Source organism: Streptomyces sp. NPDC002795 (assembly GCF_042888725.1).
Classification (GTDB): Bacteria; Actinomycetota; Actinomycetes; order Streptomycetales; family Streptomycetaceae; genus Streptomyces.
In genome coordinates this window covers 285681-342718 of sequence record NZ_JBIAQB010000007.1, presented here as the reverse complement: position 1 = coordinate 342718, position 57038 = coordinate 285681, and the positions used below count along the sequence as shown (strand labels likewise).

52 protein-coding genes (2 of these 52 cut by a window edge) are annotated in these 57038 nt (G+C 70.3%); 25 read left to right on the top strand and 27 right to left on the bottom strand.

The window, feature by feature from the left end; translation table 11 throughout:
- The 3 genes from ACFYWS_RS22980 to ACFYWS_RS22970 form a co-directional block, all read left to right on the top strand.
- Positions 1-822: the 3' portion of a M20/M25/M40 family metallo-hydrolase gene (locus ACFYWS_RS22980; RefSeq protein WP_389279515.1), read on the top strand. Its footprint begins 504 nt before the window's first position; 822 of the gene's 1326 nt are visible here — the last part of the coding sequence; its start codon lies beyond the left edge, outside the window; it ends in the stop codon at positions 820-822.
- 151 nt (positions 823-973) lie between these two features.
- Positions 974-1207 carry a chaplin ChpH gene (gene chpH, locus ACFYWS_RS22975; RefSeq protein ID WP_389279513.1) on the top strand — a complete coding sequence of 78 codons (234 nt, stop codon included), beginning with the start codon at positions 974-976 and terminating at the stop codon, positions 1205-1207.
- 124 nt (positions 1208-1331) lie between these two features.
- Positions 1332-2063: a chaplin gene (locus tag ACFYWS_RS22970; protein WP_389279511.1), complete on the top strand. Its 732-nt coding sequence runs from the start codon at positions 1332-1334 to the stop codon at positions 2061-2063.
- Positions 2064-2135: 72 nt separating this feature from the next.
- On the opposite strand, the gene ACFYWS_RS22965 is transcribed toward ACFYWS_RS22970, so the two are convergent.
- Positions 2136-2324: a DUF5703 family protein gene (locus tag ACFYWS_RS22965; protein WP_189827295.1), complete on the bottom strand. Its 189-nt coding sequence runs from the start codon at positions 2322-2324 to the stop codon at positions 2136-2138.
- Positions 2325-2371: 47 nt separating this feature from the next.
- On the opposite strand from ACFYWS_RS22965, the gene ACFYWS_RS22960 reads away from it, so the two are divergent.
- Complete coding sequence (locus ACFYWS_RS22960) at positions 2372-3043, top strand: hypothetical protein (RefSeq protein WP_389279509.1); 672 nt, start codon at positions 2372-2374, stop codon at positions 3041-3043.
- A gap of 117 nt (positions 3044-3160) precedes the next feature.
- Here ACFYWS_RS22960 and ACFYWS_RS22955 read toward each other — a convergent pair whose 3' ends face one another.
- Together ACFYWS_RS22955 and ACFYWS_RS22950 are read right to left on the bottom strand one after the other, a co-directional pair.
- The gene (locus tag ACFYWS_RS22955) at positions 3161-5545 is read right to left on the bottom strand and encodes a helix-hairpin-helix domain-containing protein (RefSeq protein WP_389279507.1); all 2385 of its coding nucleotides are present in this window, start codon (positions 5543-5545) and stop codon (positions 3161-3163) included.
- Positions 5542-6525, bottom strand: coding sequence for an aldo/keto reductase (locus ACFYWS_RS22950; RefSeq protein ID WP_389279505.1), 984 nt, complete (start codon positions 6523-6525; stop codon positions 5542-5544). Before ACFYWS_RS22950 ends, ACFYWS_RS22955 begins: the two co-directional genes overlap by 4 nt.
- 144 nt (positions 6526-6669) lie before the next feature.
- Between ACFYWS_RS22950 and ACFYWS_RS22945 the strand changes: the two genes are divergently transcribed.
- Complete coding sequence (locus ACFYWS_RS22945; RefSeq protein ID WP_389279502.1) at positions 6670-7725, top strand: LLM class F420-dependent oxidoreductase; 1056 nt, start codon at positions 6670-6672, stop codon at positions 7723-7725.
- 231 nt (positions 7726-7956) lie between these two features.
- On the top strand, positions 7957-8742 hold the full coding sequence (locus tag ACFYWS_RS22940; RefSeq protein ID WP_389279500.1) for a ferritin-like domain-containing protein: 786 nt from the start codon (positions 7957-7959) through the stop codon (positions 8740-8742).
- A 74-nt stretch (positions 8743-8816) separates the two neighbouring features.
- Here the strand turns inward: ACFYWS_RS22940 and corA are convergent, their stop codons facing one another.
- Positions 8817-9818 (bottom strand): magnesium/cobalt transporter CorA, encoded by a 1002-nt coding sequence (corA, locus tag ACFYWS_RS22935; protein WP_389279498.1) that lies wholly within the window; start codon positions 9816-9818, stop codon positions 8817-8819.
- 62 nt (positions 9819-9880) lie between these two features.
- On the opposite strand from corA, the gene ACFYWS_RS22930 reads away from it, so the two are divergent.
- The 4 genes from ACFYWS_RS22930 to mshC all read left to right on the top strand — a co-directional run bounded on the left by ACFYWS_RS22930 (position 9881) and on the right by mshC (position 13414).
- The gene (locus ACFYWS_RS22930) at positions 9881-10567 is read left to right on the top strand and encodes a histidine phosphatase family protein (protein ID WP_326019319.1); all 687 of its coding nucleotides are present in this window, start codon (positions 9881-9883) and stop codon (positions 10565-10567) included.
- A gap of 64 nt (positions 10568-10631) precedes the next feature.
- The gene (locus tag ACFYWS_RS22925; RefSeq protein WP_389279496.1) at positions 10632-11222 is read left to right on the top strand and encodes a DUF3090 domain-containing protein; all 591 of its coding nucleotides are present in this window, start codon (positions 10632-10634) and stop codon (positions 11220-11222) included.
- On the top strand, positions 11186-12016 hold the full coding sequence (locus tag ACFYWS_RS22920) for an SCO1664 family protein (RefSeq protein WP_389279494.1): 831 nt from the start codon (positions 11186-11188) through the stop codon (positions 12014-12016). The genes ACFYWS_RS22925 and ACFYWS_RS22920 overlap by 37 nt, the downstream gene beginning before the upstream one ends.
- 168 nt (positions 12017-12184) lie before the next feature.
- The gene (mshC, locus tag ACFYWS_RS22915) at positions 12185-13414 is read left to right on the top strand and encodes a cysteine--1-D-myo-inosityl 2-amino-2-deoxy-alpha-D-glucopyranoside ligase (RefSeq protein WP_389279492.1); all 1230 of its coding nucleotides are present in this window, start codon (positions 12185-12187) and stop codon (positions 13412-13414) included.
- A 76-nt stretch (positions 13415-13490) separates the two neighbouring features.
- On the opposite strand, the gene ACFYWS_RS22910 is transcribed toward mshC, so the two are convergent.
- From ACFYWS_RS22910 to ACFYWS_RS22840, 15 genes are all read right to left on the bottom strand, one after another.
- Complete coding sequence (locus ACFYWS_RS22910) at positions 13491-14111, bottom strand: hypothetical protein (RefSeq protein ID WP_389279490.1); 621 nt, start codon at positions 14109-14111, stop codon at positions 13491-13493.
- Positions 14112-14149: 38 nt separating this feature from the next.
- Complete coding sequence (locus tag ACFYWS_RS22905; RefSeq protein WP_389279488.1) at positions 14150-15892, bottom strand: S8 family peptidase; 1743 nt, start codon at positions 15890-15892, stop codon at positions 14150-14152.
- A gap of 254 nt (positions 15893-16146) precedes the next feature.
- Positions 16147-17112, bottom strand: a complete 966-nt coding sequence (locus ACFYWS_RS22900) for a PAC2 family protein (protein WP_389279486.1) — start codon at positions 17110-17112, stop codon at positions 16147-16149.
- A 141-nt stretch (positions 17113-17253) separates the two neighbouring features.
- Positions 17254-18501 (bottom strand): MFS transporter, encoded by a 1248-nt coding sequence (locus ACFYWS_RS22895; RefSeq protein WP_389279484.1) that lies wholly within the window; start codon positions 18499-18501, stop codon positions 17254-17256.
- Positions 18498-19514 carry a Rieske 2Fe-2S domain-containing protein gene (locus tag ACFYWS_RS22890; RefSeq protein ID WP_389279482.1) on the bottom strand — a complete coding sequence of 339 codons (1017 nt, stop codon included), beginning with the start codon at positions 19512-19514 and terminating at the stop codon, positions 18498-18500. Before ACFYWS_RS22890 ends, ACFYWS_RS22895 begins: the two co-directional genes overlap by 4 nt.
- A 6-nt stretch (positions 19515-19520) precedes the next feature.
- Positions 19521-19751: a recombinase-like helix-turn-helix domain-containing protein gene (locus ACFYWS_RS22885; protein ID WP_389279480.1), complete on the bottom strand. Its 231-nt coding sequence runs from the start codon at positions 19749-19751 to the stop codon at positions 19521-19523.
- A 19-nt stretch (positions 19752-19770) separates the two neighbouring features.
- The gene (locus ACFYWS_RS22880; protein ID WP_389279478.1) at positions 19771-20712 is read right to left on the bottom strand and encodes a PDR/VanB family oxidoreductase; all 942 of its coding nucleotides are present in this window, start codon (positions 20710-20712) and stop codon (positions 19771-19773) included.
- A gap of 14 nt (positions 20713-20726) precedes the next feature.
- The gene (locus ACFYWS_RS22875) at positions 20727-22367 is read right to left on the bottom strand and encodes a thiamine pyrophosphate-binding protein (RefSeq protein ID WP_389279476.1); all 1641 of its coding nucleotides are present in this window, start codon (positions 22365-22367) and stop codon (positions 20727-20729) included.
- A 9-nt stretch (positions 22368-22376) separates the two neighbouring features.
- Complete coding sequence (locus ACFYWS_RS22870; protein WP_389279474.1) at positions 22377-23156, bottom strand: SDR family oxidoreductase; 780 nt, start codon at positions 23154-23156, stop codon at positions 22377-22379.
- Positions 23157-23184: 28 nt separating this feature from the next.
- Positions 23185-23940 carry an SDR family oxidoreductase gene (locus tag ACFYWS_RS22865; protein WP_389279472.1) on the bottom strand — a complete coding sequence of 252 codons (756 nt, stop codon included), beginning with the start codon at positions 23938-23940 and terminating at the stop codon, positions 23185-23187.
- Positions 23933-24454: a cupin domain-containing protein gene (locus ACFYWS_RS22860; RefSeq protein WP_266721449.1), complete on the bottom strand. Its 522-nt coding sequence runs from the start codon at positions 24452-24454 to the stop codon at positions 23933-23935. Before ACFYWS_RS22860 ends, ACFYWS_RS22865 begins: the two co-directional genes overlap by 8 nt.
- 25 nt (positions 24455-24479) lie before the next feature.
- On the bottom strand, positions 24480-25250 hold the full coding sequence (locus ACFYWS_RS22855; protein ID WP_389279469.1) for an alpha/beta fold hydrolase: 771 nt from the start codon (positions 25248-25250) through the stop codon (positions 24480-24482).
- Positions 25247-26041, bottom strand: a complete 795-nt coding sequence (locus ACFYWS_RS22850) for an aspartate dehydrogenase domain-containing protein (protein WP_389279467.1) — start codon at positions 26039-26041, stop codon at positions 25247-25249. The genes ACFYWS_RS22855 and ACFYWS_RS22850 overlap by 4 nt, the downstream gene beginning before the upstream one ends.
- Positions 26038-26961 carry a VOC family protein gene (locus ACFYWS_RS22845; RefSeq protein WP_389279465.1) on the bottom strand — a complete coding sequence of 308 codons (924 nt, stop codon included), beginning with the start codon at positions 26959-26961 and terminating at the stop codon, positions 26038-26040. Before ACFYWS_RS22845 ends, ACFYWS_RS22850 begins: the two co-directional genes overlap by 4 nt.
- Before the next feature lie 22 nt (positions 26962-26983).
- Positions 26984-28468: an aldehyde dehydrogenase gene (locus ACFYWS_RS22840; RefSeq protein WP_389279463.1), complete on the bottom strand. Its 1485-nt coding sequence runs from the start codon at positions 28466-28468 to the stop codon at positions 26984-26986.
- Between the two features lie 221 nt (positions 28469-28689).
- Here ACFYWS_RS22840 and ACFYWS_RS22835 point away from each other — a divergent pair, with 221 nt between their 5' ends.
- The gene (locus tag ACFYWS_RS22835) at positions 28690-30072 is read left to right on the top strand and encodes an MFS transporter (protein ID WP_389279461.1); all 1383 of its coding nucleotides are present in this window, start codon (positions 28690-28692) and stop codon (positions 30070-30072) included.
- 130 nt (positions 30073-30202) lie between these two features.
- Positions 30203-30736: a MarR family winged helix-turn-helix transcriptional regulator gene (locus tag ACFYWS_RS22830; RefSeq protein ID WP_389279459.1), complete on the top strand. Its 534-nt coding sequence runs from the start codon at positions 30203-30205 to the stop codon at positions 30734-30736.
- Positions 30737-30851: 115 nt separating this feature from the next.
- Here ACFYWS_RS22830 and ACFYWS_RS22825 read toward each other — a convergent pair whose 3' ends face one another.
- The 4 genes from ACFYWS_RS22825 to ACFYWS_RS22810 form a co-directional block, all read right to left on the bottom strand.
- On the bottom strand, positions 30852-32468 hold the full coding sequence (locus tag ACFYWS_RS22825) for an FAD-dependent oxidoreductase (RefSeq protein WP_389279457.1): 1617 nt from the start codon (positions 32466-32468) through the stop codon (positions 30852-30854).
- Between the two features lie 9 nt (positions 32469-32477).
- Positions 32478-34025 (bottom strand): glycerol kinase GlpK, encoded by a 1548-nt coding sequence (glpK, locus tag ACFYWS_RS22820; protein WP_389279455.1) that lies wholly within the window; start codon positions 34023-34025, stop codon positions 32478-32480.
- Between the two features lie 47 nt (positions 34026-34072).
- Positions 34073-34867: an MIP/aquaporin family protein gene (locus ACFYWS_RS22815; RefSeq protein ID WP_389279453.1), complete on the bottom strand. Its 795-nt coding sequence runs from the start codon at positions 34865-34867 to the stop codon at positions 34073-34075.
- A 322-nt stretch (positions 34868-35189) separates the two neighbouring features.
- Entirely contained in the window at positions 35190-35963 is a 774-nt protein-coding gene (locus tag ACFYWS_RS22810; protein WP_389279451.1) for an IclR family transcriptional regulator, read from the bottom strand.
- Between the two features lie 281 nt (positions 35964-36244).
- Between ACFYWS_RS22810 and metH the strand changes: the two genes are divergently transcribed.
- The 4 genes from metH (at position 36245) to ACFYWS_RS22790 (ending at position 44164) form a co-directional block, all read left to right on the top strand.
- A complete protein-coding gene (gene metH, locus ACFYWS_RS22805; RefSeq protein WP_389279449.1) occupies positions 36245-39754 on the top strand; it encodes a methionine synthase in 3510 nt (1169 codons plus the stop codon).
- 99 nt (positions 39755-39853) lie between these two features.
- The gene (locus tag ACFYWS_RS22800; protein ID WP_389279447.1) at positions 39854-40549 is read left to right on the top strand and encodes an HAD family hydrolase; all 696 of its coding nucleotides are present in this window, start codon (positions 39854-39856) and stop codon (positions 40547-40549) included.
- Between the two features lie 358 nt (positions 40550-40907).
- On the top strand, positions 40908-42515 hold the full coding sequence (locus ACFYWS_RS22795) for an ABC transporter substrate-binding protein (protein ID WP_389279445.1): 1608 nt from the start codon (positions 40908-40910) through the stop codon (positions 42513-42515).
- 71 nt (positions 42516-42586) lie between these two features.
- A complete protein-coding gene (locus tag ACFYWS_RS22790; RefSeq protein ID WP_389279443.1) occupies positions 42587-44164 on the top strand; it encodes an ABC transporter substrate-binding protein in 1578 nt (525 codons plus the stop codon).
- Between the two features lie 31 nt (positions 44165-44195).
- On the opposite strand, the gene ACFYWS_RS22785 is transcribed toward ACFYWS_RS22790, so the two are convergent.
- Together ACFYWS_RS22785 and ACFYWS_RS22780 are read right to left on the bottom strand one after the other, a co-directional pair.
- Positions 44196-44867 (bottom strand): response regulator transcription factor, encoded by a 672-nt coding sequence (locus ACFYWS_RS22785; RefSeq protein WP_266721484.1) that lies wholly within the window; start codon positions 44865-44867, stop codon positions 44196-44198.
- 49 nt (positions 44868-44916) lie between these two features.
- Positions 44917-45816, bottom strand: a complete 900-nt coding sequence (locus ACFYWS_RS22780; RefSeq protein WP_389279441.1) for a RecB family exonuclease — start codon at positions 45814-45816, stop codon at positions 44917-44919.
- Between the two features lie 673 nt (positions 45817-46489).
- Here ACFYWS_RS22780 and ACFYWS_RS22775 point away from each other — a divergent pair.
- From ACFYWS_RS22775 to ACFYWS_RS22765, 3 genes are all read left to right on the top strand, one after another.
- Positions 46490-48031 (top strand): site-2 protease family protein, encoded by a 1542-nt coding sequence (locus ACFYWS_RS22775; RefSeq protein ID WP_389279817.1) that lies wholly within the window; start codon positions 46490-46492, stop codon positions 48029-48031.
- Between the two features lie 59 nt (positions 48032-48090).
- Positions 48091-48996 (top strand): tRNA (adenine-N1)-methyltransferase, encoded by a 906-nt coding sequence (locus ACFYWS_RS22770; RefSeq protein ID WP_389279439.1) that lies wholly within the window; start codon positions 48091-48093, stop codon positions 48994-48996.
- A gap of 204 nt (positions 48997-49200) precedes the next feature.
- On the top strand, positions 49201-49776 hold the full coding sequence (locus ACFYWS_RS22765) for a hypothetical protein (protein WP_389279437.1): 576 nt from the start codon (positions 49201-49203) through the stop codon (positions 49774-49776).
- A gap of 76 nt (positions 49777-49852) precedes the next feature.
- Here the strand turns inward: ACFYWS_RS22765 and ACFYWS_RS22760 are convergent, their stop codons facing one another.
- Positions 49853-50167, bottom strand: coding sequence for a ferredoxin (locus ACFYWS_RS22760; RefSeq protein WP_389279435.1), 315 nt, complete (start codon positions 50165-50167; stop codon positions 49853-49855).
- Positions 50168-50430: 263 nt separating this feature from the next.
- Here ACFYWS_RS22760 and arc point away from each other — a divergent pair, with 263 nt between their 5' ends.
- The 6 genes from arc (at position 50431) to prcA (ending at position 56370) form a co-directional block, all read left to right on the top strand.
- Positions 50431-52197, top strand: coding sequence for a proteasome ATPase (gene arc, locus ACFYWS_RS22755; protein WP_389279433.1), 1767 nt, complete (start codon positions 50431-50433; stop codon positions 52195-52197).
- A 280-nt stretch (positions 52198-52477) separates the two neighbouring features.
- Positions 52478-53989 carry a depupylase/deamidase Dop gene (dop, locus tag ACFYWS_RS22750; protein WP_389279431.1) on the top strand — a complete coding sequence of 504 codons (1512 nt, stop codon included), beginning with the start codon at positions 52478-52480 and terminating at the stop codon, positions 53987-53989.
- 201 nt (positions 53990-54190) lie between these two features.
- Positions 54191-54409, top strand: a complete 219-nt coding sequence (locus tag ACFYWS_RS22745; protein WP_306319237.1) for a ubiquitin-like protein Pup — start codon at positions 54191-54193, stop codon at positions 54407-54409.
- A complete protein-coding gene (locus ACFYWS_RS22740) occupies positions 54318-54740 on the top strand; it encodes an endonuclease VII domain-containing protein (RefSeq protein WP_389279429.1) in 423 nt (140 codons plus the stop codon). The genes ACFYWS_RS22745 and ACFYWS_RS22740 overlap by 92 nt, the downstream gene beginning before the upstream one ends.
- Positions 54692-55537 (top strand): proteasome subunit beta, encoded by an 846-nt coding sequence (prcB, locus tag ACFYWS_RS22735; RefSeq protein WP_389279427.1) that lies wholly within the window; start codon positions 54692-54694, stop codon positions 55535-55537. Before ACFYWS_RS22740 ends, prcB begins: the two co-directional genes overlap by 49 nt.
- 62 nt (positions 55538-55599) lie before the next feature.
- A complete protein-coding gene (prcA, locus tag ACFYWS_RS22730; RefSeq protein ID WP_389279425.1) occupies positions 55600-56370 on the top strand; it encodes a proteasome subunit alpha in 771 nt (256 codons plus the stop codon).
- A gap of 58 nt (positions 56371-56428) precedes the next feature.
- Here prcA and ACFYWS_RS22725 read toward each other — a convergent pair whose 3' ends face one another.
- Positions 56429-57038, bottom strand: the 3' portion of a protein-coding gene (locus tag ACFYWS_RS22725) for a LacI family DNA-binding transcriptional regulator (RefSeq protein WP_389279423.1). The gene runs 437 nt beyond the window's last position; only the last 610 of its 1047 coding nucleotides appear in the window; its start codon lies beyond the right edge, outside the window; it ends in the stop codon at positions 56429-56431.

Genomic DNA, 57038 nt, shown 5'->3' with positions numbered 1-57038 from the left:
CACCCGGACCTCTTCGAGGGCGTCACCGAGGCGATCAGCGAGGTCGGCGGCTTCTCCTTCACGGTGAACGAGCAGCGCCGGCTCTACCTCGTCCAGACCGCCGAGAAGGGCATGCACTGGATGAAGCTGTCCGTGGCCGGCACCGCCGGGCACGGCTCCATGATCCACCGGGACAACGCGATCACCGAGCTGTCCGAGGCCGTCGCGCGCCTGGGCCGCCACAAGTTCCCGGTCCGCGTCACCAAGACGCTGCGCGCCTTCCTCGACGAGCTCGGTGACGCCCTCGGCACCGAGCTCGACCCGGAGGACATGGAGGAGACCATCGCCAAGCTCGGCGGCATCGCCAAGCTGATCGGCGCCACGCTCTCCAACACCGCGAACCCCACGCAGCTCAACGCGGGTTACAAGGTCAACGTGATCCCCGGCGAGGCCACCGCCAATGTCGACGGCCGCTTCCTGCCGGGACACGAGGACGAGTTCCTCGCCGACCTCGACCGGATCCTCGGCCCGAAGGTCAAGCGCTCGGACGTGCACGCGGACAAGGCCGTCGAGACCACCTTCGACGGGGCGCTCGTCGAGGCCATGAAGACCTCGATCGAGGCCGAGGACCCGATCGGCAAGGCCATCCCGTACATGCTCTCCGGTGGCACCGACGCCAAGTCCTTCGTGGAGCTCGGCATCCGCAACTTCGGCTTCGCGCCGCTGCAGTTGCCGCCCGAGCTGGACTTCGCCGGCATGTTCCACGGCGTCGACGAGCGGGTGCCGGTGGACGGCCTCAAGTTCGGCGTGCGGGTCCTGGACCGCTTCATCGACGCCTCCTGACGTCAACCCGGCACAGGGGCGGAAATCGTTCGCACGTGCGTCATGGACCGGAAAGAGTGAATGGCGTCGTGTGCTCGTAGCCCCATCGGTTCTTCCTCGTTACAGGGAGTGCAGTCCGCGGCTGGGACTGCATTGCCAACTAGGAGGAATAATGCTCAAGAAGGTCGTCGCCGCTGCGGCAGCCACTGGTGGTCTGGTTCTCGCGGGTGCGGGCATGGCCGTCGCCGACTCCGGCGCTCAGGGTGCGGCCACGCACTCCCCGGGCGTCATTTCGGGCAACGTCATCCAGGTCCCCGTTCACGTGCCGGTGAACGTGTGCGGCAACACGGTCTCTGTGATCGGGCTGCTGAACCCTGCCTTCGGTAACACCTGCGCCAACGACTGACGTCGTTGTGCCTCACCCCTTGAGGGTTTGAGCCCACGGCCCCGGAGTGCGAGCCATGCACTCCGGGGCCGACGGGTTGAACAAGGTTTCAGGGCAAGACTTCTAAGGCAAGGCAGGGAAACCTATGCGACAGGTCATGCGCAAGGGCCTGATCACCGTGGCGGCCGCGTCCGGCGTACTCGCCGTCACCGGTGGCTACGCACACGCGGACTCAAGTGCGAACGGAAGCTCGTCGGACTCACCGGGCGTCCTGTCCGGCAACTCCATCGAGGCGCCCGTGGACGTTCCGGTGAACGCCTGCGGCAACACGATCAACGTCGTCGGACTGCTCAACCCGGCGTCGGGCAACGACTGCGGCGGCTCGGGCGGCGACGACAAGGCCGGCGACCAGTCCTCGGACAGCGGCGCGCAGGCCGGAGGGAACTCCAGCGACTCGCCCGGTGTCGGCTCGGGCAACCACGTGTCGCTCCCGGTGAACGTGCCGGTGAACGCGTGCGGCAACTCCGTCGGCGCCGTCTCGGTCGGCAACGGGACGACCGGGAACGGCTGCTCCGACGACGGCGGGGGCGGCGGCACCACCACGCCCCCGGCGGACTCGAACACCCCGCCCTCGCGCGGCGGCGACCCGGGCGGGGGCGCTCCCAACGACCCGGGGACGCAGACCGTCGACATGCCCGAGGGCGAGTCCCAGCTCGGGCAGACCGGCAGCCCGCGAGCGGCGGCCGGCAGCCCGGAGGCGACCGGCAGGCTGGCGGAGACCGGCAGCTCCCTGCCGATCGGCGCGGCCATTCCGATCGCCGGGGGTGCGCTGCTCGCGGGCGCGCTGCTCTACCGGCGGGCGAACGCGGCGGCGTGACATCAGGCGGTACGAAACGGAGCGGGCCCCGCCCAAACGGGGCCCGCTCCGTCGTCTCGTACTGCTCTCAGGTCACCATGTGGCCCGCAGCTGGCGGATGATCCGTCGACGCAGACGCACGCGGCGGCTGCCGTCGCGGCGCAGGCTCAAGCGGTCCAACTCCCAGTGTCCGTACTCAGCATGGTCCGTCAGCAGGCGCGTCGCCTCCTTGCGGGAGACCCCGCGCGGTACGTACACGTCGACAAATTCGTATTCCGGCATCGCATCTATTGTGCGGGCAGCGGCCCGGTACGGATAGCGTCTGCACTATGTCTGATGCTGCGCAGCCCACCGCTGCCGAGGTACGCGCCGCCGCCGAGGCGGTCAAGGCTGCGCTCGATGCCCACTTGGCGGCGGTCGAGCGCCGGTCGGGAGAAGACGATCCGGCCGTCTACGAAGCGTTCAACGAACTCGCCGCCGCGGCCGAGGAGTACGACGAACTCCTCTACGACCGCTACGACGAGGTCACCCCCTTCGAGATCCCCGGCAACGAGGACTCGCTGCCGCCCTACGCGGGGCCGGAGGAGCCGAACGCGCTGAGCGTGCTGATCCGACGCGACTACGCCGTGGTCGAACCGCAGCGTCTGCTGGCCCAGGCCGGGCGGGTCGCCGACCTGGAAGCGGAGTCGGACGCGGAGACCGCGAACGGGGCGGGCAGCAGTGTGCACGCCGCGCTCGGCGTCCTCTTCGGCGAGTTCGAGCCCGACGAGATCGCCTCCCGGCACAAGGAGTTCGGCCTGGAGGAGGGCGACTCCACGCTCTGGGTCACGGCGTCGGACGACCCCACGGACCCCGGCGAGTGGCTGGAAGCCCCCTTCGAGCAGGTCGACCCGCAGCGGGTGGTGTGCCGCTTCGACGTGAGCGCGGTCTTCGACGACGACGAGTTCGACGACGACGGCCCCGCCGGTCTGGACGAGTCGCTGGAGGAGGCGGACCGCTGACAGCAGCTGCCGCGGATCACCCGGGGGCGTTGGCCGGGCGGTCCGCGGCGGCCGCCCGTCCCAACGCCACGGGGCTCCGCCCCGGACCCCGCTGCTCAAACGCCGCAGGGGCTTGAATCAAGCACCTGGGACCTGGGCCCGGACCAGGTCGCGCAAGCGCGTGGTTCGTGGCTTCGCGGGGATTTCCGCCACCGCTCGCGGCAGGGCCGCATCCGCGCCGTGCACCACCGAAAGGTGCCGCTCACCGCGCCCGAAGGCCGTATAGACCCAGGGACGACTGAGCGCCTGCGTCGCATCGCCCGGCAGCACCACCACGGCCGCGGGCCACCGGATCCCCACGGCCTGATGCCCGGTCACGGCCCACCCGTGCCGCACCGCGCCCTGCTCCACCTGCTCCTTCGGTACGAGGACGGGGGCGCCGTCGCACTCGAGGTGCAGGCCCTCCGCGTCGGCCCCGACGATCACGCCGGGCCGGACCCGCCCGCGCCCGGTCACGTACACCACCCGGTCACCGGGATCGAAGCCCCCGAACTGACCGGGCCCCGGGTTGAGCCGCTCCTTCAGTGCCACGTTCAACGCCCGCGTCCCCGCGGCGCCCCCGTGTCCCGGCGTGATCACCTGCGTCTGCTCGGCCGGCACCCCGATCGCCCGCGGCACCGAGTCCGCGACGAGCTGCACAGTGCGGTGGATCGCCTCGGCCGGGTCCCGCACCGGCACGATCACCACCTCCTTGCCGGGCGCCTCCACCTGGTTCAGCTCACCGATGCCGATACCGGAGACCAGCTCGCCGATCGGGCCGGAGTTCGGCGTGCGGGAGGCGATGCGCGGGCAGATCTCCGCCGCGGCGACATCCGCGAAGACCCGGCCCGGACCCGCCGACCACAGCGTCCCCGGGTCTCCGCCGAGCACCAGGCACGTCCCGTCGGCGAGCAGCTCCACGAGCATCGCGGCGTCGCCCACGTCCAACTGCGGAGCGTCCAGGACGACCAGGAGGTCGAGGGCGAACGCCCCGTCCCGGTCGAGGCCAGGGCCCTCCGTCTGTGCGAGCAGGCCCGCGACCGTCGCCGTCGCCGACTCGGGCGCGTCCGGGCCGAGAAGTTCGGCCGCGCGGCGCCGGCCGTCCGCACCGTGCGTGGCGACGCACACCCGCAGCCCCAGCTCGCCCGCGGCGGCCGCCGCGGCGACCGGCTCGGCGCGGGCCGCCTCGCCGCCCGTGTGCAGGACGAGGCGGTGCGCGGCGATCGCCCGGATCAGCTCGGCCGTCGTGCCGCGCGCGGCCGCAGCGGCCTCCTCAAACCCCGCGGTGGCCGAACCCTCGTCCTTGGGCGCGGCGTTGAGCAGCCGGGCGAGCCCGTCGGCGAGGCTCTCCTCGGCGAGCGCGTACCGCTCGAGCCCGACCAGGACCCGTACAGGACGCTCCGGCTCTTCCTCCTCCTCGCCGTCCTCCGCCTCGGCGGCGGGCGCGGGGGCGGGCGCGTCCTCCAGGGGGTCGTGGAAGATCAGCGCGTCCCCCTCCGCGACGGCACTCTGCACGGCTTCCTCCGGATCAGGCACCCCGCGCTTGCCGAGCGCGTCCGCGAGCACCGGCAGGTCGAGGGCCGTGTGCCCGGCGTCCGCGGCCTGCTCAAGCAGCCATACGGTGACGGCGCGGCCCCGCCGCTCGTCGTCGGGCCCGCACTCCGCGCCGAGCAGCGCCCGCGCGAACCCGTCGGCCTGCTCGGGCCGCACTCCGCCCACCCGCAGCAACTGCCAAGGATCGGCGCGCAGTTCGTCGCTCGCGCCCTCGCCCAGGGCCGCGGCGGCCGCGCCGGCCAGCGATTCGGGGGCCCCGCCCTCGACGAGCACGGCCCGCACCGAGGCGACGGCTTCGGGGTCGGGGCCCGACCGCCCGGAGGCCTGCGGCCTGCGTACGGGTTCGGCGGGGGAGGCGGCCGCGGCACCCTGCCGCGGCTCGGGCTCGGGCCGCGCGAGCACGGGGACGGCGACCGGCTTCTCCCCGCTCTCCACCGCGCGCACGGCGGCCAGCAGGTCGGCGGCGGTCCCGCTCAGCTTCGTCCCGGCGTCGATCGGCCCCTCCTTGGCGGCCTTCCGCTCCGCGATCCGCTCCTGGAACTCCCGCTGAGCCTCCAACTCGGCCTCGGCCTCGGACACCTCGGCGGTCTTCGCGGCGCCGTCCTCCGCAGCGGCTTCCGGGACTTCCGCGTCGGTCTCGTCGTCCGCGCCGTCCGCGTCGGTTTCGTCCGGCTCCGCCATCGCGTCGGAGGCCGCCTCCGCCCCCCTGCCGTTCTCCTCCGCGCCGTCGGCGCTGCCCGCCAAGGCCTCGGTGTCACCGGCCCCGGTCGCCGCCTCGGTGTCGCCGGTCCCGGCCGACCCGGCCTCGGCGGACGCACCCTCGGCCCCGGCCTCCGACACCGGCTCCGCCTCCGCGCTCGCGGCGGCAGCCGGATCCGTGTCGGGGCGGTCCTCCGACTCGTTCTCCGCGGCAGCGGACTCCGTACTCACAACGTGCTCCAGTCCTGATCGGGATAGCGGTGCACGGGCGCCGACACATCGTCGAGCGCCTGGCAGATCTCGTCAGGAAGACTAAGGGCCTCCACTGACAATGCCGCCGTGAGCTGCCGCGCGTTGCGCGCGCCGACGATCGGCGCGGCCACTCCCGGCCGGTCCCTGACCCACGCCAGGGCCACCTGCAGCGGCGTCACGGCGAGCCCGTCCGCCGCTGTCGCGACCGCGTCCACGATGTGCCCGGCCGCCTGGTCGAGATACGGCTCGACGAACGGCGCCATGTGATCCGAGCCGCCCCGCGAGTCGACCGGGGTGCCGGAGCGGTACTTGCCGGTCAGCACCCCGCGGCCCAGCGGTGAGGAGGGCAGCAGGCCGATGCCGAGGTCGAGCGCCGCCGGCAGCACCTCGCGCTCCACGCCCCGCTGCAGCAGCGAGTACTCCATCTGCGTACTGGCGAGCCGCGTGCGCGTGCCCGGCGTGGAGAGCTGCCACGTGCCGGCCTTGGCCAGCTGCCAGCCGGAGAAGTTCGAGACGCCCGCGTAGCGTGCGCGCCCGCTGCTGACCGCGATGTCGAGGGCCTGGAGCGTCTCCTCGAGCGGGGTCCCGGGGTCGTACGCGTGCACCTGCCACAGGTCGACGTACTCCGTGCCGAGCCGGGCGAGTGAGGCGTCGAGCGCGGAGAGCAGGTGCCCGCGCGAGCCGTCGAAGCGCCGGTCGGGGTCGGGCACGCTGCCCGCCTTCGTGGAGATGACCAGATCGCGCCGCGGCACCAGGCCCTCGATGAGCCTGCCGAGCAGATACTCCGACTCCCCGTCCCCGTACACGTCGGCCGTGTCGACGAGCGTGCCGCCCGCTTCCCAGAAGGCCTTCAACAGGTCGGCGGCGTCGTGCTCGTCGGTGTCCCGGCCCCACAGGAGGGTGCCGAGCCCGATCCGGGACACGCGCAGGCCGGTGCGGCCGAGATGCCTCTGCTCCATGGGCGCTGAGGTTACTGGCCGAAGGTCAGGAACGGGGCCCCTGTGGATATCTGCCGCCGGGGTCGCCGGGTTAGGGTGCCGGGCGAGGCACCTTACCCATGGGTAATTCACTGGATCCGGCAAGGCGTTAAGGGGATGTGGTCAATGAAGCTCGGCATCAACCTCGGCTACTGGGGCGCAGGCATGGACGCGGACAACCTGGCCGTCGCGAAGGAGGCCGACAGACTGGGCTACGCGGTGTGCTGGGCCGCGGAGGCCTACGGTTCCGACGCCGCCACCGTCCTCGCGTACGTCGCCGCGCAGACGGAGCGGATCGACGTCGGTTCGGCCATCTTCCAGATCCCGGCCCGGCAGCCCACGATGACGGCGATGACGGCCGCGACCCTGGACACGCTGTCCGGGGGCCGCTTCCGCCTCGGCCTCGGCGTCTCCGGGCCGCAGGTCTCCGAGGGCTGGTACGGCGTCAAGTTCGACAAGCCGCTGGCGCGCACCCGCGAGTACGTCGAGATCGTCCGCAAGGCGATGAGCCGGGAGCGGGTCAGCCACGACGGCGCGCACTGGACGCTGCCGCTGCCGGACGGCCCCGGCAAGCCGCTGAAGCTGACCGTGCACCCGGAGCGCGAGCGGATCCCGCTCTACATCGCCGCGATCGGCCCGAAGAACCTGGAGCAGACCGGCGAGATCGCCGACGGTGCCCTGCTGATCTTCCCGGCGGCCGAGCACTTGCAGGAGACCGCGCTCCAGCACATCCGCGCGGGCCGCGAGAAGGCCGGCAAGACGATGGAGGGCTTCGACGTCTGCCCGACGGTTCCGCTCGCACTGGGCGAGGACAAGGACGTGAGCGCGCTCGCCGACATGTTCCGGCCGTACACGGCCCTCTACGTGGGTGGCATGGGAAGCCGCAAGCAGAACTTCTACAACCAGCTCGCGCAGCGCATGGGCTACGAGAAGGAGGCCGCCGAGATCCAGGACAAGTACCTGGCCGGCGACAAGGAGGGCGCGGCCGCGGCGATCCCGCAGCAGCTCATCGACTCCACCACACTGCTCGGTTCCGTGGACCGGATCGCGGACCGGATGCGGGCCTACTCCGAGGCCGGTGTCACCACGCTGACCATCAATCCGGCCGGGCTCACGCTCGACGACCGCCTCGCCTCGCTGCGCGCGGGCACCGAGGCCATGGAGCGCGCCGGGCTGGCGTAGCAGATCCAGGGGAGTTCTTCTGCGGCCGTGGTGGGGGCTCGGGGTGTCTTCCCCGCCACGGCCGACGCCTTGCTCAACGCGTCACGAGGGGCCTGGTTACGGCTCGTCCCGCGCCCCGGGTCCTCCTTTCGGACGAGTTCACCCGCATAGCTGTTGCCCCGCCTCATGTCCCGCATTTGACTCGGACTTTGCAGTACTGCGGAGTTCGGTGCGGCGAGAGGGAGGTTGCAGATGCTGTCGGCCAAGAGTCTGTTCCAGGAGATCATCGACAACGACGAGTCGTTCCGGCTGTTCTGCTCCATCGCCGCCGGCGGCGAATCCCAGGGCGGCTGGGAGAACGGGCGGATCGCGGCGCTGGCGCCCGACAGTGAGCGCGGCCTCGCTCCCAAGATCGCGCGGCACGGCGCGGACGAGGACAAGCACGGGCGGATTTTCCACGCCCTTATGAAGAAGCGCGGTCTGGAGCCGGTGCCCGTCCCCGCCGAGGCCGACTACACGATGCTTCTGGAGAAGCGCGGGATCGGGCTCGCGCACGATCGGCTGCGGCGCGAAGAGCGGCTCTCCGTGCGGGACATCGTCACGTACCTGGCGCACAGCCGCGTCACCGAGCAGCGGGCCTCCGAGCAGATGGTGATGCTCCGCAAGCACTTCGCCGACGATCCCGACCTCGGCCGCGCGGTCAAGATGATCTCCAACGACGAGGACAACCATCTCGCGTACTGCCACGAGGAGTTGCTGCGCTTCGCGTACGCGGGGCACGGCCGGACCATCCAGCGGATCCTGCGCGAGTGCGCCCTCGCCGAGATCGCCGTCTACCGGGACGTCAGCCTCGCCGTCATGGACCACATGGGCCGCGTCCTGGACTGGCCGAAGCCGAAGGCGGCCGTGCTCGCCGCGGGGATCCATGCGGTGTACGCGTACGAGCGGCTCGGTGGCTGGCGGCGGATGGTGTCGTTGCGGATGCCGGAGCGGCGCGATGCCCTGGGCGGGCCGCCTGCCACGGTCGAGTTCGCCTGAGTCGCACGGCGTTGCGGTCGCGGGGCGCTGCCCCGGACCCCGCGGCCTCTCGTCCCAGAGCGGGCTTGATCGGGTCACAGCCAGCCGCGGCGCTTGAACAGGCGGAAGAGCAGGAGTTCCAGGAGGGCCATCAGCACGATCACCGCCGGGTACGCCCACACCCAGTGCAGTTCCGGCATGTGGTCGAAGTTCATGCCGTAGATGCCCGCGATCATGGTGGGCACCGCGGCCATCGCCGCCCACGCCGAGATCTTCCGCATGTCGTCGTTCTGCCGCACGCTCATCTGCGCCAGGTGCGCGGACAGGATGTCCGACACGAGGCGGTCCAGGCCGTCCACGGACTCGTTGACCCGCGTGAGGTGGTCGTTCACGTCGCGGAAGAACGGCCGGGCCTCCTCGTGCACGAACGGCACGGCGGCCAGGCCCCACGGGCCGACCCCCGCGAGGCGGGCCAGCGGCATCGTCAACGGCCCAGTGGCGCGCCGGAATTCGAGGATCTGGCGCTTGAACGTGTAGATCCGCGACGCGGTGTCGCGGGTGCCGCCGCCGTCCGGGGAGAAGACCTCCGTCTCCAGCTCCTCCAGGTCGGTCTGGAGCTCGGCCGCGACCTCCAGGTAGTGGTCCACGGTGGCGTCCGCGACCGAGTACAGGACCGCCGTCGGCCCCTGCTTCAGGAACTCCGGCTCGGCCTCCAGGCGCTGCCGTACGGCCTTCAGGGGCGCGCCCTCGCCGTGCCGCACGGTCACCACGAACGAGTCGCCCAGGAACAGCATCAGCTCGCCCGATGACACCTTGTCGCTCTTCGGCTCGTACACGACCGGCTTGAGCACCACGAACAGCGAGTCGTCGTAGATCTCCAGCTTGGGCCGCTGGTGCGCCTTCAGGGCGTCCTCCACGGCCAGCGGATGCAGCCCGAACTCCTGGGCGACCCGCTCGAACTCGTCCTCGCTCGCCTCGTGCAGCCCGATCCACACGAACGCGTCGCCCGTCGAGCGCGCCTCGTCGAGGGCGTCGGAGAAGTCGGCGGGCCGCTCGATGCGGCGCCCGTCGCGGTAGATGGCGCAGTCGACGATCACGAAGTGAATTCTTCCCAGGACCGGGCATCTCCGCACGTTCTCGTGTGCTTAGGCTGGGGCTCATGCCCACGTTGATCCTTGTCCGGCACGGACGGTCCACCGCCAATACCGCGGGAGTGCTCGCCGGGTGGACGCCCGGGGTGGCGCTCGACGAGCGCGGCGCCGCGCAGGCCGCGCGGCTGCCCGAGCGCCTCGCGGACCTGCCGCTCGCCGAGATCGTCGCCAGCCCGCTGCAGCGCTGCCGGGAGACCGTCGCGCCGCTGCTCGCGGCGCGGCCGGAGCTGACGCTGCGCACCGACGACCGCATCGGCGAGTGCGACTACGGGGACTGGTCCGGCCGCAAGCTCGCCGAGCTGACCGACGAGCCGCTGATGCAGGTCGTGCAGCAGCACCCGACGGCCGCCGCGTTCCCCGGCGGGGAGTCGATGCGGCAGATGCAGCACCGGGCCGCCGAGGCGGTACGTGAGTGGAACGCGCGCGTGGAGCGCGAGCACGGCGATGACGCCGCCTATGTGATGTGTTCGCACGGCGACATCATCAAGTCCCTTGTCGCGGACGCCATCGGGCTGCATCTGGACCTCTTTCAGCGCATCTCTGTAGAGCCGTGTTCCATCACAGCGATCCGTTACACACGGCTGCGCCCCTTTCTCGTACGCCTCGGAGACACCGGTGACTTCGCGTCCCTGGCGCCGCGTGAGGCACCGCAGGAGCCCGATGCACCGGTCGGGGGCGGCGCGGGCGCACCGTGATCGTCGGCCGCAGTAGGGTGAAGCAGCCGTCAGCCAGTTGATCCCGATCCCATGGAGACAGGACGTGTCCCGTCAGGTGTTCCTTTACGACCCTCCGGAGCGGTTTGTGGCCGGTACGGTCGGGCTCCCCGGGCGCCGCACCTTCTTTTTGCAGGCCATGGCCGGAGCCCGGGTCACCAGCGTGGCTCTGGAGAAGAATCAGGTAGCCGCGCTCGCCGAGCGCATGGACGAACTGCTCGACGAGGTCGTGCGGCGCAGCGGTGGCAACGCCCCGGTGCCCGCCGTCGCCCCCAGCGAGGTCTCCGACATGGCGCCGCTTGAGGCGCCCGTGGAGGAGGAGTTCCGCGTCGGCACCATGGCGCTCGCGTGGGACGGCGACGAGCAGCGCATGATCGTCGAGGCGCAGGCTCTCGTCGAGCTGGACGCCGAGTCCGAGGAGGACATGGCGGAGGCCGAGGAGAAGCTTCTCCAGGACGAGGAGAACGGGCCGCCGATGCTCCGCGTCCGCCTCACCGGGAACCAGGCCCGTGCCTTCGCCAAGCGGGCCCTGGACGTCGTGAACGCGGGCCGCCCGCCGTGCCCGCTGTGCAGCTTGCCGCTCGACCCGGAGGGACACGTATGTCCGCGCCAGAACGGATACCGGCGCGACGCGTGAGCGACCGGGACCTGCTCACCTTCGGTGAGCTGAACGTCGAGGGACAGATCCGCGAGGCCTCCAACGCGGTGCTGGTGTGCACCGTCACCCACGAGGGCCGCGAAGCCGCCTGCGTCTACAAGCCGGTACGTGGCGAGCGCCCGCTGTGGGACTTCCCCGACGGGAACCTGGCGCGGCGCGAGGTCGCCGCGTACGAGGTCTCCGAGGCGCTCGGCTGGGGCCTCGTGCCGCCGACCGTGCTGCGCGACGGGCCGTACGGCGAGGGCATGTGCCAGCTGTGGATCGACGGCCCCGAGGAGAACGCGGACGGCGAGGGACTGCTCGCCCTCGTCGACGGTGAGGAGCCGGGGGAGGGCTGGAAGGCCATCGGGTTCGCCGAGGTCGGCGAGGGCCGCACGGCGCTTCTTGTGCACGCCGACGATGCCCGTCTGCGCCGTCTCTCAGTGCTCGACGCCGTGATCAACAACGGTGACCGCAAGGGCGGGCATCTGCTCGTCGACGCCGAGGGGCACTTGTTCGGCATCGACCACGGTGTGACGTTCAACGCCGAGGACAAGCTGCGCACGCTGCTGTGGGGCTGGGCGGGGGAGCCGCTGACCGAGGAGGCGACCGCGGCCCTGGAGGCGCTGCGCGCGTCCCTGGGCGCGGGCGAGCGGCTCGCTGCGCGGCTTGGTGAGCTGATTACGCAGGCCGAGTTGGAGGCCGTGCGGGAGCGGGTCGCGGGCCTCCTCAAGACCGGGCGGCACCGGGAGCCGGGCGGGGATTGGCCCGCGATTCCCTGGCCACCGGTGTAGTGCGCGGCCCGCACCGGTGTCGCGGGGGCTGGCACGCACGCTCCCTGATCCGGCCTGATCCAAACGACAGGCCCTAGCGCCCCACGCAAGATCGCGCAAGAGGGCGGCTTCGGCCATTACGCCTGGTCCGGTTCGTATCCGGAAGCAGCGTCCGGTTACGCTCGATGCATGCATGCCTGGCCCGCTTCTGAGGTCCCCGCCCTGCCTGGCAAGGGCCGCGACCTCCGGATCCACGACACCGCGACCGGTGGGCTCGTCACCCTTGCCCCCGGTCCCGTCGCCCGTATCTACGTATGCGGCATCACGCCGTACGACGCGACCCACATGGGTCACGCGGCGACCTACAACGCGTTCGACCTCGTGCAGCGCGTGTGGCTCGACACCAAGCGGCAGGTTCACTACGTCCAGAACGTGACGGACGTCGACGATCCTCTGCTGGAGCGGGCCGTGCGTGACGGCATCGAGTGGGACGGCCTCGCCGAGCGCGAGACCGCCCTCTTCCGAGAGGACATGACCGCCCTGCGGATGCTGCCGCCGCAGCACTACATAGGCGCCGTCGAGGCGATACCCGGCATCGTGCCGCTCGTCGAACGACTGCGTGACGCCGGTGCCGCCTACGAGCTCGAGGGCGACACCTACTTCTCCGTCGACGCCGACCCGCACTTCGGGTCCGTCTCGAACCTCGACGCCGCCACGATGCGGCTGCTCTCCGCCGAGCGCGGGGGCGACCCGGACCGTCCGGGCAAGAAGAACCCGCTCGACCCGATGCTGTGGATGGCCGCCCGCGACGGCGAGCCCAGCTGGGACGGCGGCTCGCTCGGCCAGGGGCGCCCCGGCTGGCACATCGAGTGTGTCGCCATCGCCCTCGACCACCTCGGCATGGGCTTCGACGTCCAGGGCGGCGGCTCCGACCTGGCCTTCCCGCACCACGAGATGGGCGCGTCCCACGCCCAGGCGCTGACCGGCGAGTTCCCGATGGCCAAGGCGTACGTGCACGCCGGCATGGTCGGGCTCGACGGCGAGAAGATGTCCAAGTCCAAGGGCAATCTGGTGTTCGTCTCCGCGCTGCGCCGCGCCGACGTCGACCCCGCCGCCATCCGGCTCGCGCTCCTCGCCCACCACTACCGCTCCGACTGGGAGTGGACGGACCAGGTGCTCGCCGACGCCGTGGCCCGCCTCGCCCGCTGGCGCGCGGCCGTCTCCCGCCCCGACGGCCCGTCCGCCGAGGCGCTCGTCGAGGAGATCCGCGAGGCGCTCGCCGACGACCTGGACGCGCCGACCGCGCTGACCGCCGTCGACCGCTGGGCCGAGGCCCAGTCGGCCGGGGGCGGCACGGACGAGGGCGCCCCCGGCGTCGTATCGCGTGCCGTGGACGCCCTGTTGGGCGTGGCGCTGTAGTTCTCGGAAAAGCAACCAAGAGGGCGCCTCCCCGTACGGGGAGGCGCCCCTTTTTCATGTGCTCCGCACCTGTGCGTCAGATGCGCTGGACGCGCACGCTGCGCAGGACGAGCGGCGATCCCGTGTCCCAGATGCCGACGACCTGGTGCCCGAACGCGAAGGCCTCCTGGACCTCGTCATGGGCCTGCGGGGTCGGGTTGTTGAGGACCCGGAACTGGTTGTTGATGCGCAGGAAGATCTGTCGCGGCTGGCCCGGGAGCGGCTGCACGATGTCGATGTAGCCGTTCGCCACGCCGGAGGCGAGCGCCTGCTGTTCGATCTGCTGCTGGGCCTGCTGGTGGGCGACCTGCTGGACCTGCTGCAGCTGCTGTTGCACCTGCTGCTCGATCTGCTGCGCCTGCTGGTCCTGCTGGTGGCCGTACTGCTGTTGCCCGTACTGCTGCTGGCCTTGTTGCATCTGCTGGCCGTACTGCTGCTGTTGCTGCTGGCCGCCGAGTTGCTGCAGCAGTTGCTGGTAGGGCTGCTGCTGGCCGAGCTGCTGGAGCTGTTGCTGGAGCTGCTGGACGAGCTGTTCCTGGCCCTGGCCCTGGCCCTGACCGTGACTCTGGCCCTGGCCGCTCATGCCCTGCTGTTGCTGGTAGGGCGAGGTGCTCGGGAACTGCTGGCTCTGCTGACCCATCTGGGGGGTGATGCTCATGCGGGTGCCACCTTCCATCAATGGTTGGTTGCGTTGCCTCAGCCCGTGACGACCAGGCCGACGACCTCGTCGTCCGAGAACCACACACGTACGTCGGGCCGTCCCCCGGCGAAGGCGGTGTGCACCGCCTGGCGGGTCTCGGGGGACGGGTTGTTCAGATTGCGCCAGGAACCCGCCACGAACAGGCGGAGCCGGGGCGGGAGTTCGGGCGGATACGGGATCAGCTCGTCCCAGTACCGCTCGGCCTGGCCCGAACCGACCGTCGAGGGCAGCAGGTTGGTGACCGCCGACTTGATGTCGGGCCGGTTGCCGATCCGCTGCGACGCGGGCCGGCCGGGGGCGTCCTGCTGCGGTGAGCCGGTCGCCCGGAGGACGTCGCGCGCCCGTTGCGAGGTCATCGGGCGCTGACCGCCTGCCTTGAGCATTCCCTGGAGGGCGGTCAGCGCGCCGACGACCACCGGGGAGGCGGACGAGGTGCCGGAGAAGGTGTCCGTGTACCAGGCGATCTCCTCGGGCCCGCCCTGCAGATCGCCGGGCCGGTCCCAGGAGCCGCCGGTGGTGGTGACCTCGCGGCCCCAGCCCTGGGCGTCCACGCGGGCGCCGTAGTTGGAGAACGAGAGCCGCGAGCGGTCCGGGCCGTGATCGCGGCCGTGGGTGCCGGGCGGCGGTGCGCCCGCGCCGACGAGCACCGCGTCGGAGGAGCGGTTCGACGGGTTGAACGGGTTGTGCCACCACGCCGGGAACCCGTCGGGCCGCCGCTCGTACACCGCGTCGTCGAGGGACTCGGCCCCGTTGCCCGCCGCGCCCACGACCAGGACGCCCTTCGCCGTCGCGTACTTGATGGCCGCGAAGTCGTCGGGCCACCACTCCAGGGCGATGTAGCCGCGCTGGTCGTCGCGCGGCTCGAAGTCGAACCGCGGCCCCGGGCGGTGCAGTTCGAGGAGGATGACGTCGCCGGGGCTCAGCCGGTCGGCCGCCGCGTGGATCGCCGCCGCCGTGCCCACGCCCTGGAACGAGGCCGCCGCGGTCGCCGCCTCCGGCACGATGCCGGTGATGCCGCGCTCATTGCGGTCGCCGCCGATCACGCCGAGGACCGCGGTGCCGTGATTGCGCCAGGCCACGTCCGGGATCGGCGTGCCGACCACGATGCCCGCGAGCTTCGCCGACAGGTCCTCGTGCCCCAACTGCCAGGCGCCCTCCACGTCGATGACGGTGACGCCCTCGCCGCTGCCGCCGAGCCGCCGCCACGCCCACTGCGCGTCGACGCCGGCGGGCGCGGGGCCCAAGTAGCCCTGGCGGCCCGTGTAGTCGGGAGTCGCGGCCGACTTCTCCTTCAGCCGCCGCGCCTCCTCGAAGTTCTCCGGGGACGACGCGCGCGCCGCGGGTACCGCGCCGGGCTTCACGTACGCCGTGTCGATCTCCGGGAGCGCCGCGATCCGCGACCGCAGCTCCTGCGACCGCTCGGCTCCGCCGCGTACGCGGTAGAACAGCGCGAGATCCGGTACGTCGGCCCCGGGTGCCTCGGCGGACCCCCGCACCCGCTCCTCGCCGCCGAACAGCGGTTCAAGAGCGAGCTGTTCGTCCCCGAGGAACATGTTCAGCGCCGATACGTCGGCGCCCGCTGCGGAGCGCACACCGTCGGCCCCGACGCGCAGGCGGGCCTCCGGGCGCGCCACGACGATCAGTTCCTCTTCCGCCCCGCGATAGGTGAAACCGGATCCCTCCGGTCCCGGCCCGGCCGCTCCCGGCCCCTGTGCCGGGCTTGCGTGCTGGTCGGTCATCGGTCCACAGCTCCCCTCGCCATATCCGGTCGTACGGGTCTGCTTGTGCCGTGTGTCTTCTTGAGGCTCGTCGGGGCTCACCCTGCTACGCCGACGGCCGTCCGTCCAGCCCCCTTCGACCAACTGCGTTTGAAAACAAGTTGAATGGGGAACCCCCTGCAACTGCCTTCAATTCGGCCGGAAATGAACGAGGTGGGGCACGACGGAGGGCGGGGCGCTCGGCGCCCCGCCCTGACGTTCGCCGCGTGCCGCGGCTACTCCTCGGCGTCGTCGCCCTCCGGGCGCGGCGGCTTCGGCGGCCGGGTCCGGCCGCTCGGGTTGTCGCGCAGGTGCGAGGAGCCGTCGCCGCCGTCCGTCGCGTGGCCGCCCGGCCCGGCGCCCGGATCGTGGCGCTGCAAGTAGCGCTCGAACTCGCGGGCGATGGCCTCGCCGGAGGCCTCGGGCAGCTCCGCGGTGTCGCGGGCCTCCTCCAGGGACTGCACGTACTCCGCGACCTCGCTGTCCTCGGCCGCCAGCTGGTCCACGCCCAACTGCCAGGCCCGCGCGTCCTCGGCCAGCTCACCCATCGGGATGCGCAGGTCGATCAGGTCCTCCAGGCGGTTGAGGAGGGCCAGCGTCGCCTTCGGGTTCGGCGGCTGCGACACGTAGTGCGGAACGGCCGCCCACAGGGAGACCGCGGGGACGCCGGCGTGCGTACAGGCCTCCTGGAGGATGCCGACGATGCCCGTCGGACCCTCGTACTTGGTCTCCTCCAGGTTCATCCGCGCGGCCAGGTCCGCGTCCGACGTGACACCGCTGACCGGCACGGGCCGGGTGTGCGGGGTGTCGCCGAGCAGCGCGCCGAGCACGACGACGAGTTCGACGCCCAGCTCGTGCGCGAAGCCCAGCAGCTCGTTGCAGAACGAGCGCCAGCGCATGGACGGCTCGATGCCCCGGACCAGGACCAGGTCGCGCGGCTTGTCCCCGCCGATACGGATCACCGAGAGCCGCGTCGTCGGCCATGTGATCTTTCGCACGCCGTTGTCCACGAACACGGTCGGGCGGTTGACCTGGAAGTCGTAGTAGTCCTCGGCGTCGAGCGCCGCGAACACTTGGCCCTTCCACTCCTTGTCGAGGTGCTCGACCGCGGTGGAGGCGGCGTCGCCGGCGTCGTTCCAGCCCTCGAACGCGGCCACCATGACCGGGTCGACCAGCTCGGGTACCCCCTCGAGCTCGATCACCCAGTGCCTCCTTCCGACGTGCCCTCGCGTACCTGCCCACCTTACGGCGTCGGCGAGGGCCCTCCGCAGCCCCCTTGTGGGCGCGGACTGCCCCCAACACTGCCCCACGGCGGAGTGGTCCACTCCACCGTCGGGCGGCCGTCAGGTCCGCGCGAGCGGCGCGGCGCCGGGTTCGGCGGCCGGTGCCCCGCGGACCGGCCTGACCAGCAGCCATGCCCCGCACACCAGGGTCAGTGCCTGGGCCCCGGCGAGGAGACCGAACCCGGCGCCGAAGCCGTGCCCGCCGCTCGCCGCGATGGCCACGCCCATGAGGGTGGGCATGAACGCGGACACGAGGTTGCCGACCCCGTTGACGACCCCGTAGGCGCTGCCGACGAGGTGTGCGGGCGCGCAGTGCTGGACGAGCGTCGGGATGGCCGGGCCCTGCAGGCCCCAGAAACCGCCGGCCAGGATGAGAGCGGTGGCCGCCGCCGCGTCACTGTCCGCGCCCGCGACGAGCAGCACGCACACGGCGGTGCCGGTGGAGCCCACCACGAACGGCAGCGCGAGCAGCCGCCGCGGCAGCCGGTCGAGCAGCAGCCCGCCGAGGAACCCTGACACCAGCGACATCAGGAACGGCAGCGCCGAGACGATGCCCATCGCGGAGAGGGAGAAGTGCCGCTCGTGCAGCAGGTACGAGGGCAGCCAGGCGCTCGACCCCCACAGGTACGCGAGCGTGGCGATCTCGATGACCAGGATCGGGGCGAGCCGCGGCATCCGCAGCGCGCCCTTCAGCGTGGCCCCGAAGCCGGGACGCTCGGCGCCGCGCACGCCGCGCCCCCGTACGAACAGCAGGATCAGCGGCAGGCCGATCACCGCGTTCAGCGCCGCGAGGGCGAGGAACGAGGTGTGCCAGTCGAAGCGGTAGACGAGGTACGTGATCAGGGGTAGTCCCGCGGCTGTACCGAGGGACACCCCCATGGAGCTGACCGCGTTGGGGCGGCCCGCCTCGTGCGGCGCGAAGTGCTCGCGCACGTACATCGTCTTGAGGGAGAACAGCGGGCCCTCGGCGGCGCCGAGCAGGGCGCGCAGAGCGGTCAGCGTGAGCGCGCCGAGCGCGTACGGCGACAGCAGCGTCATCAGCGACCACAGGGCCACGCTGACGACGAGGCCGCGGCGCACCCCGAGCGACGTCTCGTAGAACGGGGTGAGGACGAATGCCGCGATGCCGTACCCGATGAGGAACACGGTCGACAGGGCGCCCTGCGCCGTGGGGTCACCGGTGATGCCGAAGTGGTCGGTGAACGCCTTGTCCGTGATGAGGACGGAGACGTTCACCCGGTCCACGTAGCTGATCAGCACGATGACCAGCAGGCTGAGGACGCCCGCCCAGCGCGCTCTGGAACTCATGCGGTCGGCTGCTTCTCGGTCGTCGCCTGCTTCTCGGCCTCGCCGCGGTACATACGGCGAAGCCGGACCACGCCGAGGTCGTGCTGGTACAGGTTTTCCTGCTGGTCGGCGTCCGCCGGCATGGCTTCCAGCATCTCGCGGTCCTGCTCCAGGACCTCCCAGTGCCGCTTCTCGATGAGCGTCTTGTAGAGGAAGCGCCAGGTGTCGCGCTGCCAGCCCTGGACCTTGCGGTAGCGCCAGAAGAAGACCGCGCTGCGTCCCTCGTCGACCGGGCGGACCATGCCGACGATGCCGAACGGGCCGCCGGGGCCCGCCGACGGCGGGTAGGGGATCGACAGGTCGACCCAGTCCACGCCCGTGCGGCACAGCTCCACCCAGTCGAAGTTCACACCACGCTGGTCGGTCTTCTCGAAGAAGTAGCCGCGGTCCGTCTCGCGGATACGGAACTTGGCGGTGATGTCACCGTCGAACATCGTGTGCGAGTCGTGGTGCAGGAACTGGCCGTGCATCGGGTCGAGCAGGTTCTCGACGCCGTAGCGCCACGGCGCGTTCCACTCGGCGTAGCACAGGATGGCGTCGGTGTCGGGGTCGGTGAGCGGCTCGGGGAGCGTCAACTCGACGGGCTCCGGGTGCTGTTCGTCGCCGAAGTAGGCGAGGACGGCGCCGGAGACCTCGCGTACGGGCAGCGACGTGACGAGCTTCTTGCCCTCCAGGTTGCAGCCGGGCAGGCCCGGCACGGAGGAGACGGTGCCGTCGGTCTCGACCTCGACGCCGTGGTACCAGCAGGCCACCCGGTCACCCAGGTGCTTGCCGAGGGAGAGCGGGGCGCCGCGGTGCGGACACCGGTCGGCGAGCATGCTCAGGGTGCCGTCGGAGCGGCGGAACAGCAGCCACTGCTCACCGAGGACGGTGACCTTGCGCATCGCGCCGGGCGCGACGAAGGAGGACGGGACGACCGGGTGCCACTGGTTGCGCAGGCCGGTCGCGTAGATCTTGTCGGCGGTCAGAGCCATGGTGTGTCACGCTCCCAGTCGGTGCATCTCGGCGCGGAAGGATTCCTCGGTCCACGGCGCCCCGTCGGGGGCGTGGACCTGACGGGCGTTCAGCCCGGTTACCACGTCGGTGAGTTCGTGGCCGACCTTGGTGAAGACCTCTTCGAGGGTCGCCGCGAGCTTGTACTCGTACGGACTCGGCTCGTGGTCGCGGGACTGGTGGATCTCCAGGTACGGCCAGTCGTTCTCAGTGCTCATGTACGTCTCCAGGAGGGGGTTACAGGTCCAGTACGAGGCGGGAGCCGGCGGCGCAGCGCGAGACGCAGATCATCATCGAGGCGTTCGCGGCCTGCTCGGCTTCCGACAGGAGGAAGTCGCGGTGTTCGGGGGCGCCTTCGACGACGCGGGTCTCGCAGGAGCCGCAGATGCCGTCGCGGCACGAGCTGGCGACATTGATGCCCGCGGCCTCGGCGGCTTCCAGGATCGAGGTGTCGGCGCCGATGGTGAGGGTCTGGCCCGAGGTGCGGCACTCGACCTCGAACTCGCCGTCGTCCGCGGGCCGTTCGACCACGGGGGCGGCGAAGCGCTCCAGGCGCAGCCGGTCGCCGGGGCAGCGCGCCTCGACGGCGGCGAGCAGCGGCTCGGGCCCGCAGGAGTAGACCAGCGCCCCTTCGGGCAGAGCGGCCAGCGTCGCGTCCAGGTCGATGTGCCCCTGTTCGTCCTGCGGTACGAGGGTCACGTCGCCGCCGAGCGCGGCAAGTTCGTCGGTGAACGCCATCGAGGCGCGCCCCCGGCCGCCGTAGACCATGCGCCAGTCGGCGCCGCGCCGGGCGGCCTCCCGTGCCATCGCGAGGATCGGCGTGACACCGATGCCGCCCGCGATGAACACGTACGCGGGGGCGTCCTCCAGCGCGAAGTGGTTGCGTGGCTCGGACACGGTGACCTGCTGGCCGGGCCGCAACGTGGTGTGCACGTGCCGCGAACCACCGCGCGAGGACGGCTCGTTGAGCACACCGATGCGGTACGTACCGCAGTCGGCGGGGTCGCCGCACAGGCTGTACTGGCGGACCTGCCCGCCGACGTGCACGTCGAGGTGCGCGCCCGGCGCCCAGGTGGGCAGCGGCTTGCCTTCCGGGTGGGTCAGCTCGACGGACAGGACGCCGTCGGCCTCCCAGGTCATCCGCCGGACCAGCAGGCCCAGTTGACGCTCTTCGGTCATGATGGATGGCCTCCTTACGCGCCGGGGATCTTCACGGGCGGGGTGAACGGGTTCTTCATCGGGCCGAGCGAGGCGAGGTCGACCTCGACGAGCGTCGGCCCCTCGGCGTCCACGGCCTGTTCGAGCACCGGCCGCGCGTGCTCGGCGTCGGCGATCCGCAGATACGGCAACCCGCAGGCGCGGGCGAGGAGTTCGAAGTCCGGCGTGGCCAGGTCGACGCCGGAGCGGCGCTCGCTGTAGCGGTCCTGCATGTTGCGCAGCACGCCGTAGCCGCCGTCGTTGAAGACCAGGACGGTCAGGCGGGGGCGCTCCTGGGCGACGGTGAGCAGCTCGCCGAGGTGCACGGCGAGGCCGCCGTCGCCCGCGATGACGACGGTGGGCCGCCCGGGGTCGGCGAGCGCGGCGCCGATGCCCATGCCGAGCCCCTGCCCGATGCCGCCGCCGCGCGGGAAGACGTTGGAGCGCGGGTCGTACATCTCCAGGAGCCGGTTGCCCCAGCTGCTGGACGGGATGGTGACGTCACGGGCGACGACCGCGTCGCGGGGCAGCACGGCGCGCAGCGCGTCGCAGATGGCCGCCTGCGGGCCGATGTTGTCGTGCAGGGTGGCCCGCACCTCTTCGCGTACGTCCTTGATCCGCCGCGTCCACGAGGGCTCGGCGGCGCGGGCGTGGGGGAGCAGGGCCTTGAGCGTGGCGGCCGCGTCCCCGTTCAGGGTGTGCGCGGCCGGGTAGACGCGGCTGAGGGCGGCGGCGTCGACGTCGATCTGGATGTGCCGCTCGGCGGCCGGGAGCTTCAGGTCGTAGTCGGCGGTCTCGTTGGACCGGAAGTGCGTGCCGATGGTCAGCAGCACGTCCGCGTCGGCGAGCAGGGCGCGCCCGGCAGGCGTGGTCGCGAAGTTGCCGATGACCTGCGGGTGGTCCTCGGGCACCGCTCCGCGCCCGGAGTTGGAGGTGAGCAGCCCGGCGCCGGTCGCCTCGACGAGCGCGGTGAGCTCGGCGCCGGCGCGGGTGGCTCCGCCGCCGGCCCAGATCAGGGGTCGTTCGGCGGATGCCAACAGCGCTGCTGCGGAGGTGAGTTGGTCGGCTGAGGCGAGTGTGACGGTCGGCTCCACGGTCACGGGTGCGTCCGTCTGCGCCGCGTACTGCAAGTCGATCGGCCACTCCACGCTCGCCGGGCCGCCCGGCGACGCGAGCGCGGCACGCGCGGCGGACCGCAGCACGTCGCCCGCCTCCTCGGTGGAACGCACCGTGGCGGCGAACGCGGAGACGGCGTCGAGCATGCCGAGCTGGTTCTTCGTTTCGTGGATGAACCCGCGCCCGCTGCCCAGGAATTCGGCCTCGACCTGGCCGGTGACGTGCAGCACGGACGTGCCGGAGGCGAGCGCCTCGATCAGTGAACCGGCGGCGTTGCCCGCGCCGGTGCCGGTCGAGGTGAGCGCGCAGCCGATCGTGCCGCGGGCCCGGCCGTAGGCGTCGGCGGCGCTGACCGCGCTCGCCTCGTGCCGCACGGGTACGAAGCGCAGCTCGCGGTCGACGGCCTCGACCAGCGGCAGGTTGTGCACGGACACGATGCCGAAGACCGTGTCGATGCCGAGTTCCTTCAGGACGGCGACGAGGAGGTCACCGCCATTGGTGTACTGCGTGTCAACTGGCATGTGAACTCCTCAGAGGATGCCGCGGCCGACGCCGCCGCATACGTCGACGCCGGTTCCGGTGATGTACGAGGCGCGCGGCGAGAGCAGCGCGACGATCGCGTACGCGACCTCCTCCGCGCGGCCGAGGCGGCCGAGCGAGACGCCGCGGTCGGCGGCCAGCTCCGCCTGCCAGTCCTCGTAGCTCATCCCGGAGTCCGCGGCGGCGTGCCGGCGCGTCCACTGGCCGGTGTCGATGAGGCCGAGGCAGACCGAGTTGACCCGGATGCCGTCCGGGGCCAGCTCCTGGGACAGGGACTTCGAGAGGTTGAGGATGCCCGCGCGGGCGGCGCTCGTCGTGATCAGCCGCGGCTCGGGCTGCTTGGCGAGCACCGCGTTGACGTTGACGACGGAGGCCGCGTCGGACGCCCGCAGGTACTTCCGCGCCGCTTGCAGCGGGTTCAGCACGCCCGCGAACTTCAGCTCCAGCTCATCGCGCCAGTCGTCGTCGGTCGTGTCGTCGAGGCGCTTCATGCGGGACTGCCCGGCGTTGTTCACGAGGCCGTCGACACGGTCACCGCCGAACGCGGTCGCCGACGCCCGCACGAAGCCACGTACGGCGTCCGCGTCGCGCACGTCGCAGGTGGCGGTGTAGAGGCGGTCGTGTGCGCCGATCCGCTTCAGGCGGTCGGCGTCGCGCCCGCAGGTGGCGACGTTCGCGCCTTCGTCGAGGAGGGCGCGGACCGTGGCCAGGCCGACGCCCGAGCTGCCTCCGGTGACCACATAGGTCCGGTCGGCGAGGCCCAGATCCATAACTACTTGCTCCAGTACGGCAGTTGGGTCAGTTCATGGTGAAGCCGCCGTTGACGGCGATCACCTGTCCTGTCAGATAGCGGGACTCCTCGGAGAGGAGGAAGGAGGCGAGACCGGTGAGGTCGTCGGGCTGCTGCGGCCGGGAGATCGCCCGGTTCGCGGCGTACAGACCGTGCCGCTCCTCCGGGACTCCCTCGGTCGCCTCGCACTCGGTGAGGCCCGGCGCCAGCGCGTTCACGGTGATGCCGCGCTCGCCGAGCTCCCGCGCCATCGCGCGGGTGAGGGCGATGACCGCGCCCTTCGACGTGATGTAGTGCGCGAGCCGCGGGGAGCCGTAAAGGGCCGCGTCCGAGGCGAGGTTGACGATGCGTCCGGTCGGACCGAACAGCGGATGCAGCGCCTTGGACACCAGCCAGGGGCCGCGCGCGTTGATCGTCATCAGGCGGTCCCAGGCCTCGATGTCGATGTCCTGGAACTCCTTGCCGCCGACGCCGTTGGCGAGGGCCGCGTTGTTGACGAGACCGTAGAGCCCGCCCAACTCCCGTACGAACACCGCGAGTTCATCGACCGATGCCGGGTCCGCGACGTCGCACCGTACGAAGTGTGCGTCGATGCCCTCCGTGCGCAGCTCCCGCGCCGCGGCGGCGCCGCGCTCGGCGTCGAGCTCGGCGAGGACGACCCGGAAGCCGTCCGCGCCGGCCCGGCGGGCCATGGCCAGTCCCAGGCCACGGCCCGCCCCGGTCACGACGACCGTGCGCACCTCGTCGGGGGACTGCTCAGTCACGGGTGACGCCGTGCATCGGCGAGTACTCGGGGTACGAGGGCACCTGCGGCTTCTGCGTGCCGATGACGACGCAGAACAGGGCGTCGGTGTCGCCCTCGTTCTTCAGCGAGCGGGTCACACCGGCGGGCACCACGATCATGTCGCGGTAGCCGAGGGTGCGGTACTCGACCTCGTCGGGGCCGCGGTGCACGCCCACGCGGACCTCGCCCTCCAGGACGAAGAAGGCCTCCTCCACGTCGTGGTGGGTATGGGCCGGGCCCTCGGCGCCGGGCGGCAGCAGCATGTTGGAGAAGGTGAAGCCGCCGGACGGGAGGATGCGGCTGTCGCCCTCGTGGTTTCCGGTGGCGCCGGAGCCGACGTAGCGGATCTGGCCGCGGCGGTACTGCTTGCCCGCCTTCTCCTGGAAGGAGAGCGTGTCGAAGTCGGCGACGCGGGATTCCTTCGAGGCGATCAGCGAGTCGGTGTACGTGCCGAGGTCGCCGCCGTTGTCGTACTCGGTGGTGGTCAGAGGCATGGTGTGCGTCCTTACTAGGCAGTGGTCAGGCAGTGACGATGTGCAGGTGGGACAGGACCCAGGCGTTGAACCGCTCGGGCTGTTCCTGGTTGGCCAGGTGACCGGCGTCCTTGACGATCACGTAGGCGGATCTGTGCAGGCCGCCGGCGATGACCTGGGAGGCCTCGACGCCGGTGACCTTGTCGCGGTCGCCGCAGATCACGAGCGTGGGCGCGGTGACGGCGGACAGTTCGGGGCGCAGGTCGGCGCCGGCCATGGCCTCGGCGGCGTACCCGTAGCCGGGCAGCCGCACGGAGGCGGCCATCGTGTCGACGACCCGCTCGGCGAGCGCGGCGGGCGCCAGGTCGGACACGAGGCGCGGCCCGCGCTTCTCGGCGAACGCGCGCGGCCCGGCCTCGGCGAGTTCCGTGGCCCTGGCCCGCATCCCGGCGGCCTTCGCCTCGTCGGTGCCGGAGCCCGCGCTGGAGTCGGCGACGATCAGCGAGTCCACGAGGTCCGGATGGCGGGTCGCGAGCCGCAGCGCGATGACACCGCCCCACGAGACACCGAGTACGTGTGCCGAGGGGCCGTACGAGCGGATCAGCTCCGCGGCGGCGTCGGCGAAGCCGTCGAGGTCCAACGGGCCTTGTGGATCGGCCGACTTGGCGTAGCCGGGCGCGTCCCAGGCGATGACCCGGGCGTACGGCGCGAGCCCTTCGAGCTGTGGCGCGAACGCCGCCGACGAGGAGCCGATGCCGTGCAGGCACAGCAGCAGGGGGCCTTCGCCGCCCGCCTCTTCCACATGGACGGTGCTCACAGGATCTGCCCCGGCCGGCCGGCGAGCGCGGCCACCGAGCGCAGCACCGCGTACGGGACGACCTGGCTGGTCGCCGGGTTGTCCGGGTCGGGCCGGTGCGCGACCTCGAAGCGGTACGAGCCGTGCTCCCCGGACGCCTCGATGACGTGCCGGGTGCGGGCGGCCCCCGGATCGGCGACGACCTCGACCCGCACAGCGTCCAGGTCGCCGACGGCGAGGGCGACCGAGGCAGCCACGTTCGTCGACTTGGGGAACTTCACCGGCACATCGCGCGCCGTGCCCGACATGACGGGGACGGGGCCGGTCGCCGTGCGCATGCGGCCCAGCAACTCCTCGTCCATCCACGGCTGTTCGAGGGTGGACGGCAGCTTCGTGGTGGTCAGCCGGACGTCCTCGATCGGCCCCAGGGCCCGCACGGCCTGGAGCAGATCGAGGCCGCCGACGGCGCCGCCCGTGAAGTACACCCGGCCGGGCCCGGCGGCGAGCAGCCGCTTGGCCAGCTCGTCGTCGGTGAGGGCCCCGGTCGAGGCCACGAGCAGATCGGTGCCGGAGCTGAGGACGTGCTCGCCCCACTCCCGTACGACACCCTGACCGGCCGCTTCGACGATCAGGTCGCAGCGGCCGATTGCTTCCTCGAAGGTCACCTGCGGCGCGGGCGCCGCCTCGCCGAGCGGCCGGTTGTCGACGATGCACGTCAGCTCGGCGCCCTGGATCTCCTGCCCGGCGAGCGCGGTGCCGACGACGCGGCCGATGGCGCCCCAGCCGACGAGTCCGACCTTCAGCGTGCTCATTTCTGTGCTCCTTCGGGAACGACCGGGGACTCCGGTGAACCGGCCATGTGACAGCGGATCTCCTTCGACGGCGGCCCCGCCGTCCCCCACAGATCGGACAGCTCCGGCACCCGCCGCCACACCTTGGCGATCCACCGGTCCTCGACGATCTGGGCGACCTCGGACGTGTACTCGCAGACGAGCCCGGTCGGGTCGGTGAAGTAGGAGAAGGTGTTGTTGCCGGGCCCGTGCCGCCCAGGACCCCACTGCGGGACGATCCCGTGGTGGCGCAGCCGGCCGAGCCCGCGCATGAAGTGGTCGACCGAACTCATCTCGTACGCCACGTGGTTGAGGGACACCCACTCGGCCTGGTTGAACGCGATGCAGTGGTGGTCGGCGTTGCAGCGCAGGAACGCCATCTGGTGCTCGGACCAGTCGGAGACGCGCAGGCCGAGGACGTCGCGGTAGAAGGCGACGGCGGCGTCGATGTCGGGGGTGTTGAGGACCGCGTGCGTGACACCGACCGGCACCGCCGAGTCCTGTCCGCGCGGCGCGACCGCCCAGGTCTCGGCGGACAGCTCGACGAGCCGGCCCTCGTGGTCGTGGAACCGCAGTCCGTAGCCGCCGCCGACCTGGTCGAGCGGCCCCGGCCCGGCGACGGGAACGATCCCGCGCGCTTCGAGCCTGCGCGCCGCCTCGTCGATCTCGGCGGGGGTGGTGACGGCGAACACGAGGCGGCCGAGGCCGGTGCGGTCGGAGCGGGTGAGCTGGAGGGCGTGGTGCTGCTCACCGGTGCCGCGCAGCCAGCTCGCGCTGTGCTCGGACTCGACGACCTCAAGGCCCCACGCGTCTTCGTAGAAGTCGGTGGCCTCGGCGAACGAGGGGGTGAGCAGCTCGACGGAGCGCAGCGCGCGCAGCCGGGCGATCGGGGGGTGGGACATCTCAGGTACTCCTGGATCGTGGTCAGTTGGCCCAGGGGAGCGGGGCTTCGGACGTGCCCCAGTACAGGGACTTCTGGCGTTGGTAGGCGCGGATGGCGTCACGTCCCTTCTCGGTGCCGAGGCCGCTGTCCTTCATCCCGCTGAACGGGGTGGACGCGCTGAACTGCTTGTACGTGTTGATCCACACGGTGCCCGCGTCGATCCGGCGGGCCAGGTCCCAGGCGGCGCGGTGGTCCCGGGTCCAGATCCCGCAGGCCAGGCCGTACACGGAGTCGTTGGCCTGCTCGACGAGGTCGTCCTCGTCGTCGTAGGGGAGGACCACCAGGACCGGGCCGAAGATCTCCTCCTGGCAGGTCCGGGAGTCGTTGGGCAGCCCGGCGAGGACGGTCGGCAGGTAGTACGCGCCGTTCTCGTACGCGGGGCCCTCGGGGGCGGCGCCGCCGCACAGCACCTCGGCGCCCTCGGAGCGGGCGAGGTCGACGTACGCGGCGACCGAGTCCCGGTGCTTGGTGTGCACGAGGGGGCCGACCTGAGTGTCCGGGTCGGTGCCGGGCCCGACCCGCAACTTGCTGACCCGCGCGACGAGTTCACCGACGAACGACTCGTAGAGCGACGCGTGGACGAACAGTCGCGAACCGGCGATGCAGGACTGCCCGCTGGACGAGAAGATCCCGAACATGACGCCCGCGAGGGCCTGTTCGACGTCCGCGTCGGCCCGCACGATCGTCGGGGATTTGCCGCCCAGTTCGAGGGAGGCGGGGATCAGCTTGCGCGCGGCGATCTCGGCGATGGAGCGGCCGGTCTCCGTGCCGCCCGTGAAGCCGATCCGGCCGACGAGCGGGTGCCGTACGACGGCGTCGCCGACCACTCGGCCGCTGCCCGGGAGGACGGACAACAGGGCGGTGGGCAGGTCCAGTTCGGTGAGGGCGCGGGTGATGATCCGGCCGAGCTTCAGGGAGACGAGCGGGGTCCAGGCGGCCGGCTTGAGCAGTACCGCGTTCCCGGCGGCCAGGGCGGGCGCGATCTTCTGCGCGTCGCTGGCGACGGGGGAGTTCCAGGGGTTGATCGCGCCGACCACGCCGATCGGCTCGTGCACGCTCATCGTGACGTACGGGCCGCGCGAGGGGGTGATCGCCTCCTCGGTGGTCTCCAGGGTGGCGGCCAGGTACCGGAAGGTGCCGGCCGCGCTGAGCGCGAGCGCCTTCGTCTCCGTGAGGGTCTTTCCGGTGTCGGCGGTCTGCGTCGCGGCCAGCTCGTCGGCGGCCTCCTCGGTCAGCTCCGCGATCCGGTACAGGAGCCGGGCCCGCTGGTGGGGGAGGAGCGCGCGCCAGGCCGGGTCCGCCGCGGCCGCTGCCGCCGCCCGCGCGGCCTCGTCGACCTCTTCGGCGGACGCGGTGTGCAGCGTGGCGAGCACCTGCCCGGTGGCGGGGTCGACCGTGTCGAGCGGGGCACCGGAGCCCCGTCGCCACTGGCCCGCGACAAGGATTTCGGTGGGGTGGTGGGACACGGCGGGACCTCCGGCGCACGGGAGTTGACTTGCTGAAGCACTAGAAAGCTAAGCGCTTAAATGTTTCTCCGCAAGACCCTGCCTTCGGAAGCTTCGTGGTCCACCGGACTTCAGATGCCTAAGCGCCTAACCATTGACCGCTAAGGAGTTGGCTTCTACTGTCGCCGCAATCCCCTCGTGGCAATCCCCTCGTGTTCGCGTGCTCGCGGAAGGACCCCTCCATGACGACTGTGGCCGGTAAAGCCGGAGAATCCGGCAAACAAGGCCTCGGCTCGGTCGCGGCCAGACTCGAACGGCTGCCGCACTCCCGCTGGCACGTCAAGGTGCGCTTCCTCATCGGCGCCGTGACGTTCTTCGAGGCCTTCGACCAGCTCCTGGCCGCCTCCGCCCTGCCCGTCCTCATGAAGGACTGGCACCTCAGTACGGGGCAGGCGACCTTCGCGGTCACCTCGGGCTCCGTCGGCATGCTGCTCGGCGCGCTGGTCGCTGGGTGGCTGGGGGACCGGATCGGCCGGGTGCGCACGGTGGCCCTGGGCGTAGCGATCACCGGCCTCGCCAGCCTCGCCGTCGCCATGGCGAACGGGATCGAGCTGTTCTCGCTCTTCCGCTTCGTCCAGGGGCTCGGCATCGGCGGCGTCGTCCCGGTCGCGGCCACGTACATCAATGAGATCTCCCGCTCCGACAAGCGCGGCCGCTTCGTCCTGCTCTACGAGATGATCTTCCCGGCCGGGCTCGCGTGCGCCAGCCTCGTCGCGGTGTGGGTCGTGCCGAACCTGGGCTGGCGCGCCATGTTCATCCTTGGCGCGCTGCCCGTCCTGATCGCCGTGGCGCTGCCCAAGCAGGTCGCCGAGTCGCCGCGCTGGCTGCTCTCCCAGGGGCGCACCGAGGAGGCCGAGCAGGCCATCGCCCGGATCGAGGCCGAGGTCGAGCGGGCCGTGGGCGAGCCGCTGCCGCAGCCCGGTGCCACGCTCGACGCGAAGGCGGCGCGCGGCCGCCTGCGGGACCTGTTCATCGGCCGCTACCGGCGCCGCACGGCCGTCCTGTCGGCCCTGTGGTTCGTGTCGTACTACGTCAACTACGGCATCGCCAGCTGGCTGCCGTCCCTGTACACGAAGAACTTCGGCCTCGACCTGACGACCTCGCTCGCCTACACGATGCTCGGCAACGTCACGGGTCTGCTCGGCACGTTCGTCGTCGCCATGCTCATCGACCGGGTCGGCCGACGCCCCGCCCTGGTCACCGGCCTCGCCGGCGCCGCCCTCGCCCTCGGCGTGCTGGCCATCGCGGGCGTCACCTCGGGACTCCAGGTCGCCCTGTTCGCCTCCTGCACCACGTTCTTCGTCTACGCGATCAACGCGAGCCTCTATCTCTACTCGCCCGAGCTGTACCCCACGGCCAACCGGGCGACAGGCGCGGCCTTCGGCGGCCTGTGGAACCGGCTCGGCGTCATCCTCGGCCCGATCACGGTCGGCGCGATCATCGGCTCCGGCGGCGGACTCGGCCTGGTCTTCGCGCAGTTGGCGGCCGTGGCGGTCGTGGGCGCGGTGATCGCCCTGTTCGCGGTGGAGACGAAGGGCAAGACGCTGGAGGAGCTCAACTCGTAACGGAGGAGCGGGATGTCGCGCGGCGCCGGGGCCAGGTGGCTCCGGCGCCGCCGCAGTTCTTTTCAGGGGTAGAATTTTCAGGGGCGTACGATTTCGCGTCCGCCCGTGGGAAGCGCGCGAGGGGACGGGGATGGCCGAGCGGAAGGCGAAGCGGCACGACGCCGTGACACAGATCGTGGCGGACTGGGCGCGTGAGCGGCCCGAGCTCGACACAGGACCGCTGGAGGTGCTGGCCCGGCTGCACCGCTCGTTCCTGCGCTACAACACCAAGCTCAACGCGTCGATCGAGCGGCACGGCCTGTCCGTCGCCGGGTTCGACGTGCTGACCGCGCTGCGCCGCGCCGGCAAGCCCTACCGGCTCACCGCCGGGCAGCTCGCCGACTCCGGGCTGGTCTCATCCGCCGGGGTCACCCTGCGGATGGACCGCCTGGAGAAGGACGGCCTGATAATCCGCGAGCGGGACGCCGAGGACCGCCGCGTCGTCTACTCCCGGCTCACCGACGAGGGGCTCGCCATGGTCGACGAGGTCTTCGCCGACCACCTGGCCAACGAGGAACGGATGCTCGCCGGCATCTCCCCGGCAGAACGCCGCCAACTGGCGCGACTGCTGGGCAAGTTGGAGGTCTCGATCCTGGACGCGGACGACCCGTCAAGCCCGCTCTGAGGACGAGAGCCCGCGGGGGCCGGGGCAGAGCCCCGCGACCGCAACCCCGTCGCAGGGCACCAGAAAGGGGCGGCACCCCCCGTGGGAGCCGCCCCTTCGTCACGCCGCGCAGGCCCTACTTCTTGTCGAGCAGATCCTGCACCCTGGACCGAACATCATCCGTGTCCAGGCCACGAATCGTCAGCGTCGTACGACGACGCAGCACGTCGTCCTGGGTCTCGGCCCACTCATGATCGCGGGCGTACACGACCTGCGCCCAGATCTCCGGCGCGTCCGGGTGCACGCGCTCGCCGAGCTCCGGGTTCTCGTTGGCGAGCCGGGCGATGTCGAAGGACAGCGAACCGTAGTGCGTCGCCAGGTGCTTGGCGGTGTCGGCGCCCATCCGCGGACCGGGCGCCGGGCTGTCCACCAGGAGCCGGTGCGCGACGGCGCGCGGGTTGGCGACACCCGGCAGCGGCAGCTTCTTCGGCAGCGAGTCGATCGGCTCGTAGTCGTCGCCGAGCGGGTGGCCGGGCAGCGACTCCAGCTTCTGCATGACCGTGCGGCCGATGTGCCGGAACGTCGTCCACTTGCCGCCCGAGACGGACAGCATGCCGCCCTTGCCCTCGTTGACGACCGTCTCGCGCTTGGCCTTCGACGTGTCGCCGGGGCCACCGGGAAGCACGCGCAGACCCGCGAAGGAGTACGTCATCAGGTCCCGCTTCAGCTGCTGGTCGCGAACAGAGAAGGCAGCCTCGTCCAGGATCTGGTCGACGTCCTTCTCGGTGACCGAGACGTCCGCGGGGTCACCCTCGTACTCCTCGTCGGTCGTGCCGAGCAGCAGCATGTCCTCCCAGGGGAGGGCAAAGGTGATGCGGTACTTGTCGATGGGGGTCGCGAGCGCGGCCTTCCACGGCGAGGTCCGCTTCATGACCAGGTGCGCGCCCTTGGACAGGCGGATGGAAGGCGCCGAGTTCGGGTCCTCCATCTTGCGCAGGTGGTCGACCCAGGGACCCGTCGCGTTCAGCACCAGGCGGGCGTTGACCCCGAACTCGTCACCGCTCGTGCGGTCCTTGAGGTCGGCGCCGGTGACCCGGCCGTTCGTGAAGCGAAGACCGGTGACCTCGGAGTGGTTGAGGACGACGGCGCCGGCGTCGACGGCTGCGCGGACCGTCATCAGTGCCATCCGCGCGTCGTTCATCTGGTCGTCGCCGTAGACGGCGACCGCCTTGAGGTTGTCGGTCCGCAGCTCGGGAACGTCCTGCTGCGCCTTCGCCGGGCTCAGGAGATGCCCGACGCCGTCGCCGAACGCGGACAGCGCGCTGTACGCGAAGACACCGGCGCCCAGCTTGGCCGCGCCGTGCGGGCCGCCCTTGTAGACGGGCAGGTAGAAGGTGAGGGGGTTGGCGAGGTGCGGGGCCACATTGCGGGACACCGCACGCCGCTCGAAGTGGTTCTCCGCGACCAGCTTCACCGCACCGGTCTGCAAGTAGCGCAGACCGCCGTGGAGCAGCTTCGAGGACGCGGAGGACGTGGCGCCGGCGAAGTCGCCGGCGTCGACCAGGGCCACCCTGAGACCGGACTGCGCCGCATGCCAGGCAGTGGAGATGCCCAGGATGCCGCCGCCGATGACCAGGAGGTCGTACGTCGCCTTGGAAAGCTGCTCGCGGGTCTCGGCGCGGCTCGGGTTGGAGCCGGCGACCGGGTGCGTTCCGAGGGCAGGCACGGACTGCAGGGTGGACTGGGTACTCATGGTGGGGTGTTACTCCTCGACAGAGCTGTCTTCGAGCCAGCCCATGGACCGCTCCACGGCCTTGAGCCAGCTCTTGTACTCACGGTCGCGGGTGTCCGCGTCCATGCGGGGGGTCCACTCGGCGGCCCGGCGCCAGTTGGCGCGGAGCTCGTCGGTGCTGGACCAGAAGCCGACGGCGAGACCGGCGGCGTAAGCGGCGCCGAGGCAGGTCGTCTCGGCGACCATCGGGCGCACCACCGGCGCGTCCAGGAAGTCCGAGAGGGTCTGCATCAGCAGGTTGTTGGAGGTCATGCCGCCGTCGACCTTGAGGGCCGTGAGCTCGACGCCGGAGTCCTTCGTCATGGCGTCGCTGATCTCACGGGTCTGCCAGGCCGTGGCCTCCAGGACGGCGCGCGCGATGTGCGCCTTGGTGACGTACCGGGTCAGACCGGTGATCACACCGCGGGCGTCGGGACGCCAGTACGGGGCGAACAGACCGGAGAAGGCCGGTACGAAGTACGCGCCGCCGTTGTCCTCGACCGACGACGCGAGCGTCTCGATCTCGGCGGCCGACTTGATGAGGCCCATCTGGTCGCGCATCCACTGCACCAGGGAGCCCGTGACGGCGATCGAGCCCTCGAGCGCGTAGACCGGCTTCTGGTCGCCGATCTGGTAGCCGACCGTGGTCAGCAGGCCGGAGTACGAGTTGATGGCCTTGTCCGCGGTGTTCATCAGCATGAAGGTGCCGGTGCCGTACGTGGACTTGGCCTCGCCCTCGGCGAAACAGGTCTGGCCGAACAGGGCCGCCTGCTGGTCGCCGAGCGCCGAGGCGACCGGGATGCCGCCGAGCAGGTCGCCCAGCTTGCCGCCGGTGACCTCGCCGTAGACCTCGGCGGAGGAGCGGATCTCCGGCAGCATCGACATCGGGACGCCGATGGAGGAGCAGATCCGCTCGTCCCACTGCATCTCGTGCAGGTTCATCAGCATCGTGCGGGAGGCGTTGGTGACGTCGGTGTAGTGCTTGCCGCCGTTGACACCGCCCGTCAGGTTCCAGATGACCCAGGAGTCCATGGTGCCGAAGAGGATGTCGCCGCGCTCCGCGCGCTCGCGCAGGCCCTCGACGTTGTCGAGCAGCCAGCGGGCCTTGGGGCCGGCGAAGTACGAGGCCAGCGGCAGACCGGTCTCGCGGCGGAAGCGGTCCTGGCCCACGTTGCGCCCGAGCTCCTTGCACAGGGCGTCGGTGCGGGTGTCCTGCCAGACGATGGCGTTGTGGACGGGCTCGCCGGTGTTCTTGTCCCAGAGCAGCGTCGTCTCGCGCTGGTTGGTGATGCCGATGGCCTTGATGTCGTCGCGGGTGATACCGGCCTTGGTGACGGCCGCGGCGACGACCTCCTCGACGTTGGTCCAGATCTCGTTCGCGTCGTGCTCGACCCAGCCCGGCTTCGGGAAGATCTGCTCGTGCTCCTTCTGGTCGACGGAGACGATCCGGCCGTCCTTGTCGAACACGATGCAGCGGCTGGACGTGGTGCCCTGGTCGATCGCCGCGATGAACGGGCCTGTGGTGTGTGCGTCGGTCACGGTGTGCTCCTCGTCGTACGTGAAATGGTCGGTTTCGGCGGCGTCGCTCAGAACAGCTGGTAGATGGCGCCCGCGAGGGCACCACCGATGAGCGGACCGGCCACCGGGACCCAGGCGTACGACCAGTCCGAACCGCCCTTGTTGGGCAGCGGGAGCAGCGCGTGCACGATGCGCGGACCGAGGTCGCGGACCGGGTTGATGGCGTAGCCGGTGGGGCCACCGAGGGAGAGACCGATACCCACCACGACGAGCGCGGTGATCAGGGCGCCGAGCACACCGAGGCCGTTGCCCTCGGCGTTCAGGCCCTGCGTGAGGATCGCCAGGACGAGCACGACCGTGGCGATGATCTCCGTGACGAGGTTCTGCAGCATGTTCCGGATCTCGGGACCCGTGGAGAAGACGCCGAGCACGGGGCCGGCCTCGGGCGCGGCCTTCGGGTCGACGAGGCCTTCGTCGTCCGCGGAGCCGTTGTGCGCGGCGAGGACCTCGCGGTCGGTCAGGTGGGCGTGGAACTGCCCGTAGTACGCGAGCCAGACCAGGACCGCGCCGATCATGGCGCCGAAGAGCTGGGAGACCACGTAGAGCGGTACGTCGCTCCACTTGGTGCCGCCCTCGATGGCGAGGCCGAGAGTGACCGCGGGGTTGAGGTGAGCGCCGGAGACGCCGCCGGCCAGGTAGGCACCGGTCAGGACCGCGAAGCCCCAGCCGAACGCGATGGCGACCCAGCCGGCCTCGAACGCCTTGGAGCGCTTGAACGTGACGGCGGCACAGACGCCACCGCCCAACAGGGTGAGTATGGCGGTACCGATGGTCTCGCCGATGAAGATGTCGTGGCTGGACACCCGCGACTCCTTTGTCCTTCGTCCAGTGGAAACCCGAGTGACGAACCTCCCGGGTCCCTTTCCGGTGGTCCGAGACCCTCAGGCGAGGGTCGGGTCCGGTCTGGCCTGTTCACACTCTAACGCGTATTGCCGGTAGGTGTTCGACAATGCCGACCGATGGACGCGAGTCTCGCTCCGTGGCTCCTGGCTCGTCAAGGGATCTTTTATCGAATGCGCGATCGTTATTGATCGCCTGCGGTTATCACCCATCGGGGCCGGTGGGCGTCCAACGATGGTCACTCGGATCGTTGCGGTCTGCACCTTGAGCCCTGCCCGCCGCGGCTCAGAAGCGACTGGCTCCCAGATCGCGGGAGACGGCGCGGGCGCAGTCGCGTACGGCGGCGATCAGCTCGGGGCGCAGCTCCTCCGGCCGGCCGTCCTTGCAGACGCGCTCCACGGCGCCGGTGACGCCCACCGCGCCCACCGGCATCCGGTGCCGGTCGTGGATCGGGGCCGCGACCGAGGCCACGCCCTCCCAGGTCTCCTCGACGTCGGCGGCGTACCCGCGCGCACGCGTGAGGTCGAACACCGCCTCCAGCTCGCCGGGCTCGCACACCGTGTGCGCCGTGAAGCCCTTGCGCTCGGCCTCCAGGGCCTCGCTGTGCGCCACCGGGTCGTACGCGGAGAGCACCTTGCCCAGGGCCGTGGAGTGCAGCGGGTGCATCGCGCCGACCTCCAGGACCTGCCGGCTGTCGTCGGGCCGGAAGACGTGATGCACGATCAGCACGCCCTGCTGGTGCAGCACGCCGAGGTAGACCGCCTCGCCGCTGGAGCGGGCCAGGTCGTCCGTCCACACCAGGGCGCGCGCCCGCAGTTCGTGCACGTCCAGGTAGCTGTTGCCCAGGCGCAGCAGTTCGGCGCCCAGCTGGTAGCGCCCCGAGGCGGAGTCCTGCTCCACGAAGCCCTCGGCCTGCAGCGTGCGCAGGATGCCGTGGGCCGTGCCCTTGGCGAGGCCGAGCGAGGCGGCGATGTCCGAGAGGCCGAGCCGCCGCTCACCGCCCGCGAGCAACCGGAGCATGGCCGCGGCCCGTTCGAGCGACTGGATGTTGCGTGCCATCGCAGTCCCTTCCTCCCTCGGTTCTTCTCGCTGACAGGTCGCTGGCCGGAGTCGCCAAGCAACGTTCGGCAATGCTGAACAGTATCGGTCGATGCCGACCTCCGGCGAGCGCGCCGTGCGCCAATATTTCCATCGGCTGCTTCCGGCCACGACACGCGCACGCCGTTCCGGCTCGTGGACCTCCCTACGACAGGACCATCGTCCCCGTTACCCTGACCGGGTGCGCCTCCAGGGAGTGGAGCCGCAAAGCCGACAGCCGTCGCACCTCTGGGAGAACTTTCATGGCCTCGTTGCCAACGCCCGCATCCGATCCCCGCGCCCGTGTGGACGCCCTCCGAGAAGCCCTCGCCACCCGCGTCGTGGTGGCCGACGGAGCGATGGGCACCATGCTGCAGGCGCAGGACCCGACCCTCGAGGACTTCGAGAACCTCGAGGGCTGCAACGAGATCCTCAACCTCACCCGCCCCGACATCGTGCGCTCCGTGCACGAGGAGTACTACGCCGTGGGCGTGGACTGCGTCGAGACGAACACGTTCGGCGCGAACCACACGGCGGCGACCGAGTACGACATCGCCGACCGCATCCACGAGCTGTCCGAGTCCGGCGCCCGCCTCGCGCGCGAGGTCGCCGACGAGTTCGCCGCCAAGGACGGCAGGACCCGCTGGGTGCTCGGCTCCATCGGCCCCGGCACGAAGCTGCCCTCGCTCGGCCACATCGACTACGCCACGATCCGTGACGGCTACCAGAAGAACGCCGAGGGCCTGCTCGCGGGCGGCGCCGACGCACTGATCGTCGAGACCACGCAGGACCTGCTCCAGACCAAGTCCAGCCTCATCGGTGCCCGCCGGGCCATGGACGCGCTCGGCGTCTCCGTCCCGCTGGTGTGCTCGCTCGCCTTCGAGGCGACCGGCGTGATGCTGCTCGGCTCCGAGATCGGCGCCGCGCTCACCGCCCTCGAACCGCTCGGCATCGACCTCATCGGCCTCAACTGCTCCACGGGCCCCGCCGAGATGAGCGAGCACTTGCGCTATCTCGCCCGCCACTCGGCGACGCCGCTGATGTGCATGCCCAACGCGGGCCTGCCCGTCCTCACCAGCGACGGCGCGCACTTCCCGCTGACCCCGCCGGAGATGGCCGACGCCCACGAGACGTTCGTCCGCGACTTCGGCCTCCAGCTGATCGGCGGCTGCTGCGGCTCGACGCCCGAGCACCTGCGCCAGGTCGTCGAGCGCGTCCGCGACACCGTGCCCACTGAGCGCACCCCGCAGCCCGAGCCGGGCGCCGCCTCGCTCTACCAGACGGTGCCGTTCCGCCAGGACACCGCGTACATGGCGATCGGCGAGCGCACGAACGCCAACGGCTCGAAGAAGTTCCGCGAGGCCATGCTGGAGGCCCGCTGGGACGACTGCGTGGAGATGGCACGCGACCAGATCCGCGAGGGCGCGCACATGCTCGACCTGTGCGTCGACTACGTGGGCCGCGACGGCGTCGCCGACATGCAGGAGCTGGCGGGGCGCTTCGCCACCGCCTCCACCCTGCCCATCGTCCTGGACTCGACCGAAGTCCCCGTCATCCGGGCCGGGTTGGAGAAGCTCGGCGGCCGCGCGGTCATCAACTCCGTGAACTACGAGGACGGGGACGGCCCCGAGTCCCGCTTCGCGAAGGTCACCAAGCTGGCCCAGGAGCACGGCGCCGCGCTGATCGCGCTGACCATCGACGAGGAGGGCCAGGCCCGCACCCCCGAGCACAAGGTCCAGATCGCCGAGCGGCTCATCGACGACCTCACCGGGAACTGGGGCATCCGTGAGTCGGACATCCTCATCGACTGCCTGACGTTCACGATCTGCACGGGCCAGGAGGAGTCCCGGGGGGACGGCGTCGCCACCATCGAGGCGATCCGCGAGCTCAAGCGCCGCCACCCCGACGTACAGACGACGCTGGGCCTGTCGAACATCTCGTTCGGCCTCAACCCGGCAGCCCGCATCCTCCTCAACTCGGTCTTCCTCGACGAGTGCGTGAAGGCGGGCCTGGACTCGGCGATCGTGCACGCCTCCAAGATCCTGCCGATCGCCCGGTTCGACGAGGAGCAGGTCACCACCGCCCTCGACCTGATCTACGACCGCCGCGCCGAGGGCTACGACCCGCTGCAGAAGCTGATGGCGCTCTTCGAGGGCGCCACCACGAAGTCCCTCAAGGCCGGACGGGCCGAGGAGCTGGCGGCCCTTCCGCTGGACGAGCGCCTGCAGCGGCGCATCATCGACGGCGAGAAGAACGGCCTGGAGGCCGACCTCGAAGAAGCGCTGCAGACCCGGCCCGCCCTCGACATCGTCAACGACACGCTCCTGGAGGGCATGAAGGTCGTCGGCGAACTGTTCGGTTCCGGCCAGATGCAGCTGCCGTTCGTGCTCCAGTCCGCCGAGGTCATGAAGATCGCGGTGGCCTACCTGGAGCCGCACATGGAGAAGTCCGACTCGGAGGGCAAGGGCACCATCGTCCTCGCCACCGTCCGCGGCGACGTCCACGACATCGGCAAGAACCTCGTCGACATCATCCTCTCCAACAACGGCTACAACGTGGTCAACCTGGGCATCAAGCAGCCCGTCTCCGCGATCCTCGACGCGGCCGCGGAGCACCGGGCCGACGTCATCGGCATGTCCGGGCTCCTGGTCAAGTCGACCGTGATCATGAAGGAGAACCTGGAGGAGCTCAACCAGCGCAAGATGGCCGCGGACTTCCCGGTGATCCTCGGTGGCGCCGCTCTCACCCGCGCGTACGTCGAGCAGGACCTGCACGAGATCTACGAGGGCGAAGTCCGCTACGCCCGCGACGCGTTCGAGGGTCTGCGCCTCATGGACGCGCTCATCGCGGTCAAGCGCGGCGTGCCCGGCGCGGTTCTGCCGGAGCTCAAGCAGCGCCGCGTCCCGAAGCGGGACGTGGTGGTCGAGGAGACGCCCGACGAGGGCCCCGTGCGCTCCGACGTCGCCGTCGACAACCGGGTCCCCGAGCCGCCGTTCTGGGGCACCCGCGTCATCAAGGGCATCCAGCTCAAGGAGTACGCGTCCTGGCTCGACGAGGGCGCCCTCTTCAAGGGCCAGTGGGGCCTGCGCCAGGCCCGTACCGGTGACGGCCCCTCGTACGAGGAGCTGGTGGAGTCCGAGGGCCGGCCGCGGCTGCGCGGCTGGCTCGACAAGCTGCACACGGACAACATGCTCGAAGCGGCCGTCGTGCACGGCTACTTCCCGTGCGTGTCCAAGGGCGAGGACCTGATCATCCTGGACGACGCGGGCAACGAGCGGACCCGGTTCACCTTCCCGCGCCAGCGCCGCGGCCGCCGCCTGTGCCTCGCGGACTACTTCCGCCCGGAGGAGTCCGGCGAGACCGACGTGGTCGGCCTTCAGGTCGTCACCGTCGGATCGAGGATCGGCGAGGAGACGGCGAAGCTGTTCGCGTCCGACTCCTACCGCGACTACCTCGAACTGCACGGACTGTCCGTGCAGTTGGCGGAGGCCCTCGCCGAGTACTGGCACGCGCGCGTGCGCGGCGAACTCGGCTTCGCCGGCGAGGACCCGGACGCGATGGCGGACATGTTCGACCTGAAGTACCGGGGCGCCCGCTTCTCCCTCGGCTACGGCGCCTGCCCGAACCTGGAGGACCGCGCGAAGATCGCCGACCTCCTGGAGCCGGAGCGGATCGGCGTCCAGCTCAGCGAGGAGTTCCAGCTCCACCCCGAGCAGTCCACCGACGCGATCGTCATCCACCACCCCGAGGCGAAGTACTTCAACGCGCGGTAATCGGCCGTAGTCGTACACTGGTCGGTCCAGCGCAGGCCGGTTGCCCTTGAGCTCGAAAAGGGGGCAACCGGCCTCTTCGTCCCTCATGGAGGTGTACGGATGACCAGTACGGTCCCCGCACTCGGTACCCGAACGGCCGAAGGCTCCACCCTTCAGGCCGTGCTCCTCGACATGGACGGAACCCTCGTCGACACCGAGGGATTCTGGTGGGACGCCGAGATGGCCGTCTTCGCCGAACTCGGCCACACCCTCAACGACGCCTGGCGCCATGTCGTCGTCGGCGGGCCCATGACCCGCAGCGCCGGCTTCCTCATCGAGGCCACCGGCGCCGACATCACGGTGCCCGAGGTGACCGTGCTGCTCAACGAAGCCTTCGAGAAGCGCATCAGCAACTCCCTGCCGCTGATGCCCGGGGCCGCGAGACTCCTCGCCGAACTCGCCGCGCACGACGTGCCCGCGGCGCTCGTCTCCGCCTCCCACCGGCGCATCATCGACCGCGTCCTGCACTCGCTCGGAGCCGACAACTTCCGCCTCACCGTCGCCGGTGACGAGGTCTCACGCACCAAACCGCACCCCGACCCCTACCTCCTCGCCGCCGCGGGGCTCGGCGCCGAACCGGGGCGCTGCGCCGTCATCGAGGACACCGCCACCGGCGTCACATCGGCCGAGGCGGCGGGCTGCCAGGTCGTCGCCGTGCCGTCCGTGTCGCCGATCGAGCCCGCGCCCCGGCGCACCGTCGTCCGCTCCCTGGAGCACGTCAACGTGCCTTTTCTGCAAGGACTCATGACGTCCTGAAGTCCGCGGGAGTGGCTGAATCGGTACGCCGGACAAGCTCGTTGAGGGTGTGACGTTTCCCACTCCCGCGAGGGTCGACAGCTCGTCGGGTGCATGCTGCATGACCGGTTTGTGTGCAGCGTGGGGTGCCCTTGTGTCCCGATTGGCCACCCCATGCGACGAACCTTCCTCCTGAGGTGTTTTCGGTGCGTCCACGCCTGATTCCACAGCGTGATGAGAGCTCCGATCCCGCGCCCGCGAACCGCGGCGGCACGCCCATTAATGTCGTCGCGAGAACATCGCCGTACCCTCCCGTCGCCCACGCGTCCCACCCCATACGCCGGGCCGGCGGGTTCAACAGCTCTGGAGAACTTCGAGCATGAACCGCAAGACTTTGGTGCTGCCGGCCGTCATCGGCCTGCTGGCCCCCGTGCTCGTCGCGTGCGGCGGGTCCGACGGCGGAGACGCGGGCGGCGATGCGATCAAGGTGGGCACCACGGACCGGTTCATCGCCTCCGGGAAGGTACCCGCGCCGTTCGACCCGGCGTACGCCTACGACACCGGATCCTGGAACGTACTGCGCCAGACCGTGCAGACGCTCATGGCGATGCCGCGCAGCGGCAGCGGCGAGCCCGTGCCCGAGGCCGCCCAGAGCTGCATATTCTCCGACAGCGGCAGCGAGCGCTACGCCTGCAAGCTGCGCAAGGACCTCAAGTTCGCCGACGGCAAGCCGATCACCGCGGCCGATGTGAAGTACTCCATCGACCGTGTCCGCAACATCAAGAGCGACAGCGGCTCCTACGGTCTGCTCTCCTCGATCGACACCATCGAGACCCAGGGCGACCGGGGCGTCATCTTCCACCTCAAGTCCCCGGACGCCACGTTCCCGTACAAGCTGGCCACACCCTCCGCCGGCATCGTCGACCCCGACGAGTACCCGAAGAACAAGCTGCGCAACGGTTTCAAGGTGAACGGCTCCGGGCCCTACACCCTGAAGGCGACCGTCAAGGACGACGCCGTCGTCAAGACCGTCTTCACCAAGAACCCCCACTACAAGGGGCAGTTGAAGCCGAAGAACGACAAGGTGGAGCTGGACTCCTTCACCGGCGCCGACGCCATGGGCAAGGCGCTGGAGAAGGGCGACATCGACATGATGACGCGCACCATGTCGCCGGAGCAGATCAAGAAGTACTCGAACAGCGCGCCCAAGAACATCAACCTGGTCGAGATGCCCGGCATGGAGATCCGCTACCTCGGCTTCGACACCAAGGCGACCACCGTCCGGGACAAGGCCGTCCGACAGGCCATGGCGCAGCTCGTCGACCGCGGCGAACTCGCGTCCGAGGTGTACGGCACCGGCGCCGAGCCGCTCTACTCGCTCGTGCCCAGCGGCATCACGGGCCACCAGAACTCGTTCTTCAACAAGTACGGCGACCCCAGCAGGTCCAAGGCCGCATCGATCCTGCAGCAGGCGGGCATCCGCACGCCCATCAAGCTCACCCTGCACTACACGAGCGACCACTACGGATCGGGCACGAAGACCGAGTTCGAGCTCCTCCAGAAGCAGCTGAACACCAGCGGCCTCTTCGACGTCGACATCAAGGGCGACGTCTGGGACACCTACCGCGACGCCCAGCTCAAGGGGAAGTACGACGTCTACGGCCTCGGCTGGTTCCCCGACTTCCCGGACGCCGACAACTTCCTCGCCCCGTTCCTCGACGAGGACAACTTCCTGGCGTCCCCGTACACCAACAGCCAGATCCGCGGTGACCTGATCCCGGCCGAGCGCCGCGAGGCCGACCGGCTCACCGCGTCCAAGCCCATCCAGCAGATCCAGAACCTCGTCGCCGACGACGTACCGGTTCTCCCGCTGTGGCAGGGCAAGCAGTACGTCGCCGCCCGCGACGACATCACCGGGGTGGAATGGGCGCTGTCCGCCTCCTCGGTCCTTCAGCTGTGGGAGCTGGGCCGCGGCGTCAGCGGCTGAGCCCACCCCGGGGCCGGTCCACTCGCGGGCCGGCCCCAGCCCGTCCGCTCGACCGACGACAAGGCACGTACGTGAGAATGCGCAACCAGTGGCTGGTCATGCCCCTCGGCGCGGGACTCGCCGCGGCACTCCTGACCGGCTGTGGCTCAGACGACAGCGACTCCTCCGACAGCGGCGAGGCCGTGGTCATGGGAATGTCCGACGACATCCAGGCCACCGACCCGGCCTCCGGCTACGATCCCGGCTCGTGGCTGCTGTTCAACAACGTCTTCCAGTCGCTGCTCAGCTTCCCCAACGGTGGCACCGAGCCGCAGCCGGAAGCCGCCAAGGAGTGCCACTTCAGCGACAGCGCCACCAAGGTCTACACGTGCACGCTGCGCTCCGGCCTGAAGTTCAGCAACGGGCACGCGCTCACCTCGAAGGACGTCAAGTTCTCCTTCGACCGCATGATGAGGATCAACGACGAGGCCGGCCCCGCGATCATGTTCCCGATGCTGGACAAGGTCGAGACCCCGGACGCCAAGACCGTCACCTTCAAGCTGAAGTCCGCCGACGCGACCTTCCCCAGCAAGATCGCCTCGGGCGCCGGGTCGATCGTCGACCACACCGCGTACCCCGCGGACAAGCTGCGCAACGACGGCAAGGCCGTCGGCTCGGGCCCCTACAAGCTCGACTCCTTCGGCAAGAAGCAGGCCGGCTTCTCGGTCAATTCCAAGTACCAGGGCACCGCCAAGGTCAAGAACCACGGCGTCACCATGAAGTTCTTCCACGGTGACCAGGCAGGCCTGAAGAAGTCGCTGCTCGCCGGGAACCTCGACCTCGCCTACCGCGGCCTCGCCGCCAAGGACGTCGCCGACATCGAGAAGTCCGGCGCCAAGAACATGGACGTCATCGAGGGCACCAGCGCCGAGGTCCAGCACCTCGTCTTCAACATGGACGATCCGGTCGTCGGCAAGATCGGCGTCCGCAAGGCGATGGCCCACCTCATCGACCGCGACGCCCTCATCGACGACGTGTACGACCAGACCGCCACCTCGCTGTACTCGATCATCCCGGCGGGCATCACCGGCCACAACACCGCCTTCTTCGACAAGTACGGGCCCCGCCCCTCGAAGAGCAGGGCGGCCGCCGCACTGCGCGCCGACGGCATCAACACACCGGTCAAGCTCACCCTCTGGTCCACACCCGCGCGCTACGGCCCCGCCACCGACGCCGAGTTGAAGACCATCGCCAAGCAGCTCAACGCGAGCGGCCTGTTCGACGCCGACGTGAAGTCCGTCGAATTCGCCCAGTACGAGCGCGACATCAAGTCCGGCAAGTACGGCGTCTACGTCAAGGGCTGGGTGCCCGACTACCCGGACCCGGACAACTTCACCCAGCCGTTCTTCGGCAAGGGCAACGTCCTCGACAACCGCTACGACAACAGCGCCATCACCGGCCGGATCATCCCCGAGACCGGCGCCCAGAGCGACCGCTCAGGAACGGCCCCGCGCTACGAGCAGCTGCAGAACATCGTCGCCGACGAACTGCCCATCCTGCCGGTCTGGCAGGCCAAGCAGTACGCCGTCGCCAACTCCGACGTCTACGGCCTGGAGAACTGCCTCGACGCGTCGACCGTCTTCCGGTTCTGGGAGATCAGCAAGGGCTGACACCCGCCGCCCGCGGGCCCGCGGGCGGCTGTCACTGCGCGCCGGGACGGACCAGTCCGCTCTCGTACGCGTACACAGCCGCCTGCACCCGGTCGCGCAGGCCGAGCTTCGTCAGCACATGGCCGACATGCGTCTTCACCGTCGTCTCGCTCACGAAGAGGTCGGCGGCGATCTCGGCGTTCGACAGGCCGCGCGCGACCAGCTTCAACACCTCCACCTCCCGCTCCGTGAGCGTGTGCAGCGTGTCCGGGACCGGCTCGTCCCCGGACGGGAGATGGTCCGCGTACTTGTCCAGCAGACGGCGTGTGATGCTCGGCGCCAGCATCGCCTCGCCGGCCGCCACCACACGGATCGCCTGCACCAGCTCGCCCGCGGGCGCGTCCTTCAGCAGGAAGCCACTGGCCCCCGCCTTCAACGCCTCCACCACGTACTCGTCGAGATCGAACGTCGTCAGCACCAGGACCTTCGCCGGGCCGTCCTTGCCGGGGCCCGAGATCTGCCGGGTCGCCTCCACGCCGTCCATCCGCGGCATCCGGATGTCCATCAGGACCACATCGGGCTGCAGAGCACGCACCTGGTCGAGCGCCTGCAGACCGTCCCCGGCCTCGCCGACCACCGCGATGTCCTGCTCGGCCTCCAGGATCATGCGAAAGCCCGTACGCAACAGCGGCTGGTCGTCGACCAGTAGGACGCGGATGGCCACGAAACTCTCCTTTGATCCTTCGATAGACCCGGCGGCCCATTCTGCCCTGCTATGCCTGCGGGACGTCCTCCACCCCGGCCCGAGCGGCCGAGACGATCTGCAGCGGGTACGGCGGGGGAGTGCCGCCGAACTCCGGGCACACCGCCTGGTGATCGCACCAGCCGCACAGCTTCGTGGGCCTCGGCCGCCACTCACCCGTCTCCGTCGCCTGCTGGATCGCCTCCCACAACGCGAGCAGCTTGCGCTCCACCCGCTCCAGATCCGCGACCACCGGGTCGTACGTCACCACGTCCCCACTGCCCAGATACACGAGCTGAAGGCGGCGCGGCACGACCCCCTTCAGGCGCCACACCACCAGCGCGTAGAACTTCATCTGGAACAGCGCGCCCTCCGCGTACTGGGGACGCGGCGCCTTGCCCGTCTTGTAGTCGACGATGCGCACCTCGCCCGTCGGCGCCACGTCCACCCGGTCGATGATCCCGCGCAGCTTCAGGCCCGACTCCAGCTCGGCCTGCACGAAGAGCTCCCGCTCGACCGGTTCGAGACGCGTCGGATCCTCCAGCGTGAACCACCGCTCCACGAGGCGCTCCACATCGCCGAGCCAGCGCGCCATCCGCTCGCCCGCCGCCTCCTCGCCCTCGCCGGCATCGGCGAACAGCTCGGCCAGCTCCGGCTTCGACTCCCGCAGCCGCTCCCACTGGCCGGGGATCAGCGCCGCGGCCCGCGGCACCGTCCGCTCGTCCGCGGGCGCGTCGAAGAGTCTCTCCAGCACGGCATGGACCAGCGTGCCCCGCGTCGCCGCCTCGCTCGGCTTCTCCGGCAGCTTGTCGATCACCCGGAACCGGTACAGCAGCGGGCACTGCATGAAATCGCTCGCGCGCGACGGCGAGAGCGACCCCGGCGGGGCGGCCACGGCCCGCGCGGTGGCCTGATCGGTGCTGGTCTCCATGCGTCACGACGATACGGGCCCGCACTGACACTCAGGCACCTGCACGCGGACCGCGTCTTGCGTAGCGTGGCGCGGGGGAGTCGACGGGGGCCCGCCGACACTGTCCGCATACCATCGACGCCAGAACGTCCCGCCGGGCGGCGGGAAACGCTTCGAACGAGGGGACCGAGGGATCACCGTGGACGAGAGCGGCCAGCCGCAGCCCGGCACCGGCGAGGCGACGTCGCCCCGGCATCCGGCCGCGGTCGAGCCGGATGCGACCGAAGCCCGCGCAACCCGCGAGGCCCAGGACCCGGGCGAGCCGGAACCGCCGCGGGACCGGAGGGAGCGCGAGGCCGGCACGGAGCCGCGGAACGCCGCCACCGAGCAGCCGGACAGCACGCCGGCGCAGCAGCCGACGGGCACGGAGCCGGCGGGCACGGAGTTGGCGGGCACGGGATCGGTGGGCACGGAGCCGGCGGGCACGGGATCGGCGGGCACGGGATCGGCAGGCACGGGATCGGCGGGCACGGAGCCGCGGGACGCCGCCACCGAGCAGCCGGACAGCACGCCGGCGCAGCAGCCGACCGCCACGGGACCGGCGGGCACGGAGCCGCGGGACGCCGCCACCGAGCAGCCGGACAGCACGCCGGCGCAGCAGCCGACCGCCACGGGACCGGCGGGCACGGGATCGGTGGGCACGGAGTCGGCGGGCACGGGATCGGTGGGCACGGAGTCGGCAGGCACGGGATCGGCGGGCACGGAACCGGCAGGCACGGGATCGGTGGGCACGGAGTCGGCGGGCACGGGATCGGCGGGCACGGAACCGGCAGGCACGGAACAGACGGGCACGGGATCGGCGGGCACGGAACGGTCCGCCGCGGAACCGGCCGGCACCGCGCCGGACAGCACGGCACCGCAGCAGACCCCCGACACCCCGCAGGCCAACTCCACCCCAGCCGCGGACCCCACCCCCAAGCCCCAGGACGCGCCGCCCGCGCACCCTTACGACCAGCACCCCGAGCGCGCCGCCGCCACCTCCGGCAACCGCAAGGGCGCCATCAAGGGCCCCACCAAGCGCCCCGAACCGCGTGGCGGACTGCTCATGGGCCGCCCCTTCGGCGTCCCGGTGTACGTCGCCCCCAGCTGGTTCCTCGTAGCCGCACTGATCACCTGGGTGTTCGGCGGCCAGCTCGACCGCGTGCTGCCCGAGCTCGGCGCCGCCCGCTACCTCGTCTCCCTCTTCTTCGCGGTCGCCTTCTACGCCTCCGTACTCATCCACGAACTCGCCCACGTCGTCGCCGCCCTGCGCTTCAAGCTCCCGGTCCGCCGCATCCAGCTGCAGTTCTTCGGCGGCGTATCGGAGATCGAGAAGGAGTCCGAGACCCCCGGCCGCGAGTTCGTGCTCGCCTTCGTGGGCCCCCTGCTCTCCCTCGTCCTCTCCGGCGTCTTCTACGGAGCGATGCGGGCCGTCGAACCCGGCACCGTCCCCGGCGTGCTCCTCGCGGGCCTGATGATCTCCAACCTGATCGTCGCCGCGTTCAACCTCCTGCCGGGACTGCCCCTCGACGGCGGCCGCATGCTCCGCGCCATCGTCTGGAAGCTCACCGGCAAGCCCATGAGCGGCACCATCGCCGCCGCCTGGGTCGGCCGCGCCCTCGCCGTCACCGTCCTCATCGGCCTGCCGCTGCTCACCCAGTCCGGCGCCCTCGGCGAAGGCGCCGAAGAGACCGGCGGCATGAACACGCTCATGGACGCGCTGCTCGCCGCCATCCTCGCCGCGATCATCTGGACCGGCGCGGGCAACAGCCTGCGCATGGCACGGCTGCGCGAACACCTCCCCGACCTGCGCGCCCGCACCCTCACCCGCCGCGCGGTCCCCGTCGAAGCCGAAACCCCGCTCTCCGAAGCCCTGCGCCGCGCCAACGAGGCCGGCGCCCGCGCCCTCGTCGTCGTCGACGCCGACGGCGACCCCCACTCCCTCGTCCGCGAGGCCGCCATCGTCGGCATCCCCGAACACCGCCGTCCCTGGGTCCCCGTCAGCGGCCTCGCACAGGACCTCACCGACGGCATGCGCGTCTCCGCCGAACTCGCCGGCGAGGAACTCCTCGACACCCTCCGCGAGACCCCCGCCACCGAATACCTCGTGGTCGAGGAGAACGGCGCCATCTACGGAGTCCTCTCCGCGGCCGACGTGGAGCGCGCCTTCGTCAAGGCCATGGCCCGCCCGTCGTAGAAAGCGGGCACAGAAACCGTGTGGTCGGCGTCCCCCGCCAGGCCCGGTAGGGTGTTCACATGTCCGAACCGACCGGTGCCGCCCGCAGGCGCGGGCCTTTCACGGTCGGGGACCAGGTACAGCTGACCGACCCCAAGGGCCGCCACTACACGTTCACGCTCGAAGAGGGAAAGAACTTCCACACCCACAAGGGTTCCTTCCCGCACGACGAGCTGATCGGCGCACCCGAGGGCAGCGTTGTCCGCACCACCGGAAACGTCGCCTACCTCGCGCTGCGCCCCCTGCTCCCCGACTACGTCCTGTCCATGCCCCGCGGCGCCGCCGTGGTCTACCCCAAGGACGCGGGGCAGATCCTCGCCTTCGCCGACATCTTCCCCGGCGCCCGCGTCGTGGAAGCGGGCGTGGGCTCCGGATCGCTCAGCAGCTTCCTGCTGCGCGCCATCGGCGACCAAGGCATGCTGCACTCCTACGAGCGCCGCGAGGACTTCGCCGAGATCGCCAAGGGCAACGTCGAGCGCTACTTCGGCGGCCCGCACCCCGCCTGGCAGCTCACCGTCGGCGACCTCCAGGACAACCTGTCCGACGGTGACGTCGACCGCGTCATCCTCGACATGCTCGCCCCCTGGGAGTGCCTGGACGTCGTCAAGAAGGCGCTCGTCCCCGGCGGCATCCTGTGCTGCTACGTGGCCACCACCACGCAGCTCGCCCGCACCGTCGAGTCCATCCGCGAGATCGGCTGCTTCAACGAGCCGACCTCCTGGGAGTCGATGATCCGCAACTGGCACGTGGAGGGCCTCGCCGTCCGCCCCGACCACCGGATGATCGGCCACACCGGCTTCCTGCTCACCGCCCGCCGCCTCGCGGACGGCGTCGAGCCGCCCATGCGCCGCCGCCGCCCCGCCAAGGGCGCCTACGGCGAGGACTACGACGGCCCGAACGCCGACGGCGGCAACCGCGGCCGCTGAGCCACCGCACAACACTTCGGCGCCGCCGTGGAGTTCCCTCTCAGCTACGGGAACTCCACGGCGGCGCTTGTTCGTTGGCGAAGCGGCAGCACCAGGACCAGATATCACCTGAGAAAGAACGGACCCCGCCGTTCCCGCGCACTGTGACGTATGGCACGATGCTGGCCACCCCCACCGGCACAGCCCTCACAGGAGACGCTCCTCGTGCAGCAATCCGCCGTCCCGGAACTGGCGCACACCACCACACGACCCATCCACTGGCTGGCCACCGCGGCCGCCCTCGCCGCGGTCGTCGCGGTCTCCGGCTTCCTCAAGCCCGACTCCGCCACCGCGGCCCAGGCCGCCCACAAGGCACCCGCGGGCAGACCCGCGGCCGTCGCCCCGCCCGACCCCGCCGCCGTCCACTTCCCGCTCGACTGCGGGCCCGTGAAGACCGCCGTCGTCAAGAAGGCCGCCGGAGACCTCGACGGCGACGGACGCCCGGAGACCGTCGCCGTCGTCCGCTGCGACGCCGGCGTCGGCACGCCGCCCAGCGGCATCTACGTCCTGACCAAGCCCGCGGGCGCGGCGCCGCGCGTCGTCGCCACACTCGTCACACCCAAGGACAACTACTCGGCGACCACGCTCGCCATACAGGACGGCTCCGTCCTCGCCAGCCTGGACGGCTACTCATCGGACTCCGTGCCCCGATACCGCCCGGACGTCCACGAGAAGGCCAAGTGGCAGTGGAAGGACGGGGCGTTCGTCCGCTCCACGCCCTCCGAGGCCCGCGCCACCTGACACCGCGCGCAACGGGCCCCGTCCGCCGGAATTCCGGCGGACGGGGCCCGTTCGCACACCCCGGGCTACCGCGCGTTCACCCCGCGTCCGGCCCGTGCACCTCGACCCTGTCCGAAACCCGCCGGACATGGATGCAGTCGCCCGGACACTCCTTCGCCGACGCCACCACATCCGTGAGAAGCGGAAGCGGCACGGGCGTTGACGCACCCACGTCCTGCAACAGCTCGTCGTCCGCGCTCTTCACATACGCGAGACCATCGATGTCCAGCTCGAAGACCTCGGGAGCATACTGCGCGCAGATCCCGTCCCCGGTGCACAGATCCTGGTCGATCCACACCTCCAGCGGAACCTGGGTGTCGGTACCGGATCCGGCCTCTTGCCGCACGGTCATGTCTCCTGCCGTTTCCTGCGTCGCGGCCCCCGAGAACGTCCTTCATAGGAGCAAGTCGGGCCAAGCCTGACGGGTGTTGAACGCTTCGACCCTACAACCGGCCGCTTTCCGATGTTGTTGGGTGGGTATTCCCCTGGCGTGAGGGAGAGCGCAAGGGTGAAGATCGGACACACCCCATCGTCTTTTTGATCTAGGGGTTTCAATCGACACCCGCCCAGGTAGGGTCTGGAAGCGTCCAGCTCCCCTTGGAGGAGGTGAGGACCGTGGCAGCCCACGACGACGACATCAACCGCGGCATCCGCCCGGGACGAGGGTCCGACGACCCTGCCGGGCAGGTTGCCTATCTCGAGCAGGAAATCGCCGTCCTGCGGCGCAAGCTCGCCGACTCTCCGCGGCACACGAGGATTCTCGAAGAGCGGATCGTCGAGTTGCAGACCAATCTCGCCGGCGTATCCGCCCAGAACGAGCGGCTCGCCAACACACTCCGTGAGGCCCGCGACCAAATCGTGGCCCTCAAGGAAGAAGTCGACCGGCTCGCACAACCACCGGCAGGCTTCGGAGTCTTCCTCTCGGCGAATGAGGACGGTACCGCCGACATCTTTACCGGCGGCCGCAAACTCCGTGTGAACGTGAGCCCAAGCGTCGAACTCGAAGAGCTTCGGCGCGGCCAGGAACTCATGCTCAACGAAGCGCTCAACGTGGTCGAGGCCATGGAGTTCGAGAGCGTCGGCGACATCGTCACCCTCAAGGAAATCCTCGAGGACGGCGATCGAGCCCTCGTGGTCGGGCACACCGACGAGGAACGGGTGGTACGGCTCGCCGAGCCGTTGCTGGACGTCACCATCCGCCCCGGCGACGCCCTACTGCTCGAACCCCGATCCGGCTATGTCTACGAAGTCGTACCGAAGAGCGAAGTAGAGGAACTCGTCCTCGAAGAGGTCCCGGACATCGGCTACGAGCAGATCGGCGGCCTGGGCAACCAGATCGAAATGATCCGCGACGCGGTCGAGCTCCCCTACCTCTACCCGGACCTCTACAGGGAGCACGAACTGCGGCCGCCCAAGGGCGTCCTGCTGTACGGGCCCCCCGGATGCGGTAAGACCCTGATCGCCAAGGCAGTCGCCAACTCCCTCGCCAAGAAGGTCGCGGAAGTGACCGGACTCGGCCAGGGCAAGAGCTTCTTCCTCAACATCAAGGGACCCGAACTTCTCAACAAGTACGTCGGCGAGACCGAGCGGCAGATCCGCCTCGTCTTCCAGCGTGCCCGCGAGAAGGCCAGCGAGGGCACCCCCGTCATCGTCTTCTTCGACGAGATGGAATCCCTCTTCCGCACCCGTGGCTCCGGGGTCAGCTCGGACGTGGAGAACACCATCGTCCCGCAGCTGCTCGCCGAGATCGACGGCGTCGAAGGCCTGCAGAACGTGGTCGTGATCGGCGCCTCCAACCGCGAGGACATGATCGACCCGGCCATCCTGCGGCCCGGACGACTCGACGTGAAGATCAAGATCGAGCGCCCGGACGCCGAAGCGGCCAAGGACATCTTCGGCAAGTACCTCACCCAACGCCTCCCGCTGCACACCGACGACCTCGGAGAGCACAGCAGCGACCGGGCAGCCACCGTCCACGCCATGATCCAGACCGCCGTCGAGCAGATGTACGCCGAATCCGAGGAAAACCGCTTCCTCGAAGTGACGTACGCAAACGGCGACAAGGAAGTCCTCTACTTCAAGGACTTCAACTCCGGCGCAATGATCGAAAACATCGTCGGCCGCGCCAAGAAGATGGCCATCAAGGCCTTCCTCGACCAGAACCAGAAGGGACTCAGGGTCTCCCACCTCCTGCAGGCTTGCATCGACGAGTTCAAGGAGAACGAGGACCTGCCCAACACCACCAACCCGGACGACTGGGCCCGAATCTCCGGCAAGAAGGGCGAGCGGATCGTCTACATCCGCACCCTCGTCACCGGAAAGCAGGGCGCGGACACCGGACGCTCCATCGACACGGTGGCGAACACCGGTCAGTACCTGTAAAAGACAGGGTGGCTGCGGGTGCCCGAAGCGGGTACCCGCAGCCGACTGTTTTGCGGCAGCACTCCGCGGCACACGACAGGAACCGACCACGCGAGCGACCGCTCGAAGCCGGAGCGAATCCAATGACGCAAATGATCTCCCCACCAGCGCAAAGGCGTTCTAGGCTCTTCCATGCCGCCGGGTCGCGCAGTGCGGGGACGGGCACCGCACACGCACCGGAGAACCAGCGGTACTTGAGCGACGCCCCCGACCGAGGGCGCTGCCGGGCAAGGAGGGCCGCATGACCGTACGGCGAGTAATGGGCATCGAGACGGAATACGGGATCTCGGTCCCCGGCCACCCCAACGCCAATGCCATGCTCACCTCGTCCCAGATCGTCAATGCCTACGCCGCGGCGATGCACCGGGCCCGCAGGGCCCGCTGGGACTTCGAGGAAGAGAACCCGCTGCGCGACGCGCGAGGCTTCGACCTCGCACGCGAGTCCGCCGACTCCAGCCAGCTCACCGACGAGGACATCGGCCTGGCCAACGTCATCCTCACCAACGGAGCGCGCCTCTACGTAGACCACGCACACCCCGAATACAGCGCCCCGGAGGTCACCAACCCCCGCGACGCCGTGCTCTGGGACAAGGCCGGCGAGCGCATCATGGCCGAGGCCGCCGAGCGGGCGGCCCAGCTGCCCGGCGCCCAGCCCATCCACCTCTACAAGAACAACACCGACAACAAGGGCGCCTCCTACGGGACGCACGAGAACTACCTGATGAAGCGGGAGACCCCCTTCTCGGACATCGTGCGCCACCTGACCCCGTTCTTCGTCTCACGCCCGGTCGTGACGGGGGCCGGCCGCGTGGGCATCGGCCAGGACGGCCACGAGCACGGCTTCCAGCTGAGCCAGCGCGCGGACTACTTCGAGGTCGAGGTGGGCCTCGAGACCACGCTCAAGCGGCCCATCATCAACACGCGCGACGAGCCCCACGCGGACGCGGAGAAGTACCGCCGCCTGCACGTGATCATCGGTGACGCGAATCTGTCGGAGATCTCGACCTACCTCAAGCTCGGCACGACGTCACTCGTTCTGTCCATGATCGAAGACGGATTCATCGCGGTCGACCTGGCCGTGGACCAGCCCGTCCGCACCCTCCACCAGGTCTCCCACGACTCGTCCCTCCAACAGCTGATCACGCTCCGTAGCGGCCGCACACTCACCGCGGTCCAACTCCAGATGGAGTACTTCGAGCTCGCCAGGAAGTACGTGGAAGAGCGCTTCGGCGCCGACGCGGACGACCAGACCAAGGACGTCCTGGCCCGCTGGGAGGACGTACTGGGGCGCCTGGAGTCGGACCCCATGAGCCTGTCCGGCGAACTCGACTGGGTCACCAAGCTCGAACTCATGCAGGGCTACCGGCGCCGCGACAACCTCGAATGGGACGCCGCCAAGCTGCACCTGCTCGACCTCCAGTACGCCGACGTACGCCCCGACAAGGGCCTCTACAACCGCCTGGAGGCGCGCGGCAAGATGAAGCGCCTCCTGGACGAGACCGAGGTCGAGAACGCCCGTACGAAGCCTCCGGAGGACACCCGCGCGTACTTCCGCGGACGCTGCCTCGAGCAGTACGCGGACGACGTCGCGGCGGCCTCCTGGGACTCGGTCATCTTCGACCTCCCCGGCCGGGACTCGCTCCAGCGCGTCCCGACCCTCGAACCCCTTCGCGGAACGCGGAACCACGTGAAGGAACTGCTGGACAGGTGCCGCACGGCCGAGGACCTGGTCCGGGTGCTGTCCGGCCAGTGACCCCCGCCCGATCCGCCGATGATCAATCACCGATCCGGGGCTGAAAAGTCGGCGGCAGGGGAATCACAGAGGTGGGCCCCGTACGTTGCACAAAGTGCGGGGCCGATGTCAGAGCCGACGCGTAGGGTTCTGATCACGAACGACCTGAGCGAACCACGTCGTCCACGGCGTGGATGTCGAACCGAGCGGGGTGAGCTGGACATGGCAACCAAGGACACCGGCGGCGGACAGCAGAAGGCGACGCGCTCCACTGAGGAGGTCGAGGAGCAGGAGGTCGACGAGCAGTCGACCGAGGACCTCAAGGAGCGCCAGGAGAAGCTGAGCGACGATGTCGACTCGGTTCTGGACGAGATTGACGACGTCCTCGAGGAGAACGCAGAGGACTTCGTTCGGTCATTTGTACAAAAGGGCGGACAATAACGGTCACGTCCGGCCCCGGCGGGATGGTCGAGAGGTGCGGTGCCGGGACTGTGTTGCGGAATACAGCGCAGCGCATTACCGGCGCCGCCGCGACGAGATGATCGCCTCGCAGATGGGTGTCTGCGTGATCTGCCTGAATGCTCCCGCAGTACATGTGGATCACTGCCACGAGACGGGTAGGGTCCGTGGCGTACTGTGCTTCAACTGCAATTCGGCCATCGGCAAGTTGGGAGACGATCCCGACACCGTCCGTCGGGCCACTGCCTACTTGGAAGGAAACGCGTGGAAGCCAATCCTCGTAGCACCGGGCGTCTACCGGCTGCCTTCCTGACGCCTGGATCGTCGTCGTTCATGGACTTCCTGTCCGAGCATCAGCCCGAAATCCTGCCGGGCAACCGGCAGTTGCCGCCGACGCAGGGTGTCATCGAGGCCCCGCACGGCACGACCATCGTGTCCGTCTCGTTCCCCGGCGGCGTGGTGCTGGCCGGTGACCGGCGGGCCACGATGGGGAATGTGATCGCGCAGCGCGACATCGAGAAGGTCTTCCCGGCGGACGAGTACTCGGCCGTCGGTATCGCCGGCACCGCGGGTCTGGCCGTCGAGATGGTGAAGCTCTTCCAGTTGGAGCTGGAGCACTTCGAGAAGGTCGAGGGTGCGCAGCTGTCGTTGGAGGGCAAGGCGAACCGGTTGTCGACCATGATCCGGTCGAATCTGGGGATGGCCATGCAGGGTCTGGCCGTCGTGCCGCTCTTCGCCGGGTACGACGTGGATCGTGAGAAGGGGCGGATCTTCTCGTACGACGTCACGGGCGGCCGCAGCGAGGAGCATGGTTTCGCGGCGACCGGTTCCGGTTCGGTGTTCGCGCGTGGGGCGATGAAGAAGCTCTACCGCGAGGATCTGTCGGAGGCGGAGGCGACGACGCTGGTTGTGCAGGCGCTGTACGACGCGGCGGACGACGACTCGGCGACGGGTGGCCCGGACATGGCGCGGCGGATCTTCCCGATCGTCACCGTGATCACGGATGACGGGTTCCGTCGGTTGTCGGACGACGAGTCCTCGGAGATCGCCCGCTCGATCCTGGAGCGGCGTCTGGAGCAGCCGGACGGTCCGCGGGCCGCTCTGCTCTAGCCGGCCGATTCCCTCTTGGTTGCCTACTCATCGAGCCACTGACAGAAAGGGACGGATAGCCGGTGTCGACGCCGTTCTATGTCTCACCCCAGCAGGCGATGGCCGACCGCGCGGAGTACGCGCGCAAGGGCATTGCTCGCGGTCGCAGCCTTGTCGTGCTGCAGTACGCCGATGGCATCGTGTTCGTCGGCGAGAACCCGTCCCGTGCTCTGCACAAGTTCAGCGAGATCTATGACCGGATCGGCTTCGCGGCCGCCGGTAAGTACAACGAGTACGAGAACCTTCGGATCGGCGGGGTGCGCTACGCGGATCTGCGGGGTTACACGTACGACCGTGATGATGTGACGGCTCGTGGTCTGGCGAATGTGTACGCGCAGACGCTGGGCACGATCTTCTCCAGTGCGGGGGAGAAGCCGTACGAGGTGGAGTTGGTGGTCGCCGAGGTCGGGCAGTCGGCCGAGGGTGACCAGATCTACCGGCTTCCGCACGACGGGTCGATCGTCGACGAGCACGGCTCGGTGGCGGTCGGTGGCAGTGCGGAGCAGATCAGCAATTATCTGGATCAGCAGCACCGTGAGGGTATGACGCTGTCGGAGGCGTTGAAGCTGGCGGTGACGGCGTTGTCGCGGGACACCAATGGGGGCGAGCGGGACATTCCCGCGGAGCGCCTGGAGGTGGCGGTTCTGGACCGTTCGCGGCCGCAGCAGCGGAAGTTCAAGCGGATCGCGGGGCGGCAGTTGTCGCGGCTGCTCACGGCCGAGGGGGCTGCCGCGACGACGGAGGCCGAGTCGGACGCGGTGTCCGATGACGACGGCTCTTCTTCGGAGGACTAGTCGTTCGTGTTGCTCGTGTGCCCCGGCCGGTTGCCGAACCGGCCGGGGCACACGTGTGTCAGGAGCGGGGTGCGGCCGGTCCCGTGGAGCCGCGCACGATCAACTCGACGGGAAGTGGGGCCGTTTCGGCTTCGCGGTCGTCGAGGACGGCGAGCAGTGCGCGCATGCCGTGTGCGCCGACCTCCTCGGCGGGGAGGCGCACGGTGGTGAGTTCGGGTTCGATGGCGGTGGCGAGGGAGAGGTCGTCGAAGCCGGTGATGGAGAGGTCGTCGGGGACGCGCAGGCCGAGGCGGCGCGCGGCTTTGTAGGCGCCGGCGGCGAGTTTGTCGTCGTCGCAGACGATGGCGGTGGGTTCGGTGAGGCCGGAGGTGCGCAGCGCCGTTTCGGTGGCGGTGATGGCGTCCTCGACGGTGAGTGCGGAGCGGATGGTGCGCACGGTGGTGTCCGGCAACTGTGCGGTGCGGGCGGCGAGTTCGCGGGCGCGGACGTCGAAGGTCCAGGACTGGACGGCGGAGGCGAGGTGCAGGAAGTTCCGGTGGCCGTGGGCGACGAGGTGGTCGGTGATCTGCCGGATGCCGTCGGCGAGGTCGAGGTTGACGGTGGTGGCGCCGGGGCTGCCCGCGGGGTCGCTGTCGAGCATGACGAGGGGGATGGGCGGGGTGTCGTCG

Bases quoted from the DNA above. Each gene is read 5' to 3' on its own strand.
- chpH (WP_389279513.1), top strand. From the start codon at position 974: ATGCTCAAGAAGGTCGTCGCCGCTGCGGCAGCCACTGGTGGTCTGGTT.
- ACFYWS_RS22970 (WP_389279511.1), top strand. From the start codon at position 1,332: ATGCGACAGGTCATGCGCAAGGGCCTGATCACCGTGGCGGCCGCGTCC.
- ACFYWS_RS22965 (WP_189827295.1), bottom strand. From the start codon at position 2,324: ATGCCGGAATACGAATTTGTCGACGTGTACGTACCGCGCGGGGTCTCC.
- ACFYWS_RS22960 (WP_389279509.1), top strand. From the start codon at position 2,372: ATGTCTGATGCTGCGCAGCCCACCGCTGCCGAGGTACGCGCCGCCGCC.
- ACFYWS_RS22950 (WP_389279505.1), bottom strand. From the start codon at position 6,525: ATGGAGCAGAGGCATCTCGGCCGCACCGGCCTGCGCGTGTCCCGGATC.
- ACFYWS_RS22945 (WP_389279502.1), top strand. From the start codon at position 6,670: ATGAAGCTCGGCATCAACCTCGGCTACTGGGGCGCAGGCATGGACGCG.
- ACFYWS_RS22940 (WP_389279500.1), top strand. From the start codon at position 7,957: ATGCTGTCGGCCAAGAGTCTGTTCCAGGAGATCATCGACAACGACGAG.
- ACFYWS_RS22930 (WP_326019319.1), top strand. From the start codon at position 9,881: ATGCCCACGTTGATCCTTGTCCGGCACGGACGGTCCACCGCCAATACC.
- ACFYWS_RS22920 (WP_389279494.1), top strand. From the start codon at position 11,186: ATGTCCGCGCCAGAACGGATACCGGCGCGACGCGTGAGCGACCGGGAC.
- mshC (WP_389279492.1), top strand. From the start codon at position 12,185: ATGCATGCCTGGCCCGCTTCTGAGGTCCCCGCCCTGCCTGGCAAGGGC.
- ACFYWS_RS22910 (WP_389279490.1), bottom strand. From the start codon at position 14,111: ATGAGCATCACCCCCCAGATGGGTCAGCAGAGCCAGCAGTTCCCGAGC.
- ACFYWS_RS22905 (WP_389279488.1), bottom strand. From the start codon at position 15,892: ATGACCGACCAGCACGCAAGCCCGGCACAGGGGCCGGGAGCGGCCGGG.
- ACFYWS_RS22895 (WP_389279484.1), bottom strand. From the start codon at position 18,501: ATGAGTTCCAGAGCGCGCTGGGCGGGCGTCCTCAGCCTGCTGGTCATC.
- ACFYWS_RS22890 (WP_389279482.1), bottom strand. From the start codon at position 19,514: ATGGCTCTGACCGCCGACAAGATCTACGCGACCGGCCTGCGCAACCAG.
- ACFYWS_RS22885 (WP_389279480.1), bottom strand. From the start codon at position 19,751: ATGAGCACTGAGAACGACTGGCCGTACCTGGAGATCCACCAGTCCCGC.
- ACFYWS_RS22880 (WP_389279478.1), bottom strand. From the start codon at position 20,712: ATGACCGAAGAGCGTCAACTGGGCCTGCTGGTCCGGCGGATGACCTGG.
- ACFYWS_RS22875 (WP_389279476.1), bottom strand. From the start codon at position 22,367: ATGCCAGTTGACACGCAGTACACCAATGGCGGTGACCTCCTCGTCGCC.
- ACFYWS_RS22870 (WP_389279474.1), bottom strand. From the start codon at position 23,156: ATGGATCTGGGCCTCGCCGACCGGACCTATGTGGTCACCGGAGGCAGC.
- ACFYWS_RS22860 (WP_266721449.1), bottom strand. From the start codon at position 24,454: ATGCCTCTGACCACCACCGAGTACGACAACGGCGGCGACCTCGGCACG.
- ACFYWS_RS22850 (WP_389279467.1), bottom strand. From the start codon at position 26,041: ATGAGCACGCTGAAGGTCGGACTCGTCGGCTGGGGCGCCATCGGCCGC.
- ACFYWS_RS22845 (WP_389279465.1), bottom strand. From the start codon at position 26,961: ATGTCCCACCCCCCGATCGCCCGGCTGCGCGCGCTGCGCTCCGTCGAG.
- ACFYWS_RS22835 (WP_389279461.1), top strand. From the start codon at position 28,690: ATGACGACTGTGGCCGGTAAAGCCGGAGAATCCGGCAAACAAGGCCTC.
- ACFYWS_RS22830 (WP_389279459.1), top strand. From the start codon at position 30,203: ATGGCCGAGCGGAAGGCGAAGCGGCACGACGCCGTGACACAGATCGTG.
- ACFYWS_RS22825 (WP_389279457.1), bottom strand. From the start codon at position 32,468: ATGAGTACCCAGTCCACCCTGCAGTCCGTGCCTGCCCTCGGAACGCAC.
- ACFYWS_RS22810 (WP_389279451.1), bottom strand. From the start codon at position 35,963: ATGGCACGCAACATCCAGTCGCTCGAACGGGCCGCGGCCATGCTCCGG.
- metH (WP_389279449.1), top strand. From the start codon at position 36,245: ATGGCCTCGTTGCCAACGCCCGCATCCGATCCCCGCGCCCGTGTGGAC.
- ACFYWS_RS22800 (WP_389279447.1), top strand. From the start codon at position 39,854: ATGACCAGTACGGTCCCCGCACTCGGTACCCGAACGGCCGAAGGCTCC.
- ACFYWS_RS22795 (WP_389279445.1), top strand. From the start codon at position 40,908: ATGAACCGCAAGACTTTGGTGCTGCCGGCCGTCATCGGCCTGCTGGCC.
- ACFYWS_RS22780 (WP_389279441.1), bottom strand. From the start codon at position 45,816: ATGGAGACCAGCACCGATCAGGCCACCGCGCGGGCCGTGGCCGCCCCG.
- ACFYWS_RS22770 (WP_389279439.1), top strand. From the start codon at position 48,091: ATGTCCGAACCGACCGGTGCCGCCCGCAGGCGCGGGCCTTTCACGGTC.
- ACFYWS_RS22760 (WP_389279435.1), bottom strand. From the start codon at position 50,167: ATGACCGTGCGGCAAGAGGCCGGATCCGGTACCGACACCCAGGTTCCG.
- dop (WP_389279431.1), top strand. From the start codon at position 52,478: ATGACCGTACGGCGAGTAATGGGCATCGAGACGGAATACGGGATCTCG.
- ACFYWS_RS22745 (WP_306319237.1), top strand. From the start codon at position 54,191: ATGGCAACCAAGGACACCGGCGGCGGACAGCAGAAGGCGACGCGCTCC.
- ACFYWS_RS22740 (WP_389279429.1), top strand. From the start codon at position 54,318: ATGTCGACTCGGTTCTGGACGAGATTGACGACGTCCTCGAGGAGAACG.